The following is a 55,718-nucleotide window of genomic DNA, read 5'->3' as shown; positions in this document are numbered from 1 at the left end:
GCGCCCGGCCTCGCCGATCTGCAGATATTCGATGACCGTCCCCGGCCCGCCGCCGGTATCGACATAGATGACCGCGCCGGCACCACCGGGCAGCGTGCCCTCCTGGACAACGGTCGCCCCGGCAGCGGCGACGCGCACCCGGGCATCGGCAATGTCGTCGACGAGCACGCACATATGCTGCAGGCCTTCATGGCCCGCCGCCCGCCATTCGGTGTACATCGACGGCGCGTCGTTGTGCTGGCGGATGAGCTCGATCTGGATGTCGCCGAAGTAGCCGAGCGCCATCGAGAAATCGATCGGCGACGGTTGCCCCCGGAATTTCACACCGTCGAGCTGCACATGCGGGATCTCGAAGAACGGCCCCGCCCCCAGCCGCAGCCAATGCGCCAGCGCGGCGTCATAGTCCGCCGGGCAGTAGGACAGCTGCATCACAGGGCCCAAGGCAGCAAGGCTGCTCACTGCGCCGCCATCGCCGCCATCACCGAGGCGGTGATCTCGTGCTTCCAGGGGTTGCGGCGCAGCGTCAGGCCACCATTTACCTGCAGATTCTGCCCGGTCATGAAACACTGGTCCGACGACAGGAACACCGCCGCTGCCGCAATATCCTCCGACGTGCCGATCCGGCCGAGCGGATAGGCCGGCAGGAACGCCTCGTGCAGGCCCGGCGTCGCCATGCCCGCCGCGGTCATCGGCGTATCGGTCAGCCCCGGGGAGATCGAATTGGCGCGAATGCCGCGTTCCCCGAACTCGTTGGCGATGCAGCGCATGACATGATCGGTGCCCGCCTTGGTGCCCATATAGGCGGCGTGGTCGTTGAGCATGATCGTCGCCGTCGCCGAAGAGATCTGGATCAGCGAGCCGCCGTCCTTCATCGCCTCGATCATCGACTGGAAGAACAGGAACGGCCCCTTGAACTGAAGGTCGCTGATCTGCTGGATTTCCTCCGGAGTCGTCTCGAGGAACGGCTTCAACAGGCCCCAGCCGGTGGCATTGATGGCGATGTCGACCCCGCCCATCTGCTCGGTCGCATAGGCCGCCAGCGCATCGGTCTGCGCCTTGTCGGTAATATCGCAGGTCTTGGCGAAGGCCTTGCCGTGATGCGCCGCCACAAAGGCGTCGAGAAACTCCGCCTTGCGGCCCGACACGACCACGCGGGCGCCTTCGGCGACCAGGCGGTCGGCGATGACCTGGCCCATATTGTTGTTGCCGGCGGCTCCGATGACCACCGCGCGCTTGCCATCCAGTTGCATCTCACTCTCCCAAGCTGTTGTTCTTATCCGCCGCCATTCCTAGCCACCGATGGTGCGATCCGACGGCCAATAGGGCTTGCGCAGTTCGCGCTTGTTGACCTTGCCCATGGCGTTGCGGCCGATGTCGGCGACGATGTCGTACGACCGCGGCGTCTTGTAGCCGGCCATGCGTTCGCGGGCGTAGCGGGCAAGGGCTGCGGCATCGGGCGCGGCCCCGGGCCTGGCCACCACCAGCGCCTTTACCGCCTCGCCCATCTCCGTATCCGGCACGCCGATGACGGCGACATCCTCGATATCGGGATGGCCGATCAGCACCTGTTCGATCTCGGCCGGGTAGATGTTGACGCCACCCGACACGATCATGTCCGACACCCGGTCGGTGATGAAGACATAGCCGTCGGCATCGACATAGCCGACCTCGCCCAGGGTAAAGACCCCCGGCTCGATATGCGCCGCCGCGGTCTTTTCGGGGTCGTTGTGATATACGATGCCGCGGCCGGTGGGGTCGCGGAAATACAGTTGCCCGATCTCGCCGGGGCCGCGCCGGCTGCCGTCCTCGCCGATCACCACCATCTCGAAGGGCGGCACAGCCTTGCCGACCGAGCCCGGTTTCGCCAGCCATTCGACCGAATTGATCATGTTGGTGGTGCCCGCCTCGGTGGCGCCATAGGCCTCGGTCAGCACCGGCCCCCACCATTCGATCATCGCGCGCTTGGCCTTCATCGGGCAGGCGGCGCCGGTGTGGGACACAAGCTTCAGGCTCGACATGTCATAGCGGGCGCGAACCTCCGCCGGCAGCGCCAGCAGCCGCTGGAAATGCGTCGGCACCATGACCGATGTCGCGACTTTCCAGCGGTCGATGGCGACCAATATGGCCTCGGCATCGAATTTCGGAATGACCACCAGCGGCCGCCCGCCGGCGAGCTGGCGTACCGAACCCAGCGGCCCGGTATGGTACAGCGGCCCGACGAGGATCGCCGGCCCCGGCACGCCGGCCGCCACGGCACCCTGGAGCGCCTGCAGAAGGGCGCCCACGTCGGCGACGCGCGGGAACATGTTGGGCGGCGTCTCGGCGCCCTTGGGTCGGCCTGTGGTGCCGGAGGTATAGTGGAGGTGCGGCCGCGCCGGCATGTCGGTCGGCGGCGGCGCGGTGCTCGCCGTGGTCAGCCAGTCCTCCCAGGATTCGACCCCGGCGATGCCATCGCAGCGCCAGCCGATGACGCGTTTCAACCCGGCGATTTCGGCCGCTTTCACCCCGGTGGCGGCAGTTTCCGGCCCGACGAACAGGATGCCGGCGCCGCTGTCGGCGAGGATATAGGCCAGCTCCTCGGCGTTCAGGTGGAAGTTGACCGGCACGCTGGCGATGCCGGCGTGGAGGGCACAGAGATAGGCCAGCACCGTCTCGACGGCATTCTGTGCGAACACCGCCACCCGGGCCCCCGGCTGCGCCGCCAGCAGCGCGTTGGTGCCGCGCACGACAACCGAATCGAGATCGGGCCAGTCGAGTTGCTGGCGATCGTCCACCAGCGCAAAGGATTGTGTGTCGGTCATGTCCGGTGTTGCCAGCTTTCCGCCAGGGTCAGCGCGCTGCGGAAATGCGGCAGGCTGAGCCACACGCACAGCGCACCGATGGGATAATTGACCGCCGCCATCAGCGCGAGGGTCGCGCCGAGCGATTCCCCGCCAAAGACCTGGTCACTGACCAGACCGCCGAGCAACGGCCCCAGTGCGTAGCTGAGGAAGTTCACGACGACGAGGTAGAAGGCGATGATGCGCCCGCGCAGCTCGTTGGGCACGATGAACTGCAGCGCCGCGGTGCCCAGGCCCGTCGGCCAGCCCATGAAGAAGGTGGCGACCGCGAACAGCGCCATCGCCGGCCAATAGCCATCGACCAGCGGTGCCGCGATGCCGACCGGAATCAGCAGCAAGGACGCCGCCAGCACCAGTTGCAACGTCGCCTCGCGCCGCCCGGACCGCATCATCCGCGCCGACAACAGCCCCGCGACGACGCTGCCGGTGGTGCCGAACACCAGCGCAATCACGCCATAGGTGACGCCGACCTGTGCCCGCGTCGCGCCATGTTCGCGGATGAAGAACTCGACCAGCCAGTAGAATACCGCCCAGCCCTGCATCGCCAGCGCCGTATAGGCGATGAAATGCAGCGTCAGGAACCGGCGGCGCCCGGCGAAGAACCGCATCATGCCGCGAAAATCGATGGCCGGCGCATCAAGGGTGGCAGCGCCGCGCCGCATCGGCTCGCGGATCGTCGTCATCAGCAGCGCGAACAACACCCCCGGCAGCCCGACGATGATGAACATCGCCTGCCACGACCGCACCTCGCCGAGCAGCGGCAGCACGACGGCCGGCATCGCCTCCAGTTGCTGGACAACGCTGCCGCCGAGAATGTTGGCCAGCCCAACCCCGATGAAGGGCGCGGCCGAGAAGATGCCGAGCGCCAGCGGCAGCCGCGCCCGGTCGAACGTGTCCGACATCATCGAGACCGCGGCGGGTGTCAGCGTCGCCTCGCCGATGCCGACGCACATGCGGGCAAAGAACAGCTCGCTGTAGCGACCGGCCAGCCCGCAGGCGACCGTCGCCACGCTCCAGAACAGCACGCCACAGGCGATGATCCGCCGCCGCGAGCCCTTGTCGGCCAGATGCGCCATCGGCAACGTCAGCAGCGTGTAGAACAAGGTGAACGCCAGCCCGCCGAGCAGCCCCATCATCGTGTCGCTGACGCCCAGGTCGCGCTTCACCGGCCCGATCATGAGCGCCAGGATCTGCCGATCCACGATCGACAGGGTCGCAAGCGCGGTCAGGAAGCCGGCGACGTACCAGATATAGGCATTGCCACGGATGCCTGCGGCGGGGACGGCAACGCGCGGCAGGACGTCGCCACTGGCCACGCGCTCAGCCCGCGTCCGCGTTGGTGGCGGCCATCGCCTTGATGCTAACCCGCCCGCTGTCGACCAGGCTGTTCTGGGCATGGGCGAAATGGTGCATGTGGAATACCGCATCCATGGCGCTGCGCTTGCCGGCCAGATCCTCGACATGGTTGACCGCCTGCTTGGTCAGCGCCAGCGCCAGCCGCGGACGTTCGGCGATGCGCAGCGCCATGGCGCGCACCTCGGCCGCCAGCGCGTCGCGCGGCACCACCTGGTTGACCATGCCGAGGTCATAGGCCCGCTGCGCGGTCATGCGGTTGCCCAGCATCAGCATTTCCTTGGCGACGCGCGGCGGCAGTTCATAGGCATGGGCGAAATATTCGACCCCCGGGATCCCCATCATCACCACCGGATCCTGGAAAAAGGCGTCGTCGCTGGCGACGATCAGGTCGCACACCCAGGCCAGCATCAGCCCGCCGGCGATGCAGGCGCCCTGCACCATGGCGATCGTCGGCTTGGGCAGGTCACGCCAGCGCCGGCAGAGCCCGAGATAAATCTCCTGCTCGCGGGCGTAGTTATATTCGGCGCCGGGCTTGTTGGTATGGTCGTACCACAGGGTCCGGCGCTCCCCGCCGACATGATGGTCCTGTCCGGGCGTACCGATGTCGTGCCCGGCGGAAAAATTCTTGCCCGCACCTCCGAAGACGATGACCTTGATGGCATCATCGGCGGCGGCGCGGGACAGGGCGGCATCGATGGCATAGGTCATCTGGCCGTTCTGGGCATTGTGATAGCGCGGCCGGTTCATGGTGATCCACGCCACCGGCCCTTCGGCGCGATAATCGACGGGCACATCGGTCTCGTATTCGACCGGCGCAAGCTTGGGCGTGACCAGACTATCCATGGCGTCCTCGCATCGGGAAAAAGGTCGCCATCAGCGACGCCCGCTCAGGACGCCGCCGCCGCCATGCTGCGCGCCATGTAGCGATCGATCATCTGGTGCATCAGCCGGATGCGCATTTCGGCATAACGACCGAAGTTGAGCACGCCGATCTCCGATGCCTTCATACCGCTCTGCACATGCGGCAGGTTGGCCATGTCCTGCTCGAACACCGCGGCCAGGCCCACCGACATGCCGGCGTGCGGGCCCATTTCGAGGACGCTTTCCTCCAGGCCGATTTCAAACACCGGCGCCGGCTTTGGCCGCGCCCCGCCCTTGGGCACCCGCTTCAGCAGGTAGATGTCCATGATCGAAGTGTCGTGGTCGTTGCCGTTCGGCCGCCAGCGATAGAACAGCTTGGGCATGTAGCCGGCCCAAAAGCTCATGTTCGGGAAGACATTGTACAGCAGCGCATCGACCATCTCGGCATCCGATGCCGCCGAATAGTCATGGCCATCCTCGTCGCCGATCGTCTTGCGCGACATGTCGGCGACAAAGGCGCGGGCGCTGACACCGTCCGGTATCTGGATGTCGTCAGCCGGTCCCTCGACCGCAGCACGCGACCGCGAGCCGACGCCCATCATCGCCTGCATGATTTCCTGCTGGGTATATTCGCGGGTCACATAGGGGCTCGGCACCATCTGCGCCGTGAACTGCCGCGTCACATGATCCGACAGCACGTCATACTGGCTGTTCACATCGGCGAGATAGGGCAGCAGCTGCGGGTGGGTGGTCAGCGCATGATGGCTTTCCATGAAGGCCTCGGCCGCCGCCTTCCAGTTGCACGGCACCAGCTTCTGGATGTGGAAGTCGATGTAGCAATTCTCGAGGTCATAACGCTCGAAATGCTCCTGCAGCGGGTCGAGAACGCTGGCGAGCGGCGGCGCCGAACGGTCGAAATTGATGAAGACAAAACCGCCCCAAGTGTCGACCAGCGCCTCGGGCAGCGACACGTCCTTGCCCTCCCATTGCGGGAAATCCCAGGCGATCGGGTTGTCCTTGAAGCTGCCGTCGGTGTTCCAGGCGATGCCGTGATAGGGGCAGCGGAACTCGTTCTTGCAGCCCGGCAGCGTCGCCAGCTTGCGGGCACGGTGCAGGCAGCTGTTGTGAAAGGCGCGGATGCCGCCATCGGCCTGGCGGGTCACCAGCAGCGACTTGCCGGCGACTTCATAGATGGTCACGTCGCCGGGGTTTGGGATCTCCTCCTCGCGGCAAGCCATCTGCCAGATGTGCGGCCACAGGTGCTTTTCCTCGGCGCGCGCGAACGCCGGATCGATGTAACGATCGATCTTGACGGGCTCGGTGCCGATATCGGGTACCGGCCCCTCGCGCAGATGGTCGGGGACCGGCCGGGTGTCGCGCTCCAGTATCTCTTCATAGGTGTCGGCCGGGTGCCGGTCGGGACGGAAGGTCTTGACGGCGATGTTCATTCTCGGTCTCCGGGAGGGCGGCGCGACGCCTGTTCCCCTAAAAATAACACAATCTGCAATCTTGCCAAGGCTGCTCGGTTCGACCCGTCGCATCCACGGCCGGAATCGTCACCCTGCCGGCGGCCGCGGCGCGTTGCTGTTGCTCCAGTCCTGCCGTTTCGCCCAGGTCGCGACGGTTTCCAGCTCGATCGGAATCCGCTCCAGCATCGCGTCGGTATCGACCTCGAACGGCCGCGTCGGCGCCGTGTTGTTATACTCGTAAAAGGCACCGATCGACGTTTCGATCGCGGCGCGCTCGGCCGGCCCCATCTCGTCGCCATAGGCATAGGCGAGCCGCTTGCCGAATTCCGCCGGCGTGCAGGCGACATATTCGATGTCGCGGCCCAGCGCCCCCGACAGCGCCCTGGCGACATCGCCGGGCTGCAGCCGCTCCGGCCCACCGATGTTCATCCACGCGCCCTCCATGTCCGGCCGGTCGAGGGAATGGATCATGATGCGCGCCACATCGTCGAGGCTGATCCAGTTGGCCCATAGGTCAGGTCGGTGGGCGTAGATAAACTTGCCTTCGTTGACGATCGACGGACGCGCCCAATTGGTCAGCATATTGTCCATGAACAGCACCGAGCCAAAGACCGTACCGCCGACACCCGACCGCCACAGCTCGTTGATGCCGGCGGTGTTGCCGGCATAGGTGTGCGGGTCGCCCGGCCGATCGGGAATCCAGCTCGATGTGTTCCAGACGACGCGCTTGACGCCGGCGGCCTTCGCCGCGCGGCCGACGCTGCCGACCAGCACGGCGCGGTCCTGGCGGGCGCGCAGCGGGTGGGTGTGGAACACGGCATCGGCACCCTCGAAGGCGCGGACGAGCGAGGCCTCGTCGTACAGGTCCGCCGCCACGACCTCGACATTCTCGGGTGGCTCCTGGCCGTAGAAGGGGTCGGGGCTGCGCGACAGGGCGCGGACGTGGAAGCCCGCGGCGGCGGCCTGCCGAACCTGCGCTCCGCCCTGGCGGCCGCTGGCGCCGATGACGGCAATGGTTCTCGTCGGCGTGACTGTCGACATGGCAGGCTTTCCTTTCGACTAGCGTCCTTCCGGGACCCATGGGGCGCGGACGCCAAAGACCAGCGTTTCGCGCTCGATCGTCTCGGCCAGCACCTTGGCGATATCGTCGAAGCGCGGGTCGGCCCTGAGCGCCGCAACCCCCGTCATGTAATGGTTCATGTCATCGACCAGCCACAGGTCGATGGCCGTGTGCAGCCGGCCGCTGATCTGGGACACCGCCGTTACCAGCGTCCAGCCGGCCGCCTCCACGATGCTGACCAGGTCACACATCACCGCGTTGAAGCGGGTCATGTCGCCGGGCCTGAGCTCAAGGGTCGACTGGATATAGATGGCCATGGTCCTGCCCTTCTCAATCGCCGACGCGCAGCAACTGCTTGCCGGTGTTGGCGCCTTCGAACAGCCGCATCAGCGTGCGCGGCGCATTCTCCAGGCCGGCCTGGACATCCTCGCGCGATTGCAGTCGGCCGTCGGCCAGCCAGGATTTCAGCCGCTGGCGGGCGCGATCGTAATCGGCCTCGTAATCGTTGAGGATGAAGCCTTCCATCGTCGCGCGGCGGAAGACGAGGTTGAAGTAATTGGATGGGCCCACCGGCATGCCGCCAGTCTTCGACCGTGAGATGCCGCCGCAGATCACCACCCGCGCCTTCAGCGCCAGCTTGCCCAGCAGCGTGTCGAGCATTGTGCCGCCGACATTGTCCCACAGCACGTCGATACCCTCGGGTACCAGCTCGCGCAGCCGGTCACCCAGCGGCCCCTCCTTGTAGTCGATGGCCGCGTCGAAGCCGAGTTCCTCGGTCAGCATCCGGCACTTGTCGGGCCCGCCGGCGACGCCGATGACCCGGCAGCCGCCGATCTGGCCGATCTGGCCGACGACCGACCCGACCGCGCCGGCCGCGCCGGTGATGACCAGCGTGTCGCCGGGGAACGGCTTGCCCACCCGCTCCAGACCACAGAACGCCGTCAGCCCGGTGGTGCCGAGCACGCCAAGATGCGCCGAGAGCTGGCCGTCGTTCTCCAGCGTGCGCAGTTGCCCCGCCGGCAGCGTCGAAAAATCCTGCCAGCCGAGCGGACCAATGACGGTCGTACCCATGCCGAGGCCGCTGTCGCCCGGGTCGATGACCGTGCCGATGCCGCTGCCGCGCATGACGTCGCCGATCGACGTCGGCGCCACATAGCCGCCGATATTCTCCATCCAGCCCTTCAGCGCCGGATCAAAGCCGAGCAGGTCGACCTTGACGACGACTTCGCCCGGCCCCGGCGGCCGGGTCGGACCTTCGACGAGTGCAAAATCACTCTCGACGACGTCACGCCCGACGGGCCTGGCGGCGATGGTCCATTGGCGATTGCTGTTTCTCATGCGGGATTGGTGCCTCCCCGCGCCCAATTATGCAACCCTGTGCAATTAGGCTATTCCGTCAGGCTATCAAATCGACAAGGTGGCCCCGAAAACATGATCGGCCGATACCCCAAAGGGCGCTGCAGAGCCGCTGCGCTGTGCCGTTTAAAGGCAGGAGCAGCGACATGCCGCTGACCAATACCATCGCGCTGGCATCGGGCGTCCTGCCCGAGTTCAGCCCCCAAGTCACGGCCCGCGCCGCGATCGCTGCCGGTTACGATGCGGTCGGTTTGTGGGTGGATCCCGATGCATGGACACCGGCAACGACCACCGACGTCCGCGCCATCCTGGCTGATTCGCCACTACCTGTCCTCGATGTCGAGGTCGTCTGGCTGCAACCGGGGCCATTGGAGGAGCGGCACCTCGGCATCATCGACATCGGCCGCACCATCGGCGCGGCCAATGTTCTCGTCGTCAGTTCCGATCCCGACGACGCCGGCACCGCCGCCAAGTTCGCGGCCCTCTGCGCGCACGCCGGCAGCGATATCCGCATCGCACTCGAATTCGGCATCTTCACGGCCGTGAAGACCATCGGCCAGGCGAGCGCGATCCTGGCGCAGGTCGATCACCCGGCGGCGGCGCTGCTGGTCGACCCCATCCATCTGGCGCGATCGGGCGGCACCCCGGCGCATGTCGCCGCCTTGCCCCGCCACCTGCTCGCCTATGCGCAATTCTGCGACGCCGGCCCCCTGGACTATGATCTCGCCGACGCAAAGGCGGTGATCACCGAGGCGATCGATGGGCGACTGTTGCCCGGCGAAGGTATCTTGCCACTGGGTGCCTTGCTGTCGGCGCTGCCCACCGCCCTGCCGCTCAGCATTGAACTGCGATCGAAGGCGCTGCGCGACGGTTTCCCCGACCCCAACGAACGCGCCGCCGCGCTCGCCCGTGCCACCCGCGGCTTCCTCGCCCGCCAGACCGGAGCTGCCGCATGAGCCGCCAATCCTGCGACGTGCTGATCATTGGCGCCGGCGCCTCCGGGGCACTGGCCGCCCGCTATTTCGCCGCGGCCGGCATGTCGGTGACCTGCCTCGAACAGGGCGAATGGGTGCGGCCCGGTGACTATCCCGGCGCCAAGCCTGACTGGGAGCTGCAACGCCGCCAGCGCTGGCATTTCAGCCCGAATGTGCGCCAATGGGAGGCTGACTACCCTCTCGAGGTCAGCGACGCCGAAGTCTACCCGGTGATGTTCAACGGCGTCGGTGGCTCCACCATCCTGTGGGGCGCGCAATGGCACCGCATGAAGCCATCCGACTTTCGCGTCCGCACGCTGGACGGCGTCGCCGCCGACTGGCCGATCGATTACGACATGCTGGCACCGTTCTATGACCGCGTTGACCATGATGTCGGCGTGTCGGGACTCGCCGGCGACCCGGCCTATCCGGAACAGCCTGCCTACCCCTTGCCGCCGCTGCCCATCGGGGTTGCCGGTACCCGCATGGCCGTGGCAATGAACCAGCTCGGTTGGCACTGGTGGCCCGGCAGCAACGCCATCCCGTCCAAATCCTGGGGCAACCTCAACCCCTGCGCCCGGCTCGGCACCTGCGTCGGCGGCTGTTCGGAAGGCTCCAAGGCTTCGGTCGACCTCGTCTACTGGCCGGCGGCGCTGAAGGACGGCGCGATCCTCAAGACCGGTGCCCGGGTCAGCGAGGTGCTCGTCAACGACAATGGCCTCGCCACCGGTGCCCGCTATATCGACCGCGGCGGCGAAAGCCATGTCATCGACGCCGTCATCGTCGTGATGTGCGCCAATGGCGTCGGCACGGCGCGTCTGTTGCTGCAGTCGAAGTCCAAGCGCTTTCCCGACGGCCTCGCCAACCGCTCCGGCCTCGTCGGTCGTGGCCTGATGCTGCATCCACTGTCGGCGGTCATCGGCGTGTTTCCAGAAAGCGTCGAAGGCTGGCTCGGCCCCGCCGGCCACATGATCCAGAGCATGGAATTCTATGAAACCGACGCGTCGCGCGGGTTTGTCCGGGGCGGCAAATGGAGCCTGATGCCGACAGGCGGCCCGATGGGCGCCCACCCTGGCCTCGCCGGTGCGCCCTTCGAGACCGGCTGGGGCGCCGCGGCCCACGCCGCCGTCGCCGCAACGCTGGGTAAATCGGTACTGTGGTCGATCATCAACGAGGACCTACCCGACGACGCCAACCGTATCGAACTCGACGATACACTGACCGATTCCGACGGGCTGCCGGCGGTAAAAGTCACCTACACCATCGGCCGGAACACCCATGACCAGGCGGCCTTCCAGATCGCCCGCGCCACCGAAAGCATGCAGGCGGCGGGTGCGGTGATGACGATCCCGGTGCCGATCATCAAGGAAGCCGGCGGGCATCTGCTCGGCACGACGCGGATGGGCACCGACGCCGAAGCCTCGGTCGTTGACAGTCTCGGCCGCAGCCACGACGTGCCCAATCTCTACATCTTCGACGGCGGCACCTTCGTCACCTCGAGCGGGGTCAACCCGACCGCGACGATCCTCGCCAACGCGCTGCGCTGTACCGAGGCGGTGATCGCGGCGCGGCGCGACCAGCGGGTGGCGGCATGACCGACGCCGATATCGGCAAGGCATTCGCCGCCCTCGCCGCCCGACTTATCCCGGCGACCGACACCATGCCCGCGATCGGCGATGTCGCCGACCTGGAACAGGGGATGGCAACGGCACTGAACAGCCGTCCCGACCTGCGCGGCGACATCATGCGCGGGATCGGCGTCGTCCACCGCGATGGCGTCGATGCAGCAATCGTGTCGCTGCAAGCGGACGACCGCTCAGCCTGGGCGGCGCTGGGGCTGGCGGCGGCATCGATATACTACACGGCACCGCCGGTGCAGGCGATCCTCGGCTATCGGGGCCCGGAACGCCGAACTTACGATGCCGATGCAACACCTGAGTACGTCACCAACGGGATGCTCGATCTCGTCAAGCAGCGCGGGCCGATCTGGCGACGGGCGTGAGCCATCGAGCCCGTCACCCCGGCGTAGGCCGGGGCCCATAGACCACAAGCCCCGGCGCGCTCGGCACGCGTACGCCACGGCGACAGAGATCGTGGTTAATGGGCCCCGGCCTGCCGGGGTGACAGGAATGGGCGAGGCCTAAGGCTTCACCTGCAGCACCGTGTAGCTCCGCGTCACGAACCGCCACTGGCCGTCCCCGTCGCGCCGCAGCTTGTCGTCATAGCGTCCCGAGACAATCACCTGGCTACCATCCGGCCGCTTCAGCAGTTCGAGCATATAGCAGCGCGCGTCGGCGCGATCGCCGTCGACCGCCACCGCGCCATGGTTGACGTACATCGCCGCCGCATCGAGCCCGCCCATCAGCTTCAGCCAGAGTTCGCGAATGGCGGCGCGGCCGCTGGCGGCATTGTCCCCGACCTGCCATTCGGCGTCCTCCGCCCAGCATTCGGCCCAGTCGTCGGCATCGCGCCGGAACACGGCGTCGTTATAGCTTTCGATCCGCTCGCGGATGGCGATGCGGTCCTCGATCGGCCCGGAAAAGCCCTTCACGATGCGCCGCCGGTGAAGAAGTCGGCGCGTGGCGTGCCCTTGTCGTCATAGACCTGCTCCGACACATCGAAGCGATACTTCTTCACGCTCGACGTCCGCAGGCCGTATTTGCCGAGATGATCGCGCATGCCCCAATAGCTGCTGTCGTTGAAATGGCCCTCCAGCGCTGCCTGCGACTCCCATTCCTCGAAGACGTACACCCGGCCCGGGATCAGCGGGTCGAGCGTCCAGGCGTAATAGCGGCAACCGGGTTCGCGCAACGACGCCTCGATGAACTCTTTGCCCTCGACGATGGCGCGCTCCGCCTTGTCGGGTTCGAAATCCAGCGTGCCCGCAATGATGATCGTCACCAGATGTCTCCCAAAGCTTGGCGCGAGGCTAGCTGAGCACGCAGCAATCTAAATCTATCATTCGTGCTAGATTGCCGCGGACTGCCTGTCGCCGCACAACCGCCGAAAGGAGCATCCACCATGAATGATCGGCTGAAGGGTCGCCGCGCCGTCATCACCGGCGCCGGATCGGGCATTGGGCTGGCCACGGCGGCACGGCTGCGCGCCGATGGCGCCACGGTTTGGGCCGTCGATCGCGCCGGCGATGTCGACCAGCAGATCGACGTCACGGCGCCGGGTGCATCGGAGGCGATCATCGCCGGGGCGCGTGCCGGCCTCGGCGGCGTCGATACGGTGCTGCCCTTTGCCGGCATCGTCCGGTCAACGCCCCTGACGCTCGACGACGACGCCGACTGGGATGCGACCATTGCCGTCAACCTGACAGCCGTCTGGCGGCTGGTGCGCGCCGCCCGAACCGACCTGGAGGCTGTACCCAACGGCCGCGTCGTGCTGATCGCGTCGGTCATGGCCAGCTTCGGCAGCCCGGAACTCGCCGCCTATGTCGCCTCCAAGCACGGCGTCATCGGGCTGGCGCGCTCGCTGGCCGCCGCGCTCGGCCCCTTCGGCACGACGGTCAACTGCATCCAGCCCGGCGCCATCGAAACCCCGATGACCGAGGCGCTGTTCGCCCCAGGGCAGCCCGGCGGTGCCTTCTGGCGCGAGAAATCCGCGTTGAAACGATTGGGAAAAGCCGCCGACATCGCCGATGTGGCGGCGTTCCTGTGTTCCGACGACGCCCGCTTCATGAGCGGCCATGGCATCTTCGTCGATGGAGCGTCGACGAATACGCCCTGAGACAGCCGCCTAGGCCGCAGCCCGCGCCGCCAGCTCGTCGAGCCGCGGGTCGTTAGGCATGATTCAGTCGGCGCCGATCACCGGCGCCACGCGCAACTCCGGCGGGATCCGCTCGGGCCCGATCAGCGCGTCGGCGGCCTGGTGCCAATGGTAGATGCGCGCCTCCTGGTAACTCAACGGCACGCCCTGGAAACCCCAGGATTCCTGCGATTTCTGGATCCAGCGGCCGAATTCGGTATCCTCGCGCAGCACGGAATTCAGGTAAGTGATCGTATCTGCCCAATAGGCCGGGCGTGGCCCCTCGCCCCAGTCCGGCCCGAACCACCAGACTTCCAGCTTCGACTTGTCGATGCCGTTCGGCCAGAAATTGAGGATGAAATAGCCGCTCGGGCCCAATGGCGACACCCAGTTCGGAAACAGGTTATACGACTGGGTGCATGTTCGACCGATCTCGCCTACGCCGGCAATCTCCGGACGGGCCGTGCCGGCGACCGCAGCGGCGCGATAGTCCGACGCCGGCGCCTTGTCGGCCCAGCCCGGCGCGACCATCCGGCCATGGCCGTGCCGGTAAAAGCTGTTGACGTTGCGGCGGTGATCGAGCCCCACCGCGACCGTCGTCGGGTGGATGTTGGGGACGTGATAGACCTCCATGTTGGCTTCCATGGCGATCTTCCAGTTGCAGTCGAGGTCCCAGACATAATGGTCGACCAGCCGGGTCGCATCGAAGCGGAACTCGGCGAATTCGTCGGCGATCACCCCCAGCCATTCCGCCAGCGACGGCGCCGCATCGTCGAAGTTGACGAAGAGCAGCTTGCCATGCCGCTCGCAACGGACGCGGCGCAGCGACCGACAGGAGAAGTCGAGATCGGCGAAATCGGCAGCGTCGCGAATCGATTGCAGCCGGCCTTCGTCATCATAGACCCAGCCATGATATTTGCAGGTGAAGCGCGCCCTTCGGCCACTCTCCTCGGTGACCACCGGGGCGCCGCGATGGCTGCAGGTGTTGTAGAAGGCGTTGATCTCGCCCGTCCGGGCATGGACCAGGAAGATCGGCTGCCCTGCCATCTCCCACAGCTTGAAGCTGCCCGGCCGCGGCAGCTCGTCGAGATGCCCCGCCAGCAGCCAGCTTCGCCGCCACAGTTGTTCCTTTTCCAGCGCAGCAAAGCGCGGATCGGTGTAGCGTCCGCCCGGCAGGTCGGGCAGGCTGGGAAAATCCCGCGGCGGGGCCGTCCGCGCCGCCTCATAATCCATCAGTCGCCGCAAGTTGGCGACCGTGGTCGCATCCATCACTCGGCAGCCTCGGCCTGCGGCAGGCCGAACATGCGACCCAGTTGCTGGTCATCGGCGGCAATGATGCGGTCGACCCAGCCATGGAACGCCTGGGCGCCGCCCTCGTTGCGCCCGAACAGGACATGATCCATCATTCCGGCATCGAGCGCGCGCTGCTGGCGCAGGCCGGTGGCATAATCCTCGTCGCGCACCACGGTCTCGAGCATGTCGAACTGGGCATGGGCGCCCTTGATGGTCTCCTCGTCGGACGGCGCCTTTTCCATCAGGTAGATCTGCCGCGTCCAGGATTCGCCGACCACGTCGCCGGGCAACAGCTGGGAAATCATCACCCCGCGGCCGCCGCCGTTGAAGCTGGCGATCGAAATACACGGAAAGATTGTCCAGACGCCGGTCAGCACCTGGTCGTCACGCCATTCCGACTCGTTCGTGTCGCCGAGCGCCCGCGCCGTCCGGTCGGGTGCCACGACCCGCTGGTGCGGTCCCCAGGCGTGGAAATTCGCGCGGTTGCCCAGTTCCATCATCTTCGCCAGCGTGTTCTTGTGCAGCACCGGCAAGTGGTAGAAATCGAGATAGCCATCATAGGCGATTTTCCAGTTCGGCCCGCGCAGCCGCCGGCTGGAAAACAGGTACCAATCCTTGAAATTGAACAGGTCGAGCAGCGCGTCATAGCCCGACAGGAATGTATCGATGTCGATCGGCGAATGGGGATCGACACTGCCGAAAATGAGCCCGGCACGCTCGGCGACCGGCAGCGCCGTCAGGCCATAGCAGGATTTGTCGATCGCGCCGAAATCATCGGCCGAGGCCACCGCCAGCAGCGCGCCGTTCTGGCCGAATGTCCAGCCATGATAGGGGCAGGTGAAGCGCCGGGCATTACCGGTATCATCCGTCGCGACATTGGTGCCGCGGTGGGTGCAGCTGTTGATGAACGACCGCACGACACCGTCCTGGCCACGGGTCAGCAGAACCGGGATGCCGGCCACGTCCAATGTCTTGAAATCACCGGAGTTGGGCAGCTCCGCCGTGGGCGCCAGCATCAGCGGCAGCCGCTTGAAGATACCGTCGACCTCCTGCTTGAACCGCGCCGGGTCGGTATAGTTGCTGGCCGGAACCTTCAGCACCTCGTCGGCAAGGTCCATCGTGTTGTTTGCGGCATGGGCGATGCTGTGCCGGATGACGGCCGCGATTTCGGGGTTCGACATGGCTGACATGGGGGGTCTCCGCGGCCCAAATTTGATCACCTGTGTATTCTTGGCACTGGCAACCGTCAATGCAAACCCGACGGCTTTCGGGACGGGATACCTGACGTATGTGCCAATATTGACAGTCGTTGCATAATACCTGAACTTTCGGCCCAACCGCAGCGAAATGCGGGTTGGGAAGGATCAGATATGCAAAATCGGGGGCTGATCGGCCACACCAGCCATGTCGCCATGGCGGCAGCACTGGCATTTGCAACGCCAGCGCTGGCGCAACAGCCATCGACGGCGGCCAGTCCGCAGATCACGGCAGCGGAGACCGGCAGCAGCGATGCGCCGGAAATCATCGTGACGGCGCGCCAGCGGTCCGAAACCCTGTCGACGACGCCGGTCTCGGTAACCGCCATCTCCCCGATCACCCTCGCCGCGGTCAACGCCCGCACCATCCAGGACGTCGCCGGCATGGCGCCCAACGTGCTGATCCAGCCGGTCGGCGCCGGGCCCAGCGCGGCGGCCATTTCGATCCGCGGCATTTCCTTCGCCGATATCGAAAAATCCTTCGATCCGGCGGTCGGCGTGCTGATCGACGGCGTCTTCATCGGCACCAATACCGGCCAGCTGCTCGACTTCTTCGACATCGCCAGCATCGAGGTGCTGCGCGGGCCGCAGGGCACCCTGTTCGGCCGCAACACCATCGGCGGCGTCATCAACATCCGCCGCTCGCGCCCGACGCTGGAGTTCGGCGGCAAGGTCGAGTTGACTGTCGCCAACTATGGCGTGTTCCAGGCGCGCGGCCTGCTGAATGTGCCGATCATCAAGGATGTGCTCGGGGTCAAGCTGTTCGGCTTCCATGCCGAAACCAACGGCTTCTACCGCAACGTCACTCGCAATCGCGACGAGCCCAGTGGCTCGTCCTGGAATTATGGCGCCGCCATATTGTTCACGCCGTCGCCATCATTCGATGCCCTGCTGACGCTCGAGCGGCAGACCGAGAACGCCCATACGGTCAATTCGGCGTCAAGCACCACGGGTGACCTTGTCTGCCTCGTGGCGCCGGCCAACCAGTGCAATCTCGACAACCGTGATTCGCTCTACACCACCTATACCCAGTTCCCGAACTTCACGACCTATCGCTCCCCCGCGGCGACGCTCGAGATGAACTACAGCATCTCCGACGATTTCAAGCTGACGTCGATAACCGGCTGGCGCAAGAACGACGAAGTGTTCCGCCAGGATTTCGACGGCACCTCGATCCCGTTCTACGAAACCATCCGTGACCAATATTATCGCCAGATCACGCAAGAGTTTCGCCTGGGCGGCAAGGTCAGCGAAAGTCTCGATTTCGTCGCCGGCCTCTATTATTTCAACAGCAAGTACAGGAACCACCAGACGACGTTCCTGGGGCCCATCCTCGGCGGCGCCACAGCGCAGCAGTTCGCCGAGCAGGAGTCCAAATCCTATGCCGCCTATGCCGATGTGAACTGGGCCTTCGCACCGCGTTTTCGTGCCACGTTCGGCGGCCGCTATACCAAGGACGAAAAGAGCTTCAGCAACACCTTTCCCGGCGCCTTCAGCGTCGCCGCGGACCAGAGCTGGTCCAAATTCACCCCGAAAGTCTCGCTGGATTTCAGGCCCAATGACGACCTGATGGTCTATGCCTCCTTCTCGCGCGGCTATCGCGCCGGCGGCTTCAACGGCCGCGCAACGTCAATTTCGACTTCGCAGACCGCCTATGATCCGGAAACCGTGAGCAGCTATGAAATGGGCCTGAAAACCCAGCTGTTCGACCGCACGGTGCAGTTCAACGTCGCCGGCTTCTACACGAAATATGACAACAAGCAGGAAGGCATCATCCGCCGCACGCCGCCGGGTTCGCCGAACACCAACGAAACCGTCGTTGCGAACGTCGCCTCGGCAACGATCAAGGGCATCGAGGCCGACGTGACCGCGCGCCCGGTCCGCGGCCTGACGCTCAATGCCTCGGCGGGGTACCTGAAATCGGACTATGATTCGTTCAACACGCTCAACCCGTTGACGCTGGCGCCGATCGACCTGTCCGGCCTGTCGCTGACCTTCAACCCGTCCTTCACCGCCTCGGCCAGCGCGAGTTATGCGATCGAGACGTCGCTGGGCGACGTCACCCTGTCGGCGAACTATCGTCATATCGCGCGCTACTATACCGCGATCACCCCAGATCCCGGCGACCCCAACCCCAACGCGCCAACACAGAACAGTCTCGCCAGCCAAACGCGGCCGCTCAACCAGCTCGACGCCAGCGTGGCGTTCGAGCCGGTCATCGCCGGCGTGAAGACCCGCCTTAACCTCTATGTCCGCAACCTGCTCGATATCCGCGGCCTCTCGGCGAACACCATCGTGCCGGGCCTGTTCAAGACGGGTTCGGGCCGTGAGCCGCGGACCTATGGCGCGTCGTTCGGCATTACCTTCTGACGGTGATGCCGGACGCCCCGGCCCTGCCGCTGGCGTTCGTCCAGAATTGCTATGTGGTCGACGATCTCGAAGCGGCGGTGGAGGCCATGCACCGCCGCTTCGGCATCGGGCCCTTTGTGGGCGGCGGCATCGGCGAGCTCGATAATCACGTCTATCGCGGCCAACCCGCAGCGCCGATCCGTATGCGGGGCGTCTTCGTCCAGTCAGGGGATCTCAATATCGAGCTGGTCCAGATCCTGTCGGACGGCCCCTGCGCCTTTACCGACATGTATCCTCGTGGCCGACAGGGCCTGCACCATGCCGCGATCTTCTGCCGGGATTACGAAGCAACCCGCGACCGGCTGGTCGCCGACGGCGCCGCCGTCGCCAGTGAATTCACCGTCTCCTTCGGCGCGACCATCTGCTATGTCGATACCAGGGCAACGCTCGGCCACATGATCGAACTATATCCGGAAAATGCCATCATCCGGGGCATGTATGCCCAGGCGCGCAATGCCGCCGCCAATTGGGACCGCAGGACGCTCATCATCCCTTGGGCGTGATAATTGGTCGGGGAGACAGGATTCGAACCTGCGACCCTCTGGTCCCAAACCAGATGCGCTACCAGGCTGCGCCACTCCCCGAACTGCCGCTGGCCTAGGCGGGGTGCCGCCGGAACGCAAGTGCCGCTGGTATCCGACGCGAAAAAGGGAGACCCTAGCCGGGCAGCATCTTGCCCGGGTTCATGATCCCGCGCGGGTCGAGCGCGGCCTTCAATGACCGCATCACCGCCAGCGCATCGCCATGCTCGGCCGCCATCACGCCCATTTTGTGCAGGCCGACGCCGTGTTCGCCGCTGATCGTGCCGCCCATCGCCAGCGACCGGCGGGCAATGCCGTCGGCCAGCCTCTCGGCGCGGGCGCGCTCGTCAGCATCGGCAGGATCGAACAGCACCAGCATGTGGAAATTGCCGTCGCCGACATGGCCGACGACCGGCGCGACCAGGCCGAGCGCCTCCGCCTCCGCCGTGGTTTCGAGGATGCACTCGGCAAGGCGCGAAATCGGCACGCAGGCATCGGTGGCAAAGGTTTCGCAACCCGGCCGCAGGCTGCGCGCCGCCCAATAGGCGTTGTGCCGTGCGGTCGATAAGGCCGTGCGCTCCTCCTGGGCCCGCGCCCAGCGCAGCGCACCGCCGCCGTGCGTCGCGGCCACGTCGCCGACCTGCACGACCTGTTCGTCGACGCCGGCCGGCGCACCGTGAAATTCGAGGAACAGCGTCGGCACCGCGGCCAACCCTTCAAGCTTCGAATAACCGATACACGCCCGCATCTGCAGTGCGTCGAGCAGTTCGATGCGGGCGAGCGGGATGCCGAGCTGCAGGATCGCGACGACCGCATCGATGGCACCGCCCAAGCTGTCGAACTGGCAGACCGCGGCGGCGATGGTTTCGGGAATGCCGAACAGCCGCAGCTGCAATTCGGTGATGACGCCGAGCGTGCCCTCGCTGCCGACATAGAGCCGCGTCAGGTCATAGCCGGCGGACGACTTGCGCGCCCGGCCGCCGGTGCGGATGATGCTGCCGTCCGGGGTGACGACGGTGAGGCCCAGGGTGACCTCGCGCATCGTGCCGTAGCGTACCGCGTTGGTGCCGCTGGCGCGCGTCGCCGCCATGCCGCCCAGCGTCGCATTGGCGCCGGGATCCAGCGGGAAGAACAACCCTTCGGATTTTAGATGGGCGTTGAGCGCCTCGCGCGTCACCCCGGCTTCGACGCGGCAATCAAGGTCGGCGGCGCTGGTCGACAACACCCGGTCCATCGCCGAAAGGTCGAGGCTGATGCCACCATGCAGCGCCTGGATCTGGCCCTCGAGCGAGCTGCCAACGCCGAACGGGATCACCGGCACCCGGGTGTCATTGCAGATCGCGACGACAGCGCTGACCTCGGCGGTCGACTGCGCCAGCACGACCGCGGCGGGTGGCATGATGTCGTGCAGCCCCTCCCCGCGGCCATGGGCATCGCGGATGGCCGCGCCGGTCTGCACCCGATCACCAAAGCGGTCGCGCAGCCTGGCAATGGCGGCGCCGGCATCGACGGGCACGGGGCGTTCGATCAGCATCGCGGGAGCATGGCGCAGCCGGGGGCGTTGCCGCAAGGCCCTGGCTGCCATAGCGTGGCACAATGGCCCAGCCGATCACCGCTGCCGACCTTGCCGGCCGCCTTGCCGCCGCCGCGCGGCCGGGTGATGTCCATGTCGTCGGGCTGACCGGTTCGGTCGCCGCGGGCAAGTCGACGTTGGCAAACCAGATTGCCGATGCGCTGGCGCCGACGCACCGCGTCGAAGTGGTGTCGACCGACGGCTGGCTGCTGCCCAATGCGGTGCTCGATGCGCGCGGGCTGACGCTGAAAAAGGGCTGTCCCGAAAGCTATGACGCCGCGGCGCTGATGGCGCTGCCGGCGGCGATCCGGCGCGGGCCGGTGACCGTGCCGGGCTATTCGCACATCATCTACGACGTCGATCCGGCGCTGGCGCGGACGATCGAACCGCCCGACCTGCTGGTCCTGGAGGGGCTGGGCTTTGCCGGGCCGGTGGCGGGCGCTGTCGACACGCTCGTCTATCTCGACGCCGCCGAGGCCGATCTCGAACACTGGTTCCTCGCGCGCTTCATGGCCTTCTGGCACGCGGCGGCCGACGATCCGACCAGCTTCTATGCCCGGTTCCGCAACATGGACGAGGCCGGCGCGCGCGATTTCGGACGGATGGTCTGGCAGACGATCAACCTGCCGAACCTGCGGGAGCATATCGCGCCGGTTGCAGCGCGGGCTGATGTTCTGGTCGCGAAAGGCCGAGACCATATGCTGGCGCTGGTCCGCGGCTAGGATCAGCGCTCGATCAACGCGTCCGCCATGGCCGCGATGATCGCATCGGCATCCAGCCGATACTCCCGATACAGATCTGGCAGGTCCCCCGTCTGGCCGAAGCGATCGACCCCCAGCGGCACCACCCGCTGCCCGCGCACCCCGCCCAGCCACGACAGCGCCGCCGGTGACCCGTCGAGCAGCGTCACGAGCCGCGCCTGCGCCGGCAGCGCCGCGAGCAGCGTCTCGACATGCGATGCCACCGCGGGTCCCGACCAGCGCCCGGCGCCCGCCGCGCTCCACCCACGATGCAGCAGGTCCGGCGACGTGACGCTGAGCAGCCCCAGCCCCGGCACGTCGTGATGCAGCTCCTCCCAGGCCTGTAGCGCCTCGGGCATCAGCGCGCCCATCGCCACGATCGCCGCCTCGGCGCCCGACCCCGGCGGCTTCAGCCAATAGCCGCCCGCAATGCTGCCGGCCCGCCAGCCATTGTCCTCGCGCGCCGGCTGGACGATGTTGCGGGTCGTTAGCCGCAGATAGACGCTACCGCCGTTTACCGCCTGCAGATGGCCGAACGACCAGTGCATCAGCGCGGCGAGTTCATCGGCGTAGGCCGGCTCGAACATCGTCAGCCCGGGCTGACCCATGGCGATCAGCGGCGGATTGATCGACTGATGCGCGCCCCCCTCTGGCGCCAGCGTCACACCGCTCGGCGTCGCCACCAGCAGGAACCGCGCATCCTGGTAGCAGCCGTAATTCAGCGCATCGAGGCCGCGGGCAATGAACGGATCATAGACTGTGCCGACCGGCAGCAGCCGCGTGCCGAACAGCGGCGCTGCCAGCCCGGCAGCCGCCAGCATCAGGAACAGGTTATTCTCGGCAATGCCCAGTTCGACATGCTGCCCGGCGGCGTCGCCGCTCCATTTCTGCGGGCTCGGGATCTTCGCCGCGCGGAACACATCGGCGAGCGCGCTGCGCCGGAATAGCCCCCGCGCGTTGACCCAGGGCCCGAGGTTGGTGGACACGGTGACATCGGGTGACGTGGTGACGATCGCATCGGCGAGCGGCCCGCCGGCCTTGGCGATCTCTAGCAGCACCCGGCCGAACGCCGCCTGGGTCGATTGCTCCTCGCCCTCCGGCGCCGGGATCGCCGGCACCGGCACCGCGTCGAAGCCACGGTCGCGCGGCAGCCGCGCCGCCGGCGATGCCGCGACGAACGCCTGCAATGCCGCCGCCTGGTTGTCGCCCAGCCCCGCCCAGGGCGCCCATTCCTGCCCCTCAGCAATCCCCAGCGAATCGCGCAGCGTCGCCATCTGCGGGGCGTTCATCTGGCCGGCGTGATTGTCCTTGTGCCCGGCCAGCGGCAGGCCCTTGCCCTTGACGGTGTAGGCGATGATCAGCGCCGGCCGGTCACTCGCCGCCGCCTCGGCATAGGCGCCGAGCAGCGAGGCGACGCAATGGCCGCCAAGGTCGGTCATCAGCCGCGCGAGTTCGTCATCGTCCCGCCGCGCCAGCAGCGCCGCCACGCCGCGCTTCCCCCCGATATCGGCAGTCAGCCGCGCCCGCCAGGCGCCGCCGCCCTGATAGGTCAGCGCAGCGTAATCGACGTTGGGACAGCTATCGATCCACTGCTCCAGCGCCGCGCCGCCGGGTTCGGCGAACGCTGCCTTCTGCCGGCGGCCATGCTTCAGCGTGATGACGCGCCAGCCGCAGGTTTCGAAGATGTCGTCGAAGCGCCGGAACATCCGGTCGGCAGTAGTATGGTCGAGCGACTGGCGGTTATAATCGACGATCCACCAGCAGTTGCGGATGTCGTGCTTGTAGCCTTCGATCAGGCATTCATAGATGTTGCCCTCGTCGAGTTCGGCATCGCCCATCAGCGCGATCATGCGGCCGGCCTCGTCCTCGGGCAGCCGGCCATGGGCAATCAGATAATCCTGCACCAGCGAGGCAAAGGCGGTGACCACGACGCCCAGCCCGACGCTGCCGGTGGAAAAATCGACCGGGATCACGTCCTTGGTCCGGCTAGGATAGCTCTGCACGCCCTTGAAGCCGCGGAAGTTCTGCAGCTTTTCCAGCGGTTCGTTGCCGAGCATATAGTGGATGGCATGCAGCAACGGCCCGGCGTGCGGCTTGACCGCCACCCGGTCATTGGGCCCCAGCCCGGCGAAATAGAGGCTCGCCATGATCGTCGACATCGACGCACAGCTGGCCTGGTGACCGCCAACCTTCACGCCATCGCGGCTGGGCCGCAGATGATTGGCATTGTGGATCATCCACGCCGACAGCCAGCGCAGCCGATCGTCGAGCCGCTCGATCATCGCGATCGTGTCGGTGTCGGTCTTGATGGCGGTTTCGATCATGAAATCTCCGTGCGTCCGAACGCTCATTGCAGCTGCGGCGTGTAACGCTGGACCAGCCCCTCGCGTTCGAGCAGGGCGATCAGCGCGGCGCGCTCCGGTGCCGGCACATGCGGGTAGCGGGCGCCGAGCTCGATATCGGAAAATGCCGGTCGCGACAGCGCATATTCGGCAGGCGCAAAAGCGAGGCCCAGCGGCAGCTGCCCGCGCGCGGTCACCAGCACCGCGCCGGCGGCGAGATGGCGCACCGTCGCCGCCCGGTCGGTGCGGGCATAGGAGGCGAGGGCCGGCGGGTTCGGCAGGCGCACCGTGTGCGGGTGCCCATGCCGCGAACGCTGGGCATCGATCACCATGTCGCGAAAACCGGGGCTGCCGACGATGCCGGCCAGCGCCTCCGCAATGTCCGCCAGATGCACGTCGAGCGCTGCCGGATCGGTGCGGCCATCGGGCAGATAGGCGCGTAGCAGGCTGTCGCGCAGCGCCGCCTCGCCCAGCAGTTTCAGCACCCCCTCGCCCGAATGCGGCGCCAGCGCAAAGGTGACATGCAGCGACGCGCCATCGGTCGCCAGCGCATCGTGATAGGTGCCGCGCGGCAGGTACAGCAGGTCGCCGGGCTGCATGGCGATGGTCGCCGCCAGCCGGCCGCGGGCCGCGTCGATCACGGCCTGCGCCTCCGGCCCGCCGGTGGCCAGCGGCACCACCGGGTTGTCGGCGCGGTTGGCATAAAGATTCCAGCGCTTCACGCCCGCACATTGCACCGCGATGACGTCATGCAGGTCGTAATGGGTGGCAAAGCCCTGCACGCCGGCAAAGGACGCATAGATGTTGGCGTTGGTGAGCGCCGCGAACTCGGCCCCCAGCGTTTCGACGACGGTGCGCAGTTCCGGCGCGATGCGATCGACGTCGTTGGCGACCAGCGTCGCCCCCATGGCGAGGAAATGCTCGACCTTGGCCGGATTGGCGCGGCGCACCGGGCCCGCAGACGTCGGCACCTCGTCCATATAGAATTGCGGGCCGATCGGGCTGCGATTGAGGATCAGCGTGATGTTGCCCTCGGTCCAGTGCGGCGCGATGGCGAGCAGTTCCGACAGGCGCGACCAGGCGAAGGGCAGTCGCGCCGCGGCGCCGTCGGCCGGCACATGGCAGGGCTTGCGACCGAGGAACTCGGCGCGAAAACGGTCGATCGTCAGGGGAGCAAACAGCGCGGCGGGATCCATGATGTTTCATACCGGCGCGCGGCCGCGCATTGCAACGCGCCGCATCACCGCTATGCAGGACAAAACAGGGGAGATGATGGCGATGATGCTGTGGACCGCGGCCGATCCGGCCCCCAATCCGCGCCGAGTGCGGCTGTTCCTGCAGGCGAAGGGGCTGGAGCTGCCGGCGACCGACCTGTCGCTCATCAAGCGCGAGCATAAATCCGACGCCGTGATGGCGCTCAACCCGCGCGGCCAGGTACCGTTCCTCGAACTGGACGACGGCACGGTGCTCGCCGAAACCATCAGCATCTGCCGCTATCTCGACGAACTTCACCCGGAGCCGCCGCTGCTCGGCACGACCGCGCTCGAACGTGCCGAAACCGACATGTGGATTCGCCGCGCCGAAAACGTCCTCGGCACGCCGATAAGCCTCGCCTGGCAGCACGGCCATCCGTTCACCGCCAAGCTCGTCCAGCAAATCCCGGCGATGGGAGAACAAGCGCGCGGCAATGCGCAGACCGCCTTCGCCTGGTTCGACGGCCAGCTGCAGGAACGGCCGTGGCTCGCCGGCACGCGCTTCACGCTTGCCGACATCGCGCTGCTGACCATCGTCGATTTCGCCGGCTGGATCGACATCAAGCCACCCGAAGCACTGACGGCGCTCGCCGACTGGCACGCGCGGGCAACGGCGCGGGTCGCATGATCGTAAGCGCGCAGCCGTCGGGCTTTGGCGCCACCGTCACTGGCGTCGACCTGTCACGGCCGCTGCCGCCCGAGGATCTGGCGGCGATCCGGGCAGCCTGGGCGGCCCATGCCGTGCTGTCGTTCCCGGGCCAGCCGCTGACGCTGGACGCGCAGGAGGCGCTGACCCTGCAGTTCGGCGACTTCGGGGAGGACCCGTTCATCAAGCCCCTGCCCGGCCGCCCGCACATCCTCGAGTTGCGCCGCGAGGCCGACGAGACGGCCCCCAATTTCGGCGCCGGCTGGCACAGCGACTGGAGCTTCCAGCCGCAGCCGCCAGCAGCGACGATCCTCCACGGCAAGGTCATCCCGCCCATCGGCGGCGACACGCTGTTCGCGGATTGCGCCGCCGCCTATGATTCACTGTCCCCCGCCTTCCAGCGGCTATGTGACAGCCTCACCGCGCTGCATTCGGCGCGGCTGCCCTATGGCCGCGACGGCGTCTATGCCAACGAGACCGCCAGCCGCACCATGACGATCATCACCGGCGAGGCCGCCGAGGCGGTGCAAGCGCACCCGCTGGTCCGCGTCCATCCGGCAACCGGGCGGCGGGCGCTCTACTGCTCCCCCGTCTACACCATCGGCATCGAGGGCATGACCCGCGACGAAGGTTATGCCATCCTCGGTCATCTGTTCCAGCGCATTATCGAACCACAGTTCCTGTTCCGCCACCGCTGGGCACCCGATACGCTGCTGATCTGGGACAATCGCTGCACGCTGCATTTCGCCGAAGGCGGCTATGACGGGCACCTGCGCGTCATGCACCGCACCACCGTCGCGGGCGAAGCGGTCGCCGGCGTCGCCTGATCACGCCTCGGGGCGGCGCCAGATCCAGGCGCCACCGATGATGCCGGCCAGCGCCGGGATCAGCATGTAAGGCCAAGGCGCAAAGATGAAGCCGCTGATCGCCGAGGCGATGAAACCGATCGTCGCCGCCTGCTTGCCGCGCCGGCTGATCGCGCCGCGTTCCCGCCAGCGGACGATATGGGGGCCGAAAACGGGGTGCTCGACAAGCTTTGCCTCCAGCCGCGGACTGCTGCGTGCAAAGCAATAGGCGGCCAGGATGACGAGCGGCACCGTCGGCATGATCGGCAGCACGGCGCCGATGGCGCCCAGCGCCAGCGCGGCAAAACCCGAAACGAGAAACAGATAGCGCCGCATCCTGCAGCGCTACGACGCGAGACGCGCCGCAGCAATGCAGGGCTGCAACCGGGCGGCACACGACGCTGCAGGACAAGCCGCTGTGCAGCCTTGTCAAAGCCGGCGACCCGGTTCAAATCATGCGACGAAAATACACAGGTCACGGTGGGGACAATGACCGGATCGACAGGCATGGCGACATGAGTCGCATCAATGACAAGATGGTATCGGTGGTGCTGCGCTGGGGAACCAGGTTCCTGCCATTTGCCGATGCCGCCAGCGACGACCTGCCGCTCGGCCGCCTGCTGCGTATGTCGCTGCTCCAGGTTTCGGTCGGCATGTCGCTGGTGCTGCTGGTCGGCACGCTGAACCGGGTGATGATCGTTGAACTGAATGTGCCGGCCTCGCTGGTCGGCATCATGCTGGCGCTGCCGCTGCTGTTCGCGCCGTTCCGCGCGCTGATCGGCCACAAATCCGACACCCATGTCTCGGCGCTGGGCTGGCGCCGGGTGCCCTTCATCTTTCGCGGCACGATGGTGCAGTTCGGCGGGCTCGCCCTGATGCCGTTCGCGCTGCTGGTGCTCGCCGGCGCGCTGCAATCGGCCGACGCGCCGGTGTGGATCGGGCGGTTCGCGGCGGCGGTGGCGTTCCTCCTCGTCGGTGCCGGAATCCACATCACCCAGACGGTCGGGCTGGCGCTCGCCACCGACCAGGCGCCGGAAGCGTCGCAGCCCAACGTCGTCGGGTTGATGTACGTCATGCTGCTGCTCGGCATGATCGTCAGCGCGCTGGCGTTCGGTGCCGCGCTCGAAAACTTCACGCCGGGCCGGCTGATCCAGGTGATCTCCACCTCCGCCGTCGTCACCATCGTCCTCAACGTCATCGCGGTCTGGAAACAGGAGGCGCGGCGCCCGTCGCGGCTGTTCGCACCGCCGCCGCAGATCAGTTTTCGCGAGGCCTGGGATCGCTACGCCACCCAGGCCAACGCCATCCGCCGCTTGCTCGCCATCGGCCTCGGCACGCTCGCCTTCAGCATGGAGGATATCCTCCTCGAACCCTATGGCGGCCAGGTCCTGGGGCTCGGCGTCGGCGACACGACCAAGCTGACGGCGACCTTTGCCGGTGGCGGCTTGATCGGCTTTGCCTGGGCCTCGCGCGTGCTCAGCCGCGGCTTCGACCCATTTCGTATGGCCATGATCGGGGCGATGCTGGGTATCCCGTCGTTCCTGCTGGTCATCGCCGCGGCGCCCCAGCAATCGGTGCCGGGCTTTGTGCTGGGCGTGCTGCTCATCGGCTTCAGCGCCGGGCTGTTCGGCCATGGCACCCTGACAGCGACAATGAACGCGGCACCGCGCGAGCAGGTCGGCCTGGCGCTCGGCACCTGGGGCGCCGTGCAGGCGACCGCCGCGGGCGTGGGCGCCGCGCTGGGCGGCATCATGCGGGATGCGGTCACCTCCGCGCCGGGTCGCTATCCCTGGCCGTCGGCGGCGACGGGCTATCTCGCTGTCTACGCGCTGGAAATCGCGCTGCTGGCGGTCACGATCGTGGCGATGATGCCGATGCAGCGTCCCGGCCTGCGCGAGGCGGTGCCGTCGCCGGCGGAATAAGGCAACCGGCGGCGATCATCGCCGGACAGCAAAAAGGGCCGGGATCGTGGATCCCGGCCCTTTCCGTTGCGATGCTGCCGGAGTCGACTTCCGGCGGCTTCAGCAATGTCAGTTGACGGCGACCTGAGTCGACGCCGGAGCGGCGGCCACAGCGGCGGGCTTTGCAGCCCCTTCCCAATAGCCGGCGAACCAGGTCGTGTTGGTCAGGATCGACGCGTGGACCAGCAGTGCGACCACGGCGATCGCCAGGAAGAACAGCGGCAGGCCGACGTTAGGGCTGACATAGCACCAGATTTTGCCTTCATTCATGGTCTATACCCCTCTTACTTCAGCCAAGGCGTCAGCAGGAACGCCAGGATGTGGGCGAACACTGCGATCGCCAGGAAGATGCGGCTGCCCCACATCAGTCCGGCCTGGATTTCGGTTGCTTCCTTGACGGTCAACCCGGTCGGGTAAACCCTTTCGTTATCGTCTGCCATGGCATTCCCTTTCAGACACTTGCGACGTAAGCCGTGCAGCCGGTGTCTAGACCCACCTGCATGACCGGAACGGAGAACCTCGCGACGCTCCGTCCTGCGACACACGAGCATCAAGCGTCTTGGAGCCTACTCTGCCCCAGAGACTTTCCCCGTGTAGTGTCATTCTATCGTTACACTCGTATGTGTCAATCTGTCGCGACACTTGCTGCAGTGCGAATTTTCGGGCCCTTGCGGAGTGAAGATAGCTGGACCGCCCCGCCCCGGCATCCGGTGCAGGCCATGTCCGATGCAGCATATGAAACGGTGCTAGACCAGCCGGCTCTGCCGAACCGCCGCCGCGACAAAGCCTGCGAACAGCGGATGCGGATCGAACGGCTTGGACTTGAGCTCGGGATGGAACTGCACGCCGACGAACCAGGGATGATCCGGCCGCTCGACGATCTCCGGCAGCAGCCCGTCGGGCGACATCCCCGAAAAAATCAGGCCCGATGCTTCCAGCCGTTCACGGTAATGGACATTGACCTCATAGCGATGGCGGTGCCGCTCGCTGATCGCCCGTGCGTCATAGATGCTGGCGGCGACGCTGTTGCCGGCCAGCAGCGCGTCATAGGCGCCAAGCCGCATGGTGCCGCCCAGGTTCCCGCCGGCTTCGCGGACCTGCAGGCCGTCGGCGCTCATCCATTCGGTGATCATGCCGACGACCGGCTCGTCGGTCGGGCCGAACTCGGTGGTCCCGGCGCCGCTCACGCCGGCCTGGTTCCGCGCCGCCTCGATGCAGGCCATCTGCATGCCGAGGCAGATGCCGAAGAACGGCACGTCGCGCTCGCGGGCAAAGCGCACGCTGGCGATCTTGCCCTCCGACCCGCGCTCCCCAAAGCCACCCGGCACAAGGATGCCGTGCATCGGCTCCAGCCGCGCCGCGACATCGGCATTCTCGAACTCCTCGGCGTCGAGCCAGCGGATATTGACCTTGACCTGGTTGGCGATGCCGCCGTGGACGAGCGCCTCGGTCAGCGATTTGTACGCATCCTTCATGCCGGTATATTTGCCGACGACGCCGATGGTGACTTCGCCTTCGGGATTGTGCAGCCGTGCCGAGATCTGCGACCAGCGGGTCACATCGGGCGCCGGCGCATCGGTGATGCCAAAGGCCAACAGCACCTGGTCGTCGAGACCTTCGGCATGATATTGCAGCGGCACGTCGTAGATGCTCGGCGCGTCGAGCGCGGCGATCACCGCTTCCTTCTGCACATTGCAGAACAGCGCGATCTTGGCACGGTCGCTGTCGGGCAGCGGGTGTTCCGACCGGCAGACCAGGACATGCGGCTGGATGCCGATGCCGCGCAGCTCGGCGACGCTGTGCTGGGTCGGCTTGGTCTTCAGTTCACCCGCGGCGGCCAGGTACGGCACCAGCGTGCAGTGGATATAAACGGCGTTGGTGCGGCCGACATCGGCGCTCAACTGCCGTATCGCCTCCAGGAACGGCAGCGATTCGATGTCGCCGACGGTGCCGCCGATCTCGCACAGCACGAAATCGAGGCCATCGGTTTCGGCGCGGGCGAAATGCTTGATCGCATCGGTGACGTGCGGGATGACCTGAACCGTCGCACCCAGAAAATCGCCGCGGCGTTCCTTGGTGATGATGTCCCGATAGACCCGCCCCGAGGTGATGTTGTCGGTCTGCCGCGACGGCACGCCGGTGAAGCGTTCATAGTGCCCGAGGTCGAGATCGGTCTCGGCGCCATCGTCAGTCACATAGACTTCGCCGTGCTGGTACGGCGACATCGTTCCGGGATCGACATTGAGATACGGATCGAACTTGCGGATGCGGACCGTATAGCCACGCGCCTGAAGCAGCGCAGCCAGCGAGGCGGCCATCAGGCCCTTGCCAAGCGAAGAGACCACGCCGCCGGTGATGAAAATAAACCGGGTCATGGGAGGAAAGCCCTAGCCCGGTTTTGGTCGGAGTGGCTAGGGGGTGCGCGATATTGGCTGTGGATAAGGGCTGCGGTCAGTCCTCGATCCGCGAATTCGCCTTGGTATCGGGCAGCAACACCGCCGCGACCAGCGCGATCGCGCACAGCGTCGCGACATACCAGAAAAAGCCGCTTTCAAGCCCCGCCGACTTGAACGCCAGCGCGACATATTCGGCCGACCCCCCGAACACCGCGACACCGACGCCATAAGGCAGGCCGACACCCAGTGCGCGGATGTTGGCGGGGAACATCTCGGCCTTCACCACGCCCGAGATGGCGGTGTAGCAGCTGAGCACCGCCAGCGCCGCCATGATGAGGACAAAGCCCTCCCACCGGCCGCTGGTGCCGCCGATCGCCGTCATCGCCGGTACCGTCAGCAGCGTGCCGCCGATCCCGAAGGCGATCAGCAGCGGCCGTCGGCCGATCCGATCCGACAAGGCGCCGACCGCCGGCTGCAGCGCCGCGTAACCGAGCAGCGCCATCGCCGACACATAGGTCGCATCCGGCTTGGTCCAGCCGGCCGACAGCACGAGGTATTTCTGCATGTAGGTGGTAAAGGTGTAGAATGCGGTGCTGCCGCCGGCAGTCAACGCCAGCACCGTCCACAGCGCCCGCGGATGCGCCAGCAGACGCTTCATCAGCCCCTGATGTTCCTCGGCGGTCACCGCCTTGAAGGCGTTGGTTTCGACCAGCGACCGCCGCAGCCAGAACACCAGCACCGCGCACAATGCACCGATCAGGAACGGCACCCGCCACCCCCAGGCCATCAGCTCCGCCTCGGTCAATCGTGCCTGCATGACGATCAGCAGGCCGAGCGCCAGCAATTGCCCGCCGACGAGGGTCACATATTGGAAACTGGCCAGAAAACCGCGGTTCCGGGCATCGGCGACTTCGGACATGAAGGTCGCCGAGGCGCCATATTCGCCACCGACCGACAGCCCCTGCACCAGCCGCGCCAGCAGCAGAAGCACCGGCGCGAAAATGCCGACCTGGGCATATGTCGGCGCCAGCGCGATCAGCAACGATCCGGCGCACATCATCGCCACCGAAAGCGTCAGCGCTGCCTTCCGACCCTTGCGATCGGCATAGACGCCAAGCAGCCAGCCACCGATCGGCCGCATCAGGAAGCCGACGGCGAACACCGCCGCGGTGCTCAGCGCCTGGGCGAGAGCGTCCCCCTTGGGAAAGAATGCCGGCGCGAAATACAGCGCGAACGCCGAATAGGCGTACCAGTCATACCATTCGACGAGATTGCCTGCCGCGCCGCCGAAAATCTGTCGCCCGCGCGACGGCCGGGCGACCATCGATCAGCGCGCGAGCGGCACGCCGGTGTCGGCCGGGGGGGTGGCGGGCGTCGGTGCGGGCGTGGTCGCCGGCGCCGTCGTGGGTGCGGGCGCGCCGGGCAGACCCGGCAGCGGCCCCGCCGGCAGCGTCGCGGGGTTCTGGACCGGGACCGCCGGGGCGCTGCTGGTGGCCAGGCTGGTATCGAGGCTCTTGGGCTTGTTGGTCCCGGCGGCGAGGACGGCGAGGACGATCGACGACAGGATGAACAGCGTCGCCAACACCGTCGTCGACCGCGTCAGCAAATTGGCCGCGCCGCGTGCCGTCATCAGCCCGCCGCCGGTGCCGCCCCCGATGCCGAGGCCGCCACCTTCCGACCGCTGCAACAGGATGACGCCGACCAGCGCAAGCGCGATAAGGGTGTGGACGACGAGCAGGAAGGTGATCACAGAGACGGAACTTTCACGCAGTGTTGGCGGCGATGTAGCGATGCCAGCCGCGAAGGGCAACCTACTCCCCTCCCGCAAGCGGGAGGGCCGCTAGGCAGCTGCCGCAATCCCCAGGAAACTCGTCGCCGTCAGGCTGGCACCGCCGACCAGCGCGCCGCCGACGTTGGCCTGCCCCAGCAGCAGCGCCGCATTCTCGGGCTTTACCGAGCCGCCGTAAAGAATCCGCACCCCGCGCCCGTTCAGGCCATAGCGGGCCTGCAGCTGCCCGCGAATAAAGCCATGGATTGCCGCGACATCCTCGGGCGTCGGCGTCCGCCCGGTGCCGATCGCCCACACCGGTTCATAGGCGACAACGAGGCCGTCGAGGCTGTCGGGCAGCGACCCCGCCAGCTGCGCGCCGACCACCGCTTCGGCCGTTCCGGCATCACGCTGCGCCTCGGTTTCGCCGACGCAGACGATGATCTGCAGGCCCGCCGCCTGCCCAGCCAGCGCCTTGGCACGGACATCGGCGTCGGTCTCGTGCATGTCGGCCCGCCGCTCGCTGTGGCCGACGATGACGAAGCCGGCACCGAGATCGGCCAGCATCGCCGCCGACACACAGCCGGTATGCGCCCCCGACACCTTGGCGTGGCAATCCTGGCCGCCGATCGATACCGCGCCCGCCGCCACGATCACCGCGCGATCGATCAGCGTGAACGGCGGCGCCACCCACAGGTCGGGCCGACCGCTGCCGGCGATCGCGGCGATTTCGGCCACGGAGTCGCCGAGGCCATTCATCTTCCAGTTCCCGACGATCAGCGATCCTGCCACGATTGTTCCTTCGGCCGTGCAATGGCCCGCCTTGTGGCAAGCCGCGCCCGCCGTTACAACCGCGCGCTTTCACGCTCCCATCGTCTTTTCGGACCGGACATTCCCAATGATCACCTTCATTCGTCGCTGGTTGACGAGTTGGCCCGTACTGGTGCTGCTGGCGCTGGTCCTCGTCGCCTTTGCCGTGACCGGGGTTGGTGATCCGTTCGGCGGCGGCAGTGCGCCCCAGGGTTCGGTCGCCCGCGTCGGCAAGACGACGATCACCGAGGCCGACCTGCTGAAGGCGTTTGACCGCGTCGTGAAGAACGCCCGGGCGCAGAACCCCGCCGTCAACCAGATGCAGCTCGCCAGGGAAGGTGCCGTGCCCGCCGTCGCCGAACAGCTGATCGGCCAGACCGCCATCGAGGAGCTGGGTCGCAGCATGGGCCTGATCGCATCGGACCGTGCCGTCGGCGGTGTCATCGGCGCCATTCCGGCGTTCCAGCAGGGCGGCAAGTTCGACGACCCGACCTATCGCCGCCTGCTGCAGGAAAACAACCTGACCGACAATGAGCTTCGGGAAACCGTCGCCGGCGACATCGTCCGTCGCCAGCTGCTGACCCCGGTGATGGCGGCGCTCGGCGTGCCCGCTGGGATGGCCCAGCCCTATGCCCGCCTGCTCGTCGATGTCCATGTCGGTGCCGCGGCGCTGGTGCCGCTGGCAGCGGTCGCGCCCGCGACCGATGCCGAGGTCGCCGCCTATTATGCCAGCAACAAGGCGCGCTTCACCCTGCCGGAGCGCCGCGCCTTCCGCTATGCCGTCATCGACCGCGCCGCCCTTGCGACCGGCGTGACGGTCAGCGATGCCGACATTGCCGCCGCCTTTGCCAAGGAGCCCGCCAAATACGGCGCCGCCGCGACCCGCAAGCTGCAGCAGGTCGTCGTACCCGACGAAGCCAAGGCGCGCGCCATCGCCGCCGCCGCTGTGACCGAAGGTTTCCCGGCGGCCGCCCAGCGCCTCGCCGGCTTTGGCGTTGGCGACATCACGCTGGGCGAACAGAGCCAGGCCGAGTTCGGCAAGGCGACGAGCCCGGCGGTTGCCGCCGCCGCCTTTGCCCTGCCGGTCGGCGGCCTCACCCAGCCGCTGAAGACGGCGTTCGGCTGGCATATCGTCCGCGTCGAGGCGATGGGCAGTGCCGGCAAGACGCTCGCCCAGGCCCGTCCGGCGATCGAGGCCGACCTGCGCCAGCGCGCTGCCGAGACGGCGGTCGCCACGCTCGTCAACGGCATCGAGGACGGCGTGGAAGCCGGCAAGAGCTTTGCCGACCTCGCCAGGGACAAGGGGCTGACGATCGTCAGCCAGGCCGCCGTGACCCGCGAGGGAACCACCCCGGGCGCAGCCGTGCCGCCGACGCCGGAACTCGCCACGCTGGCAGCCCGCGCCTTCCGCCACGAACCCGGTGACGGTGCCGCTGTCGAAGACCTGGGCGAGCAGCGCCTCGTCGTCATCGAAACCATGCAGGTACTGCCCTCGGCGCCGCAGCCGCTGGGCGAGGTCCGTGCCGCCGCCGCTGCCGCCGCAGCCCAGGAAAAAGCGCTGAAGGCCGCCCGGGCCCGCGCCGATGCCGTCGTTGTCCAGACCCGCAAGACCGGCGATTTCGCCGCCGCGGTCGCCGCCGCCGGCCTGGCGCCGCCGCAGTCGCTGCGCGGGCGCCGTATCGATATCGCCGGCCAACAGCAGGTACCGCCGATCATTCAGGCGTTCCTGTCGACTCCGGCCAAGACGGTTCAAGTGCTGCCCGGCAGCCAGGGCTGGGTGCTGATCCATGTCGACAGCATCACGCCGGGCGACGTCACCGCTGTACCGCAATTGCTCGATGCCAGCCGGCGCGAACTCGCCAGCCAGTTGCCGGCGGAATTCAGTTCGGCCTTTGCCGCCGCAGCCGCCAAGGCGATGGGCACCAGCCGCAACGACACCACCATCACCGCTGTCACGCGCCGCCTGTCCGGCTTCGACAGCGCGCAATAATGGCGGATTTCGGCGCGATCCTGCCCGACCGCGACAGCTTTGGAGCGGCGCTTGCCGAGGGTCGGGCGCAACTGGTGTGGACCCGCATCGTCGCCGACACCGAAACGCCGGTGTCGGCAATGCTCAAGCTCGGTGCCGCGGAAAGCGGCGCCTATCTCCTCGAATCGGTGGAGGGTGGCCAGGTTCGCGGCCGCTATTCGCTGCTTGGCCTCGATCCCGACCTCGTCTGGCGCGCGGTCGGCGACACGTCCGAGATCAACCGCGACTGGCGCAACGATCGCGACGCCTTTGTTCCCGTTGCCGGCGGCGCGCTCGCGGCGCTGCGGGCGCTGGTCGCCGAAGCGCGCGCCGATGTTCCCGCCGGGCTGCCGTCGGCGCTCGCCAGCCTCGTCGGCTATATCGGTTATGAATCGGTGCGGCTGGTCGAATCCAGCGTCCCCGCCAACGCCCCGTCGCCGCTCGGCCTGCCCGACATGGTGTTCGTCCGCCCGACGCTGATCCTGGTGTTCGACCGGCTGAAGGACGAACTGTTCCTGGTGGCGCCGGTGTTCGCCGCGGCGCCGGACGCCTATGACGCCGCCGTCGAGCGTATCGAAACTGCCCAGGCGCGCCTCGCCAAGGCGCTGCCGGCGCGGAAAGCCGCCGTCGGGGACTTGCCGGCAGGCACGCCGGTGCCGCTTGTCGGCCCCGCGCGCTATGCCGAGATGGTCGCCCGCGCCAAGGATTATATCCTTGCCGGCGACATCTTCCAGGTCGTGCTGGCCCAGCGTTTCAGCGTCGATTTCCCGCTGCCGCCATTCGATCTCTACCGCGCGCTGCGCCGCATCAACCCGTCGCCGTTCCTCTACTTCCTCGACCTACCGGGCTTTGCGCTGGTCGGCTCCAGCCCTGAAATCCTGGTCCGCGTCCGCGATGGCGACGTCACCATCCGGCCGATCGCCGGCACCCGGCCGCGCGGCCGCGACGCTGTCGAGGATGCCGAAAACCGCGCCAGCCTGCTCGCCGACGCCAAGGAACAGGCCGAGCATCTGATGCTGCTCGATCTCGGCCGACACGATACCGGCCGGGTATCGCTGCCCGGCACGGTCACCGTCACCGACCGCGCCGGCGTCGAATTCTACAGCCATGTCATGCATATCGTGTCGAACGTCCGAGGCCGCCTGGCGCCCGAACTCGACGCCATCGACGCGCTGCTGGCGGGCTTTCCGGCCGGCACGGTCAGCGGCGCCCCCAAGGTCCGCGCCATGCAGGTCATCGCCGAACTGGAGCCCGAGGCGCGCGGCGCCTATGCCGGCGGTGTCGGCTATTTCAGCCCGGACGGCGCGATGGATTCGTGCATCGTGCTGCGAACGGCGGTGGTCAAGGACGGCGTCATGCACGTCCAGGCCGGCGCGGGCATCGTCGCCGATTCGATCGCCGAATACGAACAGCGCGAATGCGAGGCCAAGGCCGGTGCGCTGATCGCCGCCGCCGCTGAGGCGCTGAAGGCAGCGGGGGCAGCCGGGTTCGGGCAGTAGAGCCGGCCTGTCGCTGTTGCGACGGTGGCACAAATGCTATGATGGCGGGCATCAGGTGTCGGGGAGCGCGATAGTGCGAACTGCTGCAGCGTTGGCGCTATGGCTGATTGCCGGTCCGGCAATCGCGTCACAGCGTACGGAGGCGACCCCGGACCGGCAGGATCGCGGCCGCTGCCAGACGCAGCCGGATCTCGCCATCTGCCCGCCGCCGCCCGCCGAAGTCGCGCGCGCTGAAGCCCTGCTTCGCTATGGCCCCGAGGGCCGGCCGCCCGTCGGCCAGGCCCACCCGAAGGTCACTGCCTTCATCCGCAACAACTGGCCCTTTGTCGTCGATTTCCAGGCGGAACCGGGCGCCGTTACCGAACTGCGCATAAGCCTGTATCTGCGACTTGCTCCTTTCGATATACCGCTGCGCATCGCGACCCAGGTGATCGATACCGAAAGCAACGGCGAGCGCCAACTCCGCAAGATCGCGGTGGTCATCCCCGACGCAGGCGATGGCGCGGTCCGGATTGCCGACTATGAGGTTGCATCCCGCAAACGCGTCGGTGGCCGCTGGCAGGACGCGCCGGTCAAGATATTTGCGTTGGGCGCCGGGCCCCGCGCCGTCGGGTCGGTGACACTTAACAAAGTTGATTTCTCGGAAAGATCGGCGACGATTCCGCCCGCCGGGCAGAGCGCCGACCTGCATGTGAATTATGTTCTGAAGCAGTACTATGACCGGGTCAGCGTCCAGGTTTTGCGGTCATGCGGGCTCGGCTGGTGCGGCACCGGCACCTCGGCCGACACGGCGGCCCCAGGGGAACCCGGACAATGGAACAAGGCTTGGCCGATAAGCAGTCGCACAAGGCCCGGTAACTTCATCGCATCGGTCAAGGCCTGGCTGTATTGCGACGGCATAACCGCCGAACAATATCGGCGTTGCGGCGATCAGGCAGCGTGGGCGCAGGGCCAGTCCGCCGCCATAGCCGTCACCCAGTGACAGCCGCTGCCACTCCGGCTTGGATGAAGCGATTCGCGTTTTTGGCAGTTCCGACATCCGTCATTGCCGCCTTGGGGTTCAACTACCTTGACCATCTGCCGCAAGCCCGACATGTCGGTGATGGCTCGACATGGCATGCAGCAGGCGCACGCCAGATCCTGTTGCACGGACTTTCGGCAGGCCCCGTAATGGCCGTGGATATGGGTGCCAGCCGCCAGGTGCGGTTGATTGCGCCGCCGGGTTCGATCGTGGTTCCGACATTGGGCGGATATGATCCTGCAAGGCAACGGCCGCTCGTGCTCAGAATGGCTTGGACAGCTAACGAATCCCCAGCGCTGACCGTGGCGATCGCGCCGGAGTCCCCCACGCCCGGCGCGGGCCTGATGTTGCAGGCTCGCGACCTGGGAGCGCCAGGGCTTGCCCTGCGACCGATCGATGCCCGGCTTGTCGTCGACATGGCGGTCGTGCCCGACAGCCGCAATGACGACCATGGTGGGATCGGCCTGCATGCGGATCGCGGTCGCGTGCTCATTCGGCAACTCCGCATCACGACGCCGCCGGGCCAGCAGGTCGTCGTGATGCTGCCCGGCGAAACCGCATTGCGGGCCGGCCTTGGCAGCAGCGACGACCAGGGTGGGTCGCTCGCGCTGCGTGGCTTTGCGAGCGGCGATGCAGGCGCCGGCGACACGCTGGCGATCGCCGATATCGTCTGCGGCACGCCCGCGAATGGCGCAATATTGTGGCAACGCATATTCCCGCAGATCAAGCTTGAAGATTGTCGGGATGGCGGGCTGACCGTCTCGGGCCTTGTAGCCGAAAAGGGGTTGATCCTTACAGCGGCAGGGATCGCCTTCGTCCGCAAGGACGACGTGACGGCGACCTGGAGCGGCCTGCGGTTCCTGCATGAGAACATTGTCGTCCAGGCGCTGATAACTGCGCTTCTCGCCACATTGACGGGTTGGCTCGGTGTTGCTCTAGGAAATCGCGGAAAGGCGTAATCATGCGCCGCGTCTGCGGGAGCAGCCCATGCCGAAAGCCACCTGGAATGGCGTCACCATCGCCGACAGCAACGACACCGTCGTCGTCGAGGGCAATCACTATTTCCCCATCGGTGCCATCGATCCGGCGCTATTGAAACCGAGCAGCACGACCACCGTCTGCGGCTGGAAGGGCACCGCCAACTACTACACGCTCGCCGCCGGCGGCGCCGAGAACAAGGACGCCGCCTGGTATTACGCCGAGCCCAAGGACGCCGCCAAGGAAATCAAGGGCCGCGTCGCCTTCTGGAAGGGCGTCAAGGTGGCGTGACCGACGACCCGGCCCGCAGGGCGCTGAAGGCGGTGCTCGACCGGCATGTTGCCGCGCTGGTCGCGAACGCCCCGCCCGACTGGCCGATCAGCGCCGACCATTGTTTCCTGCGCGTCGCCTATGACAATGCCATGGGCGACCGCTGGGACCGATTGGTCCAACGCCCTGCCTGGCGCCACCTGCCGGTCGACCGGCTGGCGGCCGCGGTCGACATCCTCGCGCGCATCGCCACGGAAGGCCTGCCGCTGCTGGCGGCGCTCAACACCACCAGCCTCGATTATCGACGGCGGCACCGCCACACGTTAAGGCGTCACCCATGATCCTCGTTATCGACAATTACGACAGCTTCACCTTCAACCTCGTGCACTACCTGCTCGAGCTTGGTGCCGAGGCGCGGGTCGTCCGCAACGACGCCATCACCGCTGCCGAGGCCATCGCGCTCGCCCCCCAGGCGGTGCTGCTGTCGCCCGGCCCCTGCACCCCAAACGAGGCCGGCGTGTGCCTCGACCTCATTGCCGCCGCCGCCGAGGTCCGGCTGCCGCTGCTCGGCGTCTGCCTCGGCCACCAGTCGCTCGGCCAGGCCTTCGGCGGCACCGTTGTCCGCGCCCCCCAGGTCATGCACGGCAAGACCAGCGCCATGGCGCATGACGGCAGCGGCATCTTCGCCGGCCTGCCCAGCCCGTTCGAGGCGACCCGCTACCATTCCCTGATCGTCCGCGAAGATGACCTGCCCGCCTGCTTCACCGTCAACGCGCGTAGCCCCGATAGCCTCATCATGGGCATGCAGCACCGCGATCTGCCGCTGCACGGTGTCCAGTTCCACCCGGAAAGCATCGCCACCGAACACGGCCATGCCATGCTGGCCAATTTCATGACGCTGGCCGGGATGACACCCCGGGCGCTGCCACCCCGCCTCGCCGCCGCCGCGTGAGGCTGCCCGACCCATCGACGCCGCTGGACTCCGGCAGCGCCGCCGAGGCCTTTGCCGCGATCTTCGACGGCCAGGTCGACGATGATGCGCTGTCGTCGTTCCTGGTGACGCTTGCTATTCGTGGCGAAACCGTCGCCGAAATCGTCGCCGCCGCCACGGCGCTCCGCGCCCGCATGACGCCGGGCCCCGCCGCGCCGGACGCGATCGACGTCTGCGGCACCGGCGGCGACGGCAAGCACACCCTCAACGTCTCCACCGCCGTCTCGCTCGTCGTCGCCGCCTGCGGGGTGAAGGTCGCCAAGCACGGCAACCGCGCTGCCTCGTCGTCCAGCGGCGCCGCCGATGTGTTGATGGCGCTGGGCGTGCCTGAGCTGGCACCCGATCGGCTCGGCGCCTGTCTCGACAGCGTCGGCATCACCTTTCTCCACGCCGCCCGCCACCACCCGGCGATGGCGCGGGTGGCGCCGGTCCGCCGCGCGCTCGGCCGGCGCACGATCTTCAACTTGCTGGGGCCACTCGCCAATCCGGCCGGCGTGCAGCGGCAACTCGTCGGGGTGTTCGCGCCCGACTGGACCCTCCCGATGGCGAGCGCGCTGGCAGCGCTGGGATCGACACGCGCGATGGTCGTCCACGGCGACGGCTATGACGAGTTGACCGTGACCGGCGCCAGCGACTTCGCCCTCGCCGCCGGCACGGTGACGACGGGCAGCATTGCGCCAGTGGATATCGGCATCACCCTCTGCGACGGCGCCGCGCTGGCCGGTGGCGACGCCGCGCACAATGCCGGCCGCTTGCGGGCACTGCTGGCCGGCGAACGCGGCGCCTATCACGACATCGTCGTGCTCAACGCCGCCGCGGCGATGACCGTCGCCGATGCCGCCCTGCCGCTCGCCACCGCTGCCGACCGCGCCCGCGATGCCTTGGCAAGCGGTGCCGCGCAGGACATCCTGGCGCGCTGGAGCAATTTTCGATGACCGACACCTTGACCGAAATCTGCGACCACAAGCGCAGCCTGGTCGCCGCGGCACGGCAAACCCGCAGCCTGGCCGATCTGGAGGTCGCTGCTGCCGCCGCCGACCCGGTGCGTGGCTTCATCGCCGCCATCCATGCCACCCACGCCGAGGGCCGCCACGCGCTGATCGCCGAAATCAAGAAGGCCAGCCCCTCCAAAGGGCTGATACGCGACGATTTCGATCCCCCCGCCATCGCCCGCGCCTATGCCGCCGGCGGCGCCGCCTGCCTGTCGGTGCTGACCGAGGATCGCTGGTTCCTGGGGCACGACGCCTATCTGATGACGGCCCGCGCCGCCTGCACCCTGCCGGTGATCCGCAAGGATTTCATCGTCGATCCGTGGCAGGTGATCGAGGCCCGCGCCATCAACGCCGATGCCGTGCTGCTGATCATGGCGGCGCTGTCCGATGTCCAGGCCGCCGAACTGGAGGCGGTCGCTATCCAGCATGGCCTCGATGTGCTGGTGGAGGTCCATAATGCCGAGGAACGTGACCGCGCGCTGAAGCTGAAGACCCCGCTGCTCGGCATCAACAACCGCAATCTGAAGACGCTGGCGGTCGATCTTCAGACCTCGTTCGAACTCGCTGATACCCCCGGCCGCACGCTGGTCGGCGAAAGCGGCCTATCGAGCCCCGCCGATCTCGCCCGGCTCAGTGCCGTCGGCATCCGCACCTTTCTCGTCGGGGAATCGTTGATGCGCCAGGCCGATGTCACCGCCGCAACCCGCACGTTGCTGGGCCGCGCCGCATGACGCTGACCCATCTCGACGAACACGGCGCCGCCCGCATGGTCGATGTCTCGGCCAAAGCGGCAACGCGCCGCGAGGCCGTTGCCGAAGGCTTCATCACCATCGCCGAATCAGCGCTCACCGCCATCCGCGACCAGGCCGTTGCCAAGGGCGACGTGCTCGCGGTGGCGCGCGTCGGCGGCATCATGGGCGCCAAGCGCACCGCCGACCTGATCCCGCTCTGCCACCCGCTGCCGATCGACGCCGTCACCCTCGATCTCGCCGTCGAAGCGACCGGCATCCGCGCCACCGCGACCGTCGCCACCACGCACGGCACCGGCGTCGAGATGGAGGCGCTGACCGCCGTCTCGGTGGCGCTGTTGACCATCTATGACATGGCCAAGGCGATGGACCGCGGCATGACCATCTCGGGCGTGCGGCTGCTCAGGAAATCCGGCGGGCGCTCGGGCGATTGGGTCGCCTGATGGCGCTGCTGGCGGTCGAGGACGCGCTGGCGCAACTGCTCGACGGGGTCACGGCCTTGCCGGCCGAGCCGGTATCCATCAACCGCGTGCGCGGGCGTGTCCTCGCCGAACCCGTCCTGGCCACGCTCACCCAGCCGCCCTTCGACGCCTCCGCCATGGATGGCTATGCCATCCGCTGGGCCGACCTGACGGGCCCCTGGCGGGTCGCGGGCGACAGCGCCGCCGGCCATGGCTGGGCGGGCACGCTGCAGCCCGGCGAAGCGGCGCGGATCTTCACCGGCGCGCCGCTACCCGCCGGCGCCGACACCATCGTCGTGCAGGAAGAAATCCGCCGCGACGGCGATGTGGCCACCCTGTCCGGCGAGGGGCCGCCGCGCATCGGCGCCCATATCCGCAAAGCCGGGCAGGATTTCGCCGCGGGCGACATGCTCGCCGGCGCCGGCGACCCGCTGACCCCGGCGCGCATCGGCCTGCTGGCGGCCGCCGGCCATGGCATGCTGCCGGTCGTGCGCCGGCCGCGGGTGACGCTGATCGCCACCGGAGACGAACTGGTGCCGCCGGGGGTGGCGCCCGGGCCTGACCAGATCGTCAGCTCCAATGGCGTCATGCTGCGCGCATTGTTCGAAAATGCCGGCGCCGATGTCGACGATCCCGGTATCATCCCTGACCGGCGCGAGGCGCTGGCCGCGGCGATCGCGGCGGCGCGCGGCGACATCATCGTCACCATCGGCGGTGCCTCGGTCGGTGATCATGACCTGGTCGTGCCGGTGCTCCGCGACCTCGGCGCGACACTCGATTTCTGGAAGATCGCGATGCGGCCGGGCAAGCCGATGCTTGCCGGGCGCTTCGGCGGGGCGCGGGTCATCGGCCTGCCGGGCAATCCGGTCTCGGCGCATGTCTGCGCGCTGCTGTTCGTGCTGCCGTTGCTGGCGCGGCTGGGTGGGCGGACGGAAGGGTTGCCGATGCGACGGCTGCCCCTCGCCGCCCCACTGGCGGCCAATGGCACCCGACGCGACCACCTGCGCGCGCGGTTGACCCCCGATGGCCTGGCAGAGCCTTTCGCATCGCAGGATTCCGCCCTGCTCGGCCGCCTCGCCGCAGCGCAGTTGCTGATCGTGCGCCCGCCAGGTGCACCCGCCGCGGCGACGGGTGAGACGGTCGATTGCATCATGCTTGACAGTATCGGCAATGTTTCCTAATCGTTCTCCCTGTGTTCCCCCGCAGGAGACGATGATGCTGACCCGCAAACAACAGGAACTGCTGAGCTTCATCGACGATCGCCTGCGTGCGGACGGCGTCTCGCCGTCGTTCGAGGAAATGAAGGACGCGCTGCAGCTCCGCTCGAAATCGGGGGTGCATCGCCTCATCAATGCGTTGGAGGAACGCAGCTTCATCCGCCGCCTGCCCAACCGGGCCCGCGCGCTGGAGGTGCTGCAGATGCCGGAGGCGCTGCGGGCCAAGCCGGCGTTGAAGCTGGTCCCGTCTGCACCGGCACCGCGTCCCCCTGTCCAGGCGATGATCGCCGCCAATGACACGATCGTCGTGCCGCTGCATGGCCGGATCGCCGCCGGCCTCCCGGTAGAGGCACTCGAAAGCGACCGGTCGCTATCCGTGCCGGCCGCGCTGCTCGGCCCCGGCGATCATTATGCACTCGAAGTGTCCGGGGATTCGATGATCGACGCCGGCATCTTCGATGGCGACTATGCACTCATCAAGCGCTGCGAGGATGCGCGCGATGGCGATATCGTCGTCGCGCTGATCGACGGCGAGGAGGCGACGCTGAAATATCTGCATCGCGAAAAGAACATCGTCCGCCTGGAGCCGGCCAATGCCATGCACCAGCCGCAGCGTTATCCGGCCAACCGGGTGCGCGTGCAGGGCAAGCTTGCCGGCCTGCTGCGCCGCTATCACTGATCGCAAGATGGTCGCGCGCATCAACTATGTCGAACTGCCGGTTGCCGGCATCCCGGCAGCCAAGGCATTTTATGAAGACGCCTTTGGCTGGTCGCGTACCGATTTCGGCCCGACCTATGCCGCAACCTTGACCGGCGATGTCGACCTGGGCCTGCAGGCTGATGCCGACGAAGCGACGTCGGCGCCGCTGGCAGTCATCGCCGTCGATGATCTCGAGGCCGCAGTCCAGGCGGTGATCACCGCCGGCGGCACCGTGGTGCGGCCGATCTTCGCCTTTCCGGGGGGCCGGCGCTTCCACTTCCGCGACCCGGCCGGCAACGAGCTTGCCGTGGTGAAGGCCGACTGAAGCCGTCGCGCCCCTCCGGACTGTGGCAATTGTGACACGCCGGTAACGTCAGCTTAACCGCTACGTCAAACGCCCCATTGGCCCTCATACCCTCGATTCATAGCCTTGCTGCAGCGCCGCATCCTGCGTGCCGAAGCTGTTTTGCCGCCGGTTCGCCGGCGTGCCGCAAGGGGGTCATATGGTCGTCCGGTCCGGGTTCAAGGCGGTGCTGCTGTCTGCGAGCATGTTGTCGGGAACACTGGCGGCAGCGCCGGTGCTGGCCGCCGAAGCGGTCGCCGCCGCGGCCGGTGAGGTCGAAGCCGACATCGTGGTCACCGCCACCCGCCGCTCGCTGTCGCTGGCCGATGTGCCGATCAACATCGCCGCCATCGGCGCCGAACAGCTGAACGAACAGCGCCTCAACGACATTCGCGACCTCGGCGCCTTCACGCCCGGAGTCACCATCACCGACACCGGCCCGCGCGGCGCCGGCACGATCGTCATGCGCGGTCTCAGCGCCGACGATACCAGCAATTTCGGCGACAACACCAACAACGCCATCGGCACCTATCTCGGCGAGGTGCCGCTCTATCTCGACTTCAAGCTGATCGACCTGAAGCGCGTCGAGGTGCTGCTCGGGCCGCAGGGCACGCTATACGGCCTTGGCACGCTGGCCGGCGCGATCCGCTACATCCCCGAGCGGCCCGACGCCTCGGGCGTCAGCGGCTATGTCCATGGCCGCGCCTATGACGTGAAGGAAGGCAGCGGCGTCGGCTTCGTCATCGACGGCGCCTTCAACCTGCCGATCATCAAGGACGTGCTCGCCTTCCGCTCGGCCACCGGCTATTATTACGATCCCGGCTTCATCGACTATCCGTTCGCCGTGAAAACGCCGGGCGTGTCCGATCCGCAGCCCGGTCCATCGACCAATCCGCTCGGTTCGATCGCCGACCAGCAGGCCAATTTCAACCCGCAGCGCGACGTCAACTTCGAAAAGACCATCACGACGCGCAACCAGCTCGGCCTGACGCTCGACAACATCAACGCCTATCTGTCCTATGTCTACCAGCAGACCAAGACCGGCGGCCGCCAGGCCAACGGCGGCGGCGTGCTCGGCGAAGGCAAGTACGAAGGCCCATGGCGCGTGCTCGAACCGTCGAACCGCCAGGCCCATCTCGTGGCCCTGGAGGTCGAGGCCGAGCTCGGCGACTTCGCCCAGCTCGTGTCGGCGACCGCCTATACCCATACCAAGAACCGCAGCTCGGTCGATGTGACCGACCTGCTGCTCGATCTCGACTATGGCTATGAAGGCTTCCCCGCCTTCACCGGCTTCACCAATTCGCGCGCGGTGACCGAACAGTTCAACCAGGAGCTGCGGCTGGTCTCGACACACGGCGGCCCGTTCAGCTGGTCGCTTGGCGCCTTCTACAACAAGTTCGAAACCTCGACGTCGTATCGCGAGTATCTGCCCGGCTTCGGCGCGTCGGAAACCGGCATCGATTTCGGCGTCATCCCCAATGCCGACGACAACGAATATGCCTCCTTCGGCCGCAGCAAGACCGAGGAAAAGGCGATCTTCGGCGAGGCGACATTCAACGTCACCCCCGAATGGCAGGTCACCGGCGGCATCCGCTACTACGACTATAATCTCACCCGCTTCGGTGGCTCCACCCTGCCCTATTTCGACGGTCCTATCACCGACGACCTCGACATTCCGTCGAGCAGCGGTGCGGCAAAGGCGGATGGCTTTGTCTGGAAGGCGAACACCTCCTACAAGTTCGGCACCGACGCGCTGGTCTACTTCACCTACAGCACCGGCTACCGCATTGGCGGCGCCAACACCGGCGCGGCGCCCTGCGTGCTGCCGCTGAACCCCAACCAGCAGAACATATGCGCCCTGCCCAACGAGCTTTTCTTCGGCCCCGACAAGACGAAGAACATCGAGGTCGGCCTGCGCGCCGGCTTCTTCGACAACAAACTGACCACCAACCTGTCGATCTTCCAAGTCGATTGGGACGGAATCCAGCTCGGCGGCACCACGCTCAACGGCGGCATCGGCATTACCGTCAACGGCGGCAAGGCACGCAACCGCGGCTTCGATTTCTCGTTCAACGGGCGGATCACCGATCGCCTGTCGATCCGCGGCAACTACAGCTACCTCGATGCCAAGCTGACCGAGGACGTTCCCGAGCTGCTGCAGATCCGCAACAGCAAGGACCCGCGCTTCCGGCCGAAATTCAGCGAAGTCGACGTCTTCGCCGGCGATCGCCTACCGGGATCGGCCAAGCACTCGGGCGCGCTGTCGGCGACCTATGTGCTGCCCACTGGCGACAATGAAACCATCTTCAACTGGACCGCGACCTACACCGGCGACATCCTGACCCGCGTCGGTGGCCGCGGCTTCGGTGAAAAGCTGCCCGGCTATGTGATGAACCGCGCCTCGATCACCTATCGCACGCCGGTCTACGAACTCTCGCTGTTCGCCAACAACATCTTAAACAAATATGCCGTCACCGGCGTCAGCAACGATCTCAGCCGCTTCGGCTTCGTCAACGGCGACATCATCTCGCGCTACTACGGCCGCAGCGTCGCCCGGCCGCGGGTGCTCGGCGTGGAGGGGCGGTACCGGTTCTAGGGTCAGTCGATCGCGATCCCGGCCTCGGCAAAATACGCCGCCACCGGCGCCATCGCTTCCTCATGCGCCCGCCAGCGTGCCACCGAATCCTTGTACATCGGCCGGCGTACCTGCGCAGCGCTCGGCGTCGCCACCGCGGCGGTGTTGGTGTGGAAATCGAGGGCAGTCGGCGTCCAGTCGAGCCCGCAATGCGCAAACAGGCGCCGGCTCTCGCCCTCCTGGTCGGCGACCAACTGCTCGTACGACAATTGCAGGATGCGGCCCGGAAACAGCGCCGCCCAATAGGCTATCAGCCGATCGAAGCGGGCGAAATAGCGGGCGGTGTCCATCAGATCGTGGCTGTACGCATAAAAGGCTGACGTCGTGGCGAACAGATGCTTGTAATTGCTCCAGACCGTATCCATCGGGTGGCGGCGCAGGCAGACAATGCTGGCCCTGGGCAACGCGCGCGCAATCGCGCCGATGTTGAAGAAATTGGTCGGCAGCTTGTCGATGAAGCGCCCGTCGGGGCGGCGGCGGTGCAGATCGGCCCGCGCCGCATAGGCAACACCGACATCGTCGGGTGCCAGTTCACCGATGGCAAAGACCGTCGCCGGATCGAGCACCACGCGGGATTTGGTACCCGCCAGCATCTTCAGCGCGACCGGCATCGCCTGCAACTCGCCAGCGCTGTGCACCATCGCATGCGACGACAGGATGCGATCGACGAGCGTCGTGCCCGTGCGCGGCATGCCGACGATGAAGATCGGGTCGGCGCCATCATGGCCCGGCCCTGCCAGGTAATCGGGATCGCGAAACCCCTGCTCGATGGCATCGAAGATCGCCGCATCCCGGGCGAAATCATAACCGCTGCGGGCCTTGTGGGCGCGATTGGCAGCATCCAGATGGCGGAACGCTGGCGCCGCCTGCCCCAGGTCCTCATATTCCTTGGCCGCGGCATAGCGGATCCGCAGCGCGTCATCGTCGGCGACGCCCCGCGCCAGCACCGCCTCCATCCGCTCGACATGATTGGCGGCCGGCGTCGCCTTGGCGAGGCCGGCGAGCGAGAAATGCGCCTGGCCATTCGCCGGCTCGCGCGCGAGGATCGCTTCATACTGCTCTGCGGCGTCCTCGACCCGGCCGACAAAGCCCAGCGCCAGCGCCAGATTGGTGCGGAACTGGATATTGTCGGGCTCGAGCGCCACCGCCGGCGTGAAGCTGCGCAGCGCCGCCTCGTGATCGCCCAGCCGGGCCTGGACGCAGCCGATGGTGTCATAAGTCAGCGCATCGGTCGGCCCCAGTGCTTCGGCCGCCAGCGCAGCGGCACCGGCCTCGCCATCGCGGAGCAGCATGCTGAGCAGCCGCGCCAGCTGGGCATGGTAGAGCGCCGTCGGGTGGCGATCGATGGCCGCTGCGATGCCGTCTGCCGCAGCCGAGACCCGGCCCTCCATCGCATCGGCGATGCCGGCCAGGAACAGGCCCTCGGCGGCATCGGCGTCCGCCGACGCGTCCGCCAGCGCCAGCCCGATCTGCCGGGCGGTATCGGCCTCGCCGCGGCCGATGGCGGCGCGCGCCACCGCGATACGGGGATCACGCAAAGCTGCTGGTCCGCTCGATCAGCCAGAAACAGCCGATGATGCCGGCGCCGTACAGCGCAACCTGGCGAAAGGCGGCGCCCTGCCCGACCGCCCGCGCCAGCGCCACCAGCCCCATCATGCCGGCGACGAACGCCAGTTGGCCGAGCTCGACCCCGATGTTGAAGAACACCAGCCCCGGCAGCCGCTCGCCGTCGGGAACGCCGACTTCGCCCAAGGCGGTGGCAAAGCCCAGGCCATGCAGCAGGCCGAAAGCGCCGACGACGACCATGTAGCGCCGCCGCATCGCATCATCTTCACGCCCGTCGGACAGCAACGCCTCGCGCGCCATGAAGGCGATCGACAGCGCGATCACCGCCTCCACCGGCGGCACCGGGACATGGATGACATCGAAAAACGCCAGTGCCAGCGACAGCGAATGGCCGACGGTGAACACGGTCACCAGCATCAGCAAAGTCCGCCCGCGGGTGAGCAGGCACAGGCACATGACAAATGCCAGGTGATCCCAGCCGGCGAGGATGTGGAGAAAGCCCTGCCCCAGGAAATCGCGCGCCACAGCGAGGAAGGCGCGCGCCGTCGCCGCTGTCACACCGACCGGCAGCACGACGCCGGCATCGCTCGCCTGCAACTGGGTCGTGCCGCCCGCCGCCGCGGCATAGCTGACGCCATCGACGGCCCAGGGCGTCACGATGGCATCGTCGCGGCCGAGCTCGCGGTCGCAGCGGATCGCATAGGACAGGCGGGCGCGCCCGGCCTGGACCTGGCGGCTGGCATCGATCTGGGTGCAGCCGGTGGGCCAGGTGACGGCGCGGCCGGTGACCAGCGCATCGGGCAGGCTGGCGACCAGCTCATAGGTGCCGGGTTCCTTGCCGGGCTGGAAGCTGTATTCGCCCAGGCTGAAGACATCGGCGCGGGCCGGCGTGCCGATCGCCAGCAGCACCGCCAGCACCAGCAGCGCAAAGGCACTAACCCTCGATATCAACGTCATATTTCGCTTCCATCTTGCGCACCGCGCTGGCGACTGCGCCGGCGGTTTCAGCCGCCATCATGTCCTGCCGCACCTGGTCGCGGACATCGGTATAGCGCATCAGCCGGGGCGGATTGCGACGCTCGACAAGGATGAAGTGCACCCCACGCGGGCTCGGCAGCGGCCCGATCCAGGTGCCGGGCGCCGCCTTGCGCGCCGCCTCGAGGATCGGTTGCCCGAACATGCCGCGCAGCATCGATTCGCCGTAATCGGGGAAGCTGCGCCCCATCCAGAAATCATCGCCGTCGATGCGGTCGCCGCGGTTGAGCGCCGCCAGGATCGCAGCCGGCGCCTCGGGCATGCGGGTGAAATAGACCTGGCGCAGGCTGATCTGCGGCTCGGCCCGGTACAGCTCCCCATGTTCCGAATAGAAATCGAGCAGGTCGGCCTCCGCCGGCGTGTCGGGCGCGCCGGCGATCAGGAAACGCAGCCGGTCGACCAGCCGCGCCCGCGTCGTGCGGTCGGTCAGGTGCATGCCGCGCGACACCGCTTCGCGAAACAGGATCTCGTCGGTGACATAATCGTCGACCAGCTTCCTGCGCGCGGCGGCATCGGGCACGCGCCCGGTCATCAGCTGATAGTTTTCCGCCAGGCTGTCGGCGGTCGCCGTCGACACGATGATCGCATTGTCGCGCCGACCGAGCGCCCAATAGGCGCCGAACAGCAGCGCCGCGACGGCGATGAAGACGACCAGCGGATCACGCAGCAACCGGCTCATGTGGTCGGCTTGCGGACCGGATAGGGCGGCAGGCCATGGTCGGTGGTCAGCGGGCTGATATAATGTTCCCCGGTCAGTCCGCGCTTGCGCATGGCGAGCCCGGTCAGGCATTCGCGGATGATGCGGTTGGCATTGAGCGCGCTGGTATAGCCGGGGTCGACCAGCGGATTGGTCTCGACCAGCTCGAAGCCGACGACATTGGTCTCGGCGCACAGCCGGCGCACGATCGGCAGCGCCTCGCGCATCGTCAGCCCGCCGGGTTCGGGCGTGCCGGTGCCGGGCATGAAGGCCGGATCGAGGACATCGACATCGAAGCTGATGAAGATCTTTTCCGGCCCGTCGCGCGCCTCGCGGACGGCGCGGTCCATGACCGTCTTCCAGTCGGTCTTTTCGACTTCGGCCATCGGGTGATAGCGGAAACCCTGCTCGCGCATCCATTGAAAGCTCTTGGCGTCGGGCCAATAGCCACGCAGCCCGACCTGGATGAAGTTCTTGCCGGCGATATGGCCTTCCTTGAACAGCCGATACACCGGCTGGCCATGGCTCATCAGATGCTCACCGCCCTGCTGGGCATCGAAATGCGCGTCGAAATGGACGACGCCGACCTTGCCCTTGCCATAGACATCGGCCATCGCCGCGGCATCGGGATACATCAGCGAATGGTCGCCGCCGACGATGATCGGGATGGCACCGGTGCGCGCGACGGCGGCGACCTGCTGGCGGATATGCTCGAGGCTGCGCTCGGTCGACATCGGGTCGACGGCGACATCGGCATAATCGACGACGTTCAGCTCGACGAACGGCGACACCATGACGTGCATGTTCTCCGGCGTCACCGGGAACTGGCCCTTGTAGACTTCGCCGACCCGCACGGCGCGCGGCCCATAGGCGGCGCCGCGATAGCCCGACCCCATGTCGAGCCCGATGCCCATGATCGCAGCATCGACCTTGCCCGCCTTCAAATCAGCCGGGGTCAGCGCGACCGGCAGGTTGAAGAACGTCGGGATGCCCTGTTTCGGCCCGGCGGTCATGTAGCGGTTGAGGTTGATCGGCCCCGCCGTGCGTGGCGTGTCGAGCGACGACGGCCGCAATGTCCGCCAGGCGTTGAAGCCCTCGTCGGTGGTGTCGAGCGGGATGTTCGGCGCGTCGCGGCCGGCGCGAAACTTGCGGTCCTCGACCACCGCCATCATGCCGTCGATATAGGCCTCGATCTCCGCCGGCGTCTTGGTTTCGAAACGCCTGAACAGTAGCTCCTTGCGCGCCGCAAAGCTGCCGGTCCCGTCCGACATCAGGAAATCGCGCTTGGCCTTGGGCAGCGCGGCGATCTTGGGCGCCAGCCAGTCGGGCACCGTCACCGGCGCCGCGGCCAGCACCAGCGCGGCCGACGATGCGGCCAGCAATGCCGCCCCGGCGATGCCGCGCCGCACTCTGTTCAGCCCCATTGCTTGTCCCCTCCGGCGCCAGTTGAATACACCTTGGCCGGACGCGCAAGACCTACGTCAAATAACGCATAACCGCTGCGACGGGGCGATCTCTAAGCATCGAAACAGCTTGTTTCGAGGGGCAATTCGCCATGGCTTTCGCTGGTCGCTTTCTGTCGCTCGCCGGCTTGCTCGCCACCGCCCCGGCCATTGCCGCAGGGCCGCCCGTCAAGGTCGGCGTGCTGCAATCGCTCACCGGCACGATGGCGATCAGCGAAGTGACGGTGAAGAACGCCGAGCTGCTGGCGATCGCCGAAATCAACGCCAAGGGCGGCGTGCTCGGCCGCCAGCTCCAGGCCGTTGTCGAGGATGGCGCGTCGGACCCGGCGACGTTCGCGCAAAAAGCCGGCAAGCTGATCCAGCAGGGCGGCGTCGTCACCGTCTTCGGCGGCTGGACCTCGGCCAGCCGCAAGGCGATGCTGCCGGTGTTCCAGCGCAACGCCGGCCTGCTCTGGTACCCGGTGCAGTTCGAGGGCAATGAATGCTCGCCCAGCATCATCTACACCGGCGCCCAGCCCAACCAGCAGATCGTGCCGGCGCTGACCTGGGCGACGGCCAAGGGCCACAAGAAATACTTCCTGGTCGGTTCGGACTATGTGTTCCCGCGCACCGCCAACCTGATCCTCAAGAAACGCATCGCCGCCGGCAAGATGACCGTCGCCGGCGAGGATTACGTGCCGCTCGGCGGTACCGATTTCAGCGCCGTCATCGCCAAGCTGCGCGCCGCCAAGCCCGACATCGTGTTCTCGACGCTGAACGGTGACAGCAACGTCGCGTTCTTCAAGCAGATGGCCGCCGCCGGGCTGACATCCGCCAAGCTGCCGGTGATGAGCTTCAGCATCGCCGAGCAGGAGGCCCAGGCCATGGGGCCGGCGCTGGTCAACGGCAGCTATGCAGTGTGGAATTATTTCCAGAGCCTGCAGACGCCGGAGAACAAGGCCTTCGTCGCCGCCTACAAGGCCAAGTACGGGGCGAAAGCCGCGATCACCGATCCGATGGTGCACGGCTATGTCAACGTCTGGCTGTGGAAGGCCGCGGTCGAAAAGGCCGGCAGCTTCGACCCCAGCAAGGTGCGCAAGGCGGCGGTGACGCTGGCCGCCATCCCGTCGCCGATGGGCCCCGTCAAGCTGGCACCGAACCAGAGCCTGGTGCAGCGCGCGTATGTCGGCCAGTTGCAGCCCGACGGCCAGTTCAAGATCGTCTCGCAGTCGCCGGGCATGATCAATCCGGAACCCTATGACGCGCTGGCGTTCCCGGGGAAAAGCTGCAAGCCGGCCTAGGGTCCGTACTTAATAAGAATGGGCGTCGTGATGTTCCGGAGAGGCGAAATGGCTAGGCGGACGACCGCTGGCGGGGCTTCGCCCCCCGGCGAGGTCGGCCAACGACGCCATTTCGCCTCTCCGGAACACGCGCAGCGCGACCCAGAGAAGCCCGGCAGAGCGCTCGCTCGATTGCCAGATAGCGATGCTATCTGGCTGCACTCGCTCACTCCTGCCGGGCTTCTCTGGGTCGTCCCGACACCCATTCTTATTGAGTATGGACCCTAGGGCGGGTGGACCCCGCCCTTCTCCTCGGCCAGATCTTCAACGGCTTCTCGGTCGGCTCGCTCTACCTGCTCGCGGCGCTCGGCCTGGCGCTCAGCTTCGGGCTGATGCGGGTCATCAACATGGCGCATGGCGAAATGCTAATGCTCGGCGGCTATCTCGCCTGGGGCACGCTGCAGGTCGTCCCCGGCCCCTGGGGCATCATCGCGGCGCTGCCGGTGGCCTTCGTCGGTGCCGCGATCTTCGGCGCGCTGCTGCACACGACGCTGATCGCCCGCCTCGCCGCCCGGCCGCTCGACACGCTGCTGGCGACATGGGGCGTCAGCCTCGTGCTGCAGCAGGCGGCGCGCAGCCTGTTCGGCGCCATCGGCGTGGAGGTCACGGCGCCGGCCTGGCTCGATGGCGCCGTCGCCATCGGCGGCGCGTCGCTGCCCTACACCCGCCTGTTCATCCTCGCCGTCGCAGCCTTGGTGCTCGGCGGGCTGGCGCTGCTGCTGGCGCGCACCCGCATCGGGCTGCTCGTCCGCGCCGTCAACCAGGACCGGATGATGGCCGCCGCCACCGGCATCGACGTCAACCGCATCGACCTCATCGTCTTCTCGCTCGGCACCGGCATCGCCGGGCTGGCCGGCGTCGTGCTGGCGCTGCTCGGGCCGGTGACGCCGACCGTCGGCCAGTCCTATATCGTGCCGGCCTTCCTCGTCGTCGTCATGGGCGGCCTCGGCTCGATCACCGGCACCGTCGCCGCGGCGCTCATCCTCGGGCTGGTCGTCGCGCTATCGCAGCTCGTCGTCGATGTCAGCCTGGCGCAGGTCATCCTGCTGGTCTTCGTCATCCTGTTCATCCAGGTCCGCCCGCAGGGCGTCGTCGCCAGCCGCTCGCGGTCGCTCGATGCGTGACCTCGCGCGCCCGTTCGGCATGGCCGCGCTGCTGCTGGTGCTTGCCGCCGCCGCGCCTTGGCTGCTGTCGGGCTATGACCTCAACCTTCTCGCCCGCTTCCTCGCGCTCGCCCTTCTCGCACTGGGCCTGGTGCTGACCTGGGGCCATGGCGGCATCCTCAGCCTCGGCCAGGGCGTGTTCTTCGGCCTCGGCGGCTACGCCCTTGCCATGCACATGAAGCTCGCCGGCCTTGCCCCGGGCGAAGTCCCCGAATTCATGATGCTCAGCGGCGTCGAGGTCCTGCCCTGGTGGTGGTCGCCGTTCGCCCACCCCGCCGTCGCCATCATCGCCATCGTCGCCGTGCCGGCGCTGGTGGCGGCGCTGTTCGCCCGGGCGGTGTTCGCGCGCGGCGTCAGCGGCACCTATTTCTCGCTGATCACCCAGGCGCTGGCGCTGGCCTTCGCGACGCTGCTGGTCAGCCAGCAGGACCTGACCGGCGGCTTCAACGGCCTCACCGATTTTTCCGGCGTCATGGGTCTGGATCTCAATGATCCCGGCGCCGGCCGCTGGCTCTACTGGCTCACCCTCGCCTGCCTCGGCGTCGGCTGGGCGCTGGTGACGCTGCTGCTCGCCTCGCGCTTCGGCACCATGTTGCGCGCCGTCCGCGACGGCGAAAACCGGGTGCGCTACCTCGGCCATGACGCCGCCGCCTACAAGGTCGTCGCCTTTGCCGTCGCCGGCGGGCTGGCAGGCGTCGCCGGCGCGCTGTTCACCCTCCACGCCGGTGTGATCTCGCCGGCGCTGGTCGGCGTGGTGCCGTCGATCGAGATGGTGATCTGGGTGGCGATCGGCGGCCGGCTCAGCCTCGCCGGCGCCATCCTCGGCACTGTCGCCGTCAATTTCGCTCGCGACAAGGTCAGCAGCGCCTTTCCCGATCTCTGGCCCTATGCGCTCGGCGCGCTATTCATCCTCGTCGTCACGCTGCTGCCCGGTGGCCTTGCGGGCTTGAGGAAACGCGCATGACCGCGGTCGGCGACCTGCTGCTCGCCGTCGATGGCGTCACCGTCGACTATGACGGCTTCAAGGCGCTCGACGGCTTTTCACTGACCCTCGACAAGGGCGAACTGCGCGTCGTCATCGGCCCAAACGGCGCCGGCAAATCGACCCTGTGCGACACGATCATCGGCC

General features: G+C 67.2%; 56 protein-coding genes and 1 tRNA gene (2 of these 57 running past the window's edge). 28 read left to right on the top strand and 29 right to left on the bottom strand.

Annotation, left to right across the window (positions count from 1 at the left end; genetic code table 11):
- The 9 genes from ACP7AI_RS02130 to ACP7AI_RS02090 all read right to left on the bottom strand — a co-directional run.
- Positions 1–429, bottom strand: partial view of a VOC family protein gene (locus ACP7AI_RS02130; protein WP_426163557.1) — the 5' portion only. It extends 72 nt beyond the left edge of the window; 429 of the gene's 501 nt are visible here — the first part of the coding sequence; it begins with the start codon at positions 427–429; its stop codon lies off the left edge, out of view.
- Between the two features lie 26 nt (positions 430–455).
- The gene (locus ACP7AI_RS02125; RefSeq protein ID WP_426163555.1) at positions 456–1,250 is read right to left on the bottom strand and encodes an SDR family NAD(P)-dependent oxidoreductase; all 795 of its coding nucleotides are present in this window, start codon (positions 1,248–1,250) and stop codon (positions 456–458) included.
- A gap of 39 nt (positions 1,251–1,289) precedes the next feature.
- On the bottom strand, positions 1,290–2,801 hold the full coding sequence (locus ACP7AI_RS02120; RefSeq protein WP_426163553.1) for an AMP-binding protein: 1,512 nt from the start codon (positions 2,799–2,801) through the stop codon (positions 1,290–1,292).
- Positions 2,798–4,156 (bottom strand): MFS transporter, encoded by a 1,359-nt coding sequence (locus tag ACP7AI_RS02115; RefSeq protein ID WP_426163551.1) that lies wholly within the window; start codon positions 4,154–4,156, stop codon positions 2,798–2,800. The genes ACP7AI_RS02120 and ACP7AI_RS02115 overlap by 4 nt, the downstream gene beginning before the upstream one ends.
- 4 nt (positions 4,157–4,160) lie before the next feature.
- A complete protein-coding gene (locus ACP7AI_RS02110) occupies positions 4,161–5,039 on the bottom strand; it encodes an enoyl-CoA hydratase (RefSeq protein WP_426163549.1) in 879 nt (292 codons plus the stop codon).
- Between the two features lie 44 nt (positions 5,040–5,083).
- Positions 5,084–6,505 carry an aromatic ring-hydroxylating oxygenase subunit alpha gene (locus ACP7AI_RS02105; protein WP_426163547.1) on the bottom strand — a complete coding sequence of 474 codons (1,422 nt, stop codon included), beginning with the start codon at positions 6,503–6,505 and terminating at the stop codon, positions 5,084–5,086.
- A gap of 108 nt (positions 6,506–6,613) precedes the next feature.
- The gene (locus ACP7AI_RS02100; RefSeq protein WP_426163545.1) at positions 6,614–7,567 is read right to left on the bottom strand and encodes an SDR family oxidoreductase; all 954 of its coding nucleotides are present in this window, start codon (positions 7,565–7,567) and stop codon (positions 6,614–6,616) included.
- A gap of 18 nt (positions 7,568–7,585) precedes the next feature.
- On the bottom strand, positions 7,586–7,903 hold the full coding sequence (locus ACP7AI_RS02095; RefSeq protein WP_426163543.1) for an NIPSNAP family protein: 318 nt from the start codon (positions 7,901–7,903) through the stop codon (positions 7,586–7,588).
- 13 nt (positions 7,904–7,916) lie between these two features.
- Positions 7,917–8,924, bottom strand: coding sequence for an NADP-dependent oxidoreductase (locus tag ACP7AI_RS02090; protein ID WP_426163541.1), 1,008 nt, complete (start codon positions 8,922–8,924; stop codon positions 7,917–7,919).
- A gap of 164 nt (positions 8,925–9,088) precedes the next feature.
- Between ACP7AI_RS02090 and ACP7AI_RS02085 the strand changes: the two genes are divergently transcribed.
- Genes ACP7AI_RS02085 through ACP7AI_RS02075 form a run of 3 tightly spaced genes read left to right on the top strand, consistent with a single transcriptional unit; the run spans position 9,089 to position 11,918 of the window.
- Complete coding sequence (locus ACP7AI_RS02085; protein WP_426163539.1) at positions 9,089–9,898, top strand: sugar phosphate isomerase/epimerase family protein; 810 nt, start codon at positions 9,089–9,091, stop codon at positions 9,896–9,898.
- Entirely contained in the window at positions 9,895–11,511 is a 1,617-nt protein-coding gene (locus tag ACP7AI_RS02080; RefSeq protein WP_426163537.1) for a GMC oxidoreductase, read from the top strand. Before ACP7AI_RS02085 ends, ACP7AI_RS02080 begins: the two co-directional genes overlap by 4 nt.
- Complete coding sequence (locus tag ACP7AI_RS02075; RefSeq protein WP_426163535.1) at positions 11,508–11,918, top strand: hypothetical protein; 411 nt, start codon at positions 11,508–11,510, stop codon at positions 11,916–11,918. Before ACP7AI_RS02080 ends, ACP7AI_RS02075 begins: the two co-directional genes overlap by 4 nt.
- A 138-nt stretch (positions 11,919–12,056) precedes the next feature.
- Here ACP7AI_RS02075 and ACP7AI_RS02070 read toward each other — a convergent pair whose 3' ends face one another.
- Together ACP7AI_RS02070 and ACP7AI_RS02065 are read right to left on the bottom strand one after the other, a co-directional pair.
- Positions 12,057–12,467: a nuclear transport factor 2 family protein gene (locus tag ACP7AI_RS02070; protein WP_426163533.1), complete on the bottom strand. Its 411-nt coding sequence runs from the start codon at positions 12,465–12,467 to the stop codon at positions 12,057–12,059.
- Complete coding sequence (locus tag ACP7AI_RS02065) at positions 12,464–12,817, bottom strand: putative quinol monooxygenase (protein WP_426163531.1); 354 nt, start codon at positions 12,815–12,817, stop codon at positions 12,464–12,466. Before ACP7AI_RS02065 ends, ACP7AI_RS02070 begins: the two co-directional genes overlap by 4 nt.
- A 120-nt stretch (positions 12,818–12,937) precedes the next feature.
- Between ACP7AI_RS02065 and ACP7AI_RS02060 the strand changes: the two genes are divergently transcribed.
- On the top strand, positions 12,938–13,651 hold the full coding sequence (locus tag ACP7AI_RS02060) for an SDR family NAD(P)-dependent oxidoreductase (protein ID WP_426163529.1): 714 nt from the start codon (positions 12,938–12,940) through the stop codon (positions 13,649–13,651).
- 63 nt (positions 13,652–13,714) lie between these two features.
- Here the strand turns inward: ACP7AI_RS02060 and ACP7AI_RS02055 are convergent, their stop codons facing one another.
- Both ACP7AI_RS02055 and ACP7AI_RS02050 read right to left on the bottom strand, forming a co-directional pair.
- Entirely contained in the window at positions 13,715–14,938 is a 1,224-nt protein-coding gene (locus ACP7AI_RS02055) for an aromatic ring-hydroxylating oxygenase subunit alpha (protein ID WP_426163527.1), read from the bottom strand.
- Positions 14,938–16,152, bottom strand: coding sequence for an aromatic ring-hydroxylating oxygenase subunit alpha (locus ACP7AI_RS02050; RefSeq protein WP_426163525.1), 1,215 nt, complete (start codon positions 16,150–16,152; stop codon positions 14,938–14,940). Before ACP7AI_RS02050 ends, ACP7AI_RS02055 begins: the two co-directional genes overlap by 1 nt.
- Positions 16,153–16,332: 180 nt before the next feature.
- Between ACP7AI_RS02050 and ACP7AI_RS02045 the strand changes: the two genes are divergently transcribed.
- Together ACP7AI_RS02045 and ACP7AI_RS02040 are read left to right on the top strand one after the other, a co-directional pair.
- Positions 16,333–18,588, top strand: a complete 2,256-nt coding sequence (locus tag ACP7AI_RS02045; RefSeq protein ID WP_426163523.1) for a TonB-dependent receptor — start codon at positions 16,333–16,335, stop codon at positions 18,586–18,588.
- 5 nt (positions 18,589–18,593) lie between these two features.
- The gene (locus tag ACP7AI_RS02040) at positions 18,594–19,130 is read left to right on the top strand and encodes a VOC family protein (RefSeq protein ID WP_426163521.1); all 537 of its coding nucleotides are present in this window, start codon (positions 18,594–18,596) and stop codon (positions 19,128–19,130) included.
- A gap of 4 nt (positions 19,131–19,134) precedes the next feature.
- On the opposite strand, the gene ACP7AI_RS02035 is transcribed toward ACP7AI_RS02040, so the two are convergent.
- Together ACP7AI_RS02035 and ACP7AI_RS02030 are read right to left on the bottom strand one after the other, a co-directional pair.
- A tRNA-Pro gene (locus tag ACP7AI_RS02035) sits at positions 19,135–19,211 on the bottom strand.
- A 73-nt stretch (positions 19,212–19,284) separates the two neighbouring features.
- Complete coding sequence (locus ACP7AI_RS02030) at positions 19,285–20,682, bottom strand: FAD-binding oxidoreductase (RefSeq protein WP_426163519.1); 1,398 nt, start codon at positions 20,680–20,682, stop codon at positions 19,285–19,287.
- Positions 20,683–20,744: 62 nt separating this feature from the next.
- Here ACP7AI_RS02030 and ACP7AI_RS02025 point away from each other — a divergent pair, with 62 nt between their 5' ends.
- On the top strand, positions 20,745–21,443 hold the full coding sequence (locus tag ACP7AI_RS02025) for a type I pantothenate kinase (protein ID WP_426163517.1): 699 nt from the start codon (positions 20,745–20,747) through the stop codon (positions 21,441–21,443).
- A 2-nt stretch (positions 21,444–21,445) separates the two neighbouring features.
- Here the strand turns inward: ACP7AI_RS02025 and ACP7AI_RS02020 are convergent, their stop codons facing one another.
- Together ACP7AI_RS02020 and ACP7AI_RS02015 are read right to left on the bottom strand one after the other, a co-directional pair.
- A complete protein-coding gene (locus ACP7AI_RS02020; protein WP_426163515.1) occupies positions 21,446–23,785 on the bottom strand; it encodes a transketolase in 2,340 nt (779 codons plus the stop codon).
- A gap of 23 nt (positions 23,786–23,808) precedes the next feature.
- On the bottom strand, positions 23,809–24,999 hold the full coding sequence (locus tag ACP7AI_RS02015) for a JmjC domain-containing protein (RefSeq protein ID WP_426163513.1): 1,191 nt from the start codon (positions 24,997–24,999) through the stop codon (positions 23,809–23,811).
- Between ACP7AI_RS02015 and ACP7AI_RS02010 the strand changes: the two genes are divergently transcribed.
- Both ACP7AI_RS02010 and ACP7AI_RS02005 read left to right on the top strand, forming a co-directional pair.
- Positions 24,998–25,684: a glutathione S-transferase family protein gene (locus ACP7AI_RS02010; RefSeq protein WP_426163511.1), complete on the top strand. Its 687-nt coding sequence runs from the start codon at positions 24,998–25,000 to the stop codon at positions 25,682–25,684. The genes ACP7AI_RS02015 and ACP7AI_RS02010 overlap by 2 nt on opposite strands.
- On the top strand, positions 25,681–26,529 hold the full coding sequence (locus ACP7AI_RS02005) for a TauD/TfdA dioxygenase family protein (protein ID WP_426163509.1): 849 nt from the start codon (positions 25,681–25,683) through the stop codon (positions 26,527–26,529). The genes ACP7AI_RS02010 and ACP7AI_RS02005 overlap by 4 nt, the downstream gene beginning before the upstream one ends.
- Here ACP7AI_RS02005 and ACP7AI_RS02000 read toward each other — a convergent pair whose 3' ends face one another.
- Positions 26,530–26,883, bottom strand: a complete 354-nt coding sequence (locus ACP7AI_RS02000; RefSeq protein ID WP_426163507.1) for a YbaN family protein — start codon at positions 26,881–26,883, stop codon at positions 26,530–26,532. It abuts the gene before it with no gap.
- A gap of 179 nt (positions 26,884–27,062) precedes the next feature.
- Between ACP7AI_RS02000 and ACP7AI_RS01995 the strand changes: the two genes are divergently transcribed.
- Positions 27,063–28,469 (top strand): PucC family protein, encoded by a 1,407-nt coding sequence (locus tag ACP7AI_RS01995; protein ID WP_426163505.1) that lies wholly within the window; start codon positions 27,063–27,065, stop codon positions 28,467–28,469.
- A 108-nt stretch (positions 28,470–28,577) separates the two neighbouring features.
- Here ACP7AI_RS01995 and ACP7AI_RS01990 read toward each other — a convergent pair whose 3' ends face one another.
- From ACP7AI_RS01990 to tpiA, 6 genes are all read right to left on the bottom strand, one after another.
- Positions 28,578–28,778 (bottom strand): light-harvesting protein, encoded by a 201-nt coding sequence (locus tag ACP7AI_RS01990; protein WP_426163503.1) that lies wholly within the window; start codon positions 28,776–28,778, stop codon positions 28,578–28,580.
- A 14-nt stretch (positions 28,779–28,792) separates the two neighbouring features.
- On the bottom strand, positions 28,793–28,948 hold the full coding sequence (locus tag ACP7AI_RS01985) for a light-harvesting protein (RefSeq protein WP_426163501.1): 156 nt from the start codon (positions 28,946–28,948) through the stop codon (positions 28,793–28,795).
- 306 nt (positions 28,949–29,254) lie between these two features.
- On the bottom strand, positions 29,255–30,883 hold the full coding sequence (locus tag ACP7AI_RS01980; protein ID WP_426163499.1) for a CTP synthase: 1,629 nt from the start codon (positions 30,881–30,883) through the stop codon (positions 29,255–29,257).
- A gap of 76 nt (positions 30,884–30,959) precedes the next feature.
- Complete coding sequence (locus tag ACP7AI_RS01975) at positions 30,960–32,228, bottom strand: MFS transporter (RefSeq protein ID WP_426163497.1); 1,269 nt, start codon at positions 32,226–32,228, stop codon at positions 30,960–30,962.
- A gap of 3 nt (positions 32,229–32,231) precedes the next feature.
- A complete protein-coding gene (gene secG, locus ACP7AI_RS01970) occupies positions 32,232–32,654 on the bottom strand; it encodes a preprotein translocase subunit SecG (protein WP_426163495.1) in 423 nt (140 codons plus the stop codon).
- Between the two features lie 90 nt (positions 32,655–32,744).
- On the bottom strand, positions 32,745–33,464 hold the full coding sequence (tpiA, locus tag ACP7AI_RS01965) for a triose-phosphate isomerase (RefSeq protein WP_426163493.1): 720 nt from the start codon (positions 33,462–33,464) through the stop codon (positions 32,745–32,747).
- A gap of 106 nt (positions 33,465–33,570) precedes the next feature.
- On the opposite strand from tpiA, the gene ACP7AI_RS01960 reads away from it, so the two are divergent.
- Together ACP7AI_RS01960 and ACP7AI_RS01955 are read left to right on the top strand one after the other, a co-directional pair.
- Positions 33,571–35,472: a peptidylprolyl isomerase gene (locus tag ACP7AI_RS01960; protein WP_426163491.1), complete on the top strand. Its 1,902-nt coding sequence runs from the start codon at positions 33,571–33,573 to the stop codon at positions 35,470–35,472.
- Positions 35,472–36,989: an anthranilate synthase component I family protein gene (locus ACP7AI_RS01955; RefSeq protein ID WP_426163489.1), complete on the top strand. Its 1,518-nt coding sequence runs from the start codon at positions 35,472–35,474 to the stop codon at positions 36,987–36,989. Before ACP7AI_RS01960 ends, ACP7AI_RS01955 begins: the two co-directional genes overlap by 1 nt.
- A 127-nt stretch (positions 36,990–37,116) precedes the next feature.
- Here the strand turns inward: ACP7AI_RS01955 and ACP7AI_RS01950 are convergent, their stop codons facing one another.
- Complete coding sequence (locus ACP7AI_RS01950) at positions 37,117–37,449, bottom strand: hypothetical protein (RefSeq protein ID WP_426163487.1); 333 nt, start codon at positions 37,447–37,449, stop codon at positions 37,117–37,119.
- On the opposite strand from ACP7AI_RS01950, the gene ACP7AI_RS01945 reads away from it, so the two are divergent.
- The 12 genes from ACP7AI_RS01945 to ACP7AI_RS01890 all read left to right on the top strand — a co-directional run bounded on the left by ACP7AI_RS01945 (position 37,417) and on the right by ACP7AI_RS01890 (position 47,307).
- Positions 37,417–37,971 (top strand): hypothetical protein, encoded by a 555-nt coding sequence (locus tag ACP7AI_RS01945; RefSeq protein WP_426163484.1) that lies wholly within the window; start codon positions 37,417–37,419, stop codon positions 37,969–37,971. The genes ACP7AI_RS01950 and ACP7AI_RS01945 overlap by 33 nt on opposite strands.
- Positions 37,972–37,994: 23 nt before the next feature.
- A complete protein-coding gene (locus ACP7AI_RS01940; protein WP_426163481.1) occupies positions 37,995–38,969 on the top strand; it encodes a hypothetical protein in 975 nt (324 codons plus the stop codon).
- 28 nt (positions 38,970–38,997) lie between these two features.
- Positions 38,998–39,279 (top strand): DUF427 domain-containing protein, encoded by a 282-nt coding sequence (locus tag ACP7AI_RS01935; RefSeq protein ID WP_426163479.1) that lies wholly within the window; start codon positions 38,998–39,000, stop codon positions 39,277–39,279.
- Positions 39,276–39,599: a hypothetical protein gene (locus ACP7AI_RS01930; RefSeq protein WP_426163476.1), complete on the top strand. Its 324-nt coding sequence runs from the start codon at positions 39,276–39,278 to the stop codon at positions 39,597–39,599. The genes ACP7AI_RS01935 and ACP7AI_RS01930 overlap by 4 nt, the downstream gene beginning before the upstream one ends.
- Positions 39,596–40,210 (top strand): anthranilate synthase component II, encoded by a 615-nt coding sequence (locus ACP7AI_RS01925; protein WP_426163474.1) that lies wholly within the window; start codon positions 39,596–39,598, stop codon positions 40,208–40,210. Before ACP7AI_RS01930 ends, ACP7AI_RS01925 begins: the two co-directional genes overlap by 4 nt.
- A complete protein-coding gene (trpD, locus tag ACP7AI_RS01920) occupies positions 40,207–41,184 on the top strand; it encodes an anthranilate phosphoribosyltransferase (protein WP_426163471.1) in 978 nt (325 codons plus the stop codon). Before ACP7AI_RS01925 ends, trpD begins: the two co-directional genes overlap by 4 nt.
- The gene (gene trpC, locus ACP7AI_RS01915; RefSeq protein WP_426163469.1) at positions 41,181–41,972 is read left to right on the top strand and encodes an indole-3-glycerol phosphate synthase TrpC; all 792 of its coding nucleotides are present in this window, start codon (positions 41,181–41,183) and stop codon (positions 41,970–41,972) included. Before trpD ends, trpC begins: the two co-directional genes overlap by 4 nt.
- Complete coding sequence (gene moaC, locus ACP7AI_RS01910; protein ID WP_426163466.1) at positions 41,969–42,433, top strand: cyclic pyranopterin monophosphate synthase MoaC; 465 nt, start codon at positions 41,969–41,971, stop codon at positions 42,431–42,433. Before trpC ends, moaC begins: the two co-directional genes overlap by 4 nt.
- Positions 42,433–43,632, top strand: a complete 1,200-nt coding sequence (gene glp / locus ACP7AI_RS01905) for a gephyrin-like molybdotransferase Glp (RefSeq protein WP_426163464.1) — start codon at positions 42,433–42,435, stop codon at positions 43,630–43,632. Before moaC ends, glp begins: the two co-directional genes overlap by 1 nt.
- Before the next feature lie 34 nt (positions 43,633–43,666).
- On the top strand, positions 43,667–44,347 hold the full coding sequence (gene lexA / locus ACP7AI_RS01900; RefSeq protein WP_426163462.1) for a transcriptional repressor LexA: 681 nt from the start codon (positions 43,667–43,669) through the stop codon (positions 44,345–44,347).
- 7 nt (positions 44,348–44,354) lie between these two features.
- Entirely contained in the window at positions 44,355–44,693 is a 339-nt protein-coding gene (locus tag ACP7AI_RS01895) for a VOC family protein (RefSeq protein WP_426163459.1), read from the top strand.
- Between the two features lie 178 nt (positions 44,694–44,871).
- Complete coding sequence (locus ACP7AI_RS01890; protein ID WP_426163457.1) at positions 44,872–47,307, top strand: TonB-dependent receptor; 2,436 nt, start codon at positions 44,872–44,874, stop codon at positions 47,305–47,307.
- 2 nt (positions 47,308–47,309) lie between these two features.
- On the opposite strand, the gene ACP7AI_RS01885 is transcribed toward ACP7AI_RS01890, so the two are convergent.
- Genes ACP7AI_RS01885 through ACP7AI_RS01870 form a run of 4 tightly spaced genes read right to left on the bottom strand, consistent with a single transcriptional unit; the run spans position 47,310 to position 52,068 of the window.
- Positions 47,310–48,884 (bottom strand): sulfotransferase, encoded by a 1,575-nt coding sequence (locus ACP7AI_RS01885; RefSeq protein WP_426163455.1) that lies wholly within the window; start codon positions 48,882–48,884, stop codon positions 47,310–47,312.
- Positions 48,877–49,869 (bottom strand): HupE/UreJ family protein, encoded by a 993-nt coding sequence (locus ACP7AI_RS01880; protein WP_426163453.1) that lies wholly within the window; start codon positions 49,867–49,869, stop codon positions 48,877–48,879. Before ACP7AI_RS01880 ends, ACP7AI_RS01885 begins: the two co-directional genes overlap by 8 nt.
- Entirely contained in the window at positions 49,847–50,626 is a 780-nt protein-coding gene (locus ACP7AI_RS01875) for a peptidyl-prolyl cis-trans isomerase (protein WP_426163451.1), read from the bottom strand. The genes ACP7AI_RS01880 and ACP7AI_RS01875 overlap by 23 nt, the downstream gene beginning before the upstream one ends.
- Positions 50,623–52,068: an agmatinase family protein gene (locus tag ACP7AI_RS01870; protein ID WP_426163449.1), complete on the bottom strand. Its 1,446-nt coding sequence runs from the start codon at positions 52,066–52,068 to the stop codon at positions 50,623–50,625. Before ACP7AI_RS01870 ends, ACP7AI_RS01875 begins: the two co-directional genes overlap by 4 nt.
- Positions 52,069–52,199: 131 nt before the next feature.
- Between ACP7AI_RS01870 and urtA the strand changes: the two genes are divergently transcribed.
- From urtA to urtD, 4 genes are all read left to right on the top strand, one after another.
- Positions 52,200–53,387, top strand: coding sequence for an urea ABC transporter substrate-binding protein (gene urtA / locus ACP7AI_RS01865; RefSeq protein ID WP_426163447.1), 1,188 nt, complete (start codon positions 52,200–52,202; stop codon positions 53,385–53,387).
- Between the two features lie 272 nt (positions 53,388–53,659).
- Positions 53,660–54,550 (top strand): urea ABC transporter permease subunit UrtB, encoded by an 891-nt coding sequence (urtB, locus tag ACP7AI_RS01860; RefSeq protein WP_426163445.1) that lies wholly within the window; start codon positions 53,660–53,662, stop codon positions 54,548–54,550.
- Positions 54,543–55,553, top strand: a complete 1,011-nt coding sequence (gene urtC, locus ACP7AI_RS01855; RefSeq protein ID WP_426163442.1) for an urea ABC transporter permease subunit UrtC — start codon at positions 54,543–54,545, stop codon at positions 55,551–55,553. Before urtB ends, urtC begins: the two co-directional genes overlap by 8 nt.
- Positions 55,550–55,718: the 5' portion of an urea ABC transporter ATP-binding protein UrtD gene (gene urtD, locus ACP7AI_RS01850; protein ID WP_426163439.1), read on the top strand. The gene runs 584 nt beyond the window's last position; only the first 169 of its 753 coding nucleotides appear in the window; its start codon is at positions 55,550–55,552; the stop codon falls past the right edge of the window. Before urtC ends, urtD begins: the two co-directional genes overlap by 4 nt.

The sequence above is a fragment of the Sandarakinorhabdus sp. DWP1-3-1 genome, from assembly GCF_049896705.1.
Lineage (GTDB): Bacteria > Pseudomonadota > Alphaproteobacteria > Sphingomonadales > Sphingomonadaceae > Sandarakinorhabdus.
Note: the sequence above shows the minus strand (reverse complement) of the source record. Positions and strands in the feature narration are given on the sequence as shown.

Excerpts from the sequence above, each read along its gene's own strand:
- ACP7AI_RS02125 (WP_426163555.1), bottom strand. The coding sequence starts at position 1,250 with ATGCAACTGGATGGCAAGCGCGCGGTGGTCATCGGAGCCGCCGGCAAC.
- ACP7AI_RS02120 (WP_426163553.1), bottom strand. The coding sequence starts at position 2,801 with ATGACCGACACACAATCCTTTGCGCTGGTGGACGATCGCCAGCAACTC.
- ACP7AI_RS02110 (WP_426163549.1), bottom strand. The coding sequence starts at position 5,039 with ATGGATAGTCTGGTCACGCCCAAGCTTGCGCCGGTCGAATACGAGACC.
- ACP7AI_RS02105 (WP_426163547.1), bottom strand. The coding sequence starts at position 6,505 with ATGAACATCGCCGTCAAGACCTTCCGTCCCGACCGGCACCCGGCCGAC.
- ACP7AI_RS02100 (WP_426163545.1), bottom strand. The coding sequence starts at position 7,567 with ATGTCGACAGTCACGCCGACGAGAACCATTGCCGTCATCGGCGCCAGC.
- ACP7AI_RS02095 (WP_426163543.1), bottom strand. The coding sequence starts at position 7,903 with ATGGCCATCTATATCCAGTCGACCCTTGAGCTCAGGCCCGGCGACATG.
- ACP7AI_RS02090 (WP_426163541.1), bottom strand. The coding sequence starts at position 8,924 with ATGAGAAACAGCAATCGCCAATGGACCATCGCCGCCAGGCCCGTCGGG.
- ACP7AI_RS02085 (WP_426163539.1), top strand. The coding sequence starts at position 9,089 with ATGCCGCTGACCAATACCATCGCGCTGGCATCGGGCGTCCTGCCCGAG.
- ACP7AI_RS02080 (WP_426163537.1), top strand. The coding sequence starts at position 9,895 with ATGAGCCGCCAATCCTGCGACGTGCTGATCATTGGCGCCGGCGCCTCC.
- ACP7AI_RS02075 (WP_426163535.1), top strand. The coding sequence starts at position 11,508 with ATGACCGACGCCGATATCGGCAAGGCATTCGCCGCCCTCGCCGCCCGA.
- ACP7AI_RS02060 (WP_426163529.1), top strand. The coding sequence starts at position 12,938 with ATGAATGATCGGCTGAAGGGTCGCCGCGCCGTCATCACCGGCGCCGGA.
- ACP7AI_RS02055 (WP_426163527.1), bottom strand. The coding sequence starts at position 14,938 with ATGGATGCGACCACGGTCGCCAACTTGCGGCGACTGATGGATTATGAG.
- ACP7AI_RS02050 (WP_426163525.1), bottom strand. The coding sequence starts at position 16,152 with ATGTCAGCCATGTCGAACCCCGAAATCGCGGCCGTCATCCGGCACAGC.
- ACP7AI_RS02045 (WP_426163523.1), top strand. The coding sequence starts at position 16,333 with ATGCAAAATCGGGGGCTGATCGGCCACACCAGCCATGTCGCCATGGCG.
- ACP7AI_RS02040 (WP_426163521.1), top strand. The coding sequence starts at position 18,594 with ATGCCGGACGCCCCGGCCCTGCCGCTGGCGTTCGTCCAGAATTGCTAT.
- ACP7AI_RS02030 (WP_426163519.1), bottom strand. The coding sequence starts at position 20,682 with ATGCTGATCGAACGCCCCGTGCCCGTCGATGCCGGCGCCGCCATTGCC.
- ACP7AI_RS02025 (WP_426163517.1), top strand. The coding sequence starts at position 20,745 with ATGGCCCAGCCGATCACCGCTGCCGACCTTGCCGGCCGCCTTGCCGCC.
- ACP7AI_RS02020 (WP_426163515.1), bottom strand. The coding sequence starts at position 23,785 with ATGATCGAAACCGCCATCAAGACCGACACCGACACGATCGCGATGATC.
- ACP7AI_RS02010 (WP_426163511.1), top strand. The coding sequence starts at position 24,998 with ATGATGTTTCATACCGGCGCGCGGCCGCGCATTGCAACGCGCCGCATC.
- ACP7AI_RS02015 (WP_426163513.1), bottom strand. The coding sequence starts at position 24,999 with ATGGATCCCGCCGCGCTGTTTGCTCCCCTGACGATCGACCGTTTTCGC.
- ACP7AI_RS02005 (WP_426163509.1), top strand. The coding sequence starts at position 25,681 with ATGATCGTAAGCGCGCAGCCGTCGGGCTTTGGCGCCACCGTCACTGGC.
- ACP7AI_RS02000 (WP_426163507.1), bottom strand. The coding sequence starts at position 26,883 with ATGCGGCGCTATCTGTTTCTCGTTTCGGGTTTTGCCGCGCTGGCGCTG.
- ACP7AI_RS01995 (WP_426163505.1), top strand. The coding sequence starts at position 27,063 with ATGAGTCGCATCAATGACAAGATGGTATCGGTGGTGCTGCGCTGGGGA.
- ACP7AI_RS01990 (WP_426163503.1), bottom strand. The coding sequence starts at position 28,778 with ATGAATGAAGGCAAAATCTGGTGCTATGTCAGCCCTAACGTCGGCCTG.
- ACP7AI_RS01985 (WP_426163501.1), bottom strand. The coding sequence starts at position 28,948 with ATGGCAGACGATAACGAAAGGGTTTACCCGACCGGGTTGACCGTCAAG.
- ACP7AI_RS01980 (WP_426163499.1), bottom strand. The coding sequence starts at position 30,883 with ATGACCCGGTTTATTTTCATCACCGGCGGCGTGGTCTCTTCGCTTGGC.
- ACP7AI_RS01975 (WP_426163497.1), bottom strand. The coding sequence starts at position 32,228 with ATGGTCGCCCGGCCGTCGCGCGGGCGACAGATTTTCGGCGGCGCGGCA.
- ACP7AI_RS01960 (WP_426163491.1), top strand. The coding sequence starts at position 33,571 with ATGATCACCTTCATTCGTCGCTGGTTGACGAGTTGGCCCGTACTGGTG.
- ACP7AI_RS01955 (WP_426163489.1), top strand. The coding sequence starts at position 35,472 with ATGGCGGATTTCGGCGCGATCCTGCCCGACCGCGACAGCTTTGGAGCG.
- ACP7AI_RS01940 (WP_426163481.1), top strand. The coding sequence starts at position 37,995 with ATGAAGCGATTCGCGTTTTTGGCAGTTCCGACATCCGTCATTGCCGCC.
- ACP7AI_RS01935 (WP_426163479.1), top strand. The coding sequence starts at position 38,998 with ATGCCGAAAGCCACCTGGAATGGCGTCACCATCGCCGACAGCAACGAC.
- ACP7AI_RS01925 (WP_426163474.1), top strand. The coding sequence starts at position 39,596 with ATGATCCTCGTTATCGACAATTACGACAGCTTCACCTTCAACCTCGTG.
- trpC (WP_426163469.1), top strand. The coding sequence starts at position 41,181 with ATGACCGACACCTTGACCGAAATCTGCGACCACAAGCGCAGCCTGGTC.
- moaC (WP_426163466.1), top strand. The coding sequence starts at position 41,969 with ATGACGCTGACCCATCTCGACGAACACGGCGCCGCCCGCATGGTCGAT.
- glp (WP_426163464.1), top strand. The coding sequence starts at position 42,433 with ATGGCGCTGCTGGCGGTCGAGGACGCGCTGGCGCAACTGCTCGACGGG.
- lexA (WP_426163462.1), top strand. The coding sequence starts at position 43,667 with ATGCTGACCCGCAAACAACAGGAACTGCTGAGCTTCATCGACGATCGC.
- ACP7AI_RS01895 (WP_426163459.1), top strand. The coding sequence starts at position 44,355 with ATGGTCGCGCGCATCAACTATGTCGAACTGCCGGTTGCCGGCATCCCG.
- ACP7AI_RS01890 (WP_426163457.1), top strand. The coding sequence starts at position 44,872 with ATGGTCGTCCGGTCCGGGTTCAAGGCGGTGCTGCTGTCTGCGAGCATG.
- ACP7AI_RS01880 (WP_426163453.1), bottom strand. The coding sequence starts at position 49,869 with ATGACGTTGATATCGAGGGTTAGTGCCTTTGCGCTGCTGGTGCTGGCG.
- ACP7AI_RS01875 (WP_426163451.1), bottom strand. The coding sequence starts at position 50,626 with ATGAGCCGGTTGCTGCGTGATCCGCTGGTCGTCTTCATCGCCGTCGCG.
- ACP7AI_RS01870 (WP_426163449.1), bottom strand. The coding sequence starts at position 52,068 with ATGGGGCTGAACAGAGTGCGGCGCGGCATCGCCGGGGCGGCATTGCTG.
- urtA (WP_426163447.1), top strand. The coding sequence starts at position 52,200 with ATGGCTTTCGCTGGTCGCTTTCTGTCGCTCGCCGGCTTGCTCGCCACC.
- urtC (WP_426163442.1), top strand. The coding sequence starts at position 54,543 with ATGCGTGACCTCGCGCGCCCGTTCGGCATGGCCGCGCTGCTGCTGGTG.